The 57,671-nt window shown below is 60.8% G+C and carries 50 protein-coding genes and 1 other RNA gene (1 of these 51 running past the window's edge); 26 read left to right on the forward strand and 25 right to left on the reverse strand.

What is annotated here, in order from left to right:
- A partial coding sequence (locus CEC48_RS11225) for a diguanylate cyclase (protein WP_141099666.1) occupies positions 1 to 1,483 on the forward strand: 1,483 nt, incomplete at its 5' end.
- A 109-nt stretch (positions 1,484 to 1,592) separates the two neighbouring features.
- Here CEC48_RS11225 and lpxC read toward each other — a convergent pair.
- From lpxC to rsmI, 18 genes are all read right to left on the reverse strand, one after another.
- Positions 1,593 to 2,504, reverse strand: coding sequence for a UDP-3-O-acyl-N-acetylglucosamine deacetylase (gene lpxC, locus CEC48_RS11230; RefSeq protein ID WP_003216227.1), 912 nt, complete (start codon positions 2,502 to 2,504; stop codon positions 1,593 to 1,595).
- A 112-nt stretch (positions 2,505 to 2,616) separates the two neighbouring features.
- Positions 2,617 to 3,813 (reverse strand): cell division protein FtsZ, encoded by a 1,197-nt coding sequence (gene ftsZ, locus CEC48_RS11235; RefSeq protein WP_003216225.1) that lies wholly within the window; start codon positions 3,811 to 3,813, stop codon positions 2,617 to 2,619.
- A gap of 66 nt (positions 3,814 to 3,879) precedes the next feature.
- The gene (gene ftsA / locus CEC48_RS11240) at positions 3,880 to 5,142 is read right to left on the reverse strand and encodes a cell division protein FtsA (RefSeq protein ID WP_088423798.1); all 1,263 of its coding nucleotides are present in this window, start codon (positions 5,140 to 5,142) and stop codon (positions 3,880 to 3,882) included.
- Between the two features lie 15 nt (positions 5,143 to 5,157).
- A complete protein-coding gene (locus tag CEC48_RS11245) occupies positions 5,158 to 6,024 on the reverse strand; it encodes a cell division protein FtsQ/DivIB (RefSeq protein WP_088423799.1) in 867 nt (288 codons plus the stop codon).
- Positions 6,025 to 6,028: 4 nt separating this feature from the next.
- Positions 6,029 to 6,985: a D-alanine--D-alanine ligase gene (locus CEC48_RS11250; RefSeq protein WP_010170475.1), complete on the reverse strand. Its 957-nt coding sequence runs from the start codon at positions 6,983 to 6,985 to the stop codon at positions 6,029 to 6,031.
- Positions 6,982 to 8,427 carry a UDP-N-acetylmuramate--L-alanine ligase gene (murC, locus tag CEC48_RS11255; protein WP_003216219.1) on the reverse strand — a complete coding sequence of 482 codons (1,446 nt, stop codon included), beginning with the start codon at positions 8,425 to 8,427 and terminating at the stop codon, positions 6,982 to 6,984. The genes CEC48_RS11250 and murC overlap by 4 nt, the downstream gene beginning before the upstream one ends.
- Complete coding sequence (murG, locus tag CEC48_RS11260) at positions 8,420 to 9,490, reverse strand: undecaprenyldiphospho-muramoylpentapeptide beta-N-acetylglucosaminyltransferase (RefSeq protein ID WP_088423800.1); 1,071 nt, start codon at positions 9,488 to 9,490, stop codon at positions 8,420 to 8,422. The genes murC and murG overlap by 8 nt, the downstream gene beginning before the upstream one ends.
- Positions 9,480 to 10,703, reverse strand: coding sequence for a putative lipid II flippase FtsW (gene ftsW, locus CEC48_RS11265; RefSeq protein WP_088423801.1), 1,224 nt, complete (start codon positions 10,701 to 10,703; stop codon positions 9,480 to 9,482). Before ftsW ends, murG begins: the two co-directional genes overlap by 11 nt.
- Positions 10,700 to 12,046 (reverse strand): UDP-N-acetylmuramoyl-L-alanine--D-glutamate ligase, encoded by a 1,347-nt coding sequence (gene murD, locus CEC48_RS11270; RefSeq protein WP_088423802.1) that lies wholly within the window; start codon positions 12,044 to 12,046, stop codon positions 10,700 to 10,702. The genes ftsW and murD overlap by 4 nt, the downstream gene beginning before the upstream one ends.
- 6 nt (positions 12,047 to 12,052) lie before the next feature.
- On the reverse strand, positions 12,053 to 13,135 hold the full coding sequence (gene mraY, locus CEC48_RS11275) for a phospho-N-acetylmuramoyl-pentapeptide-transferase (RefSeq protein WP_088423803.1): 1,083 nt from the start codon (positions 13,133 to 13,135) through the stop codon (positions 12,053 to 12,055).
- The gene (murF, locus tag CEC48_RS11280) at positions 13,135 to 14,505 is read right to left on the reverse strand and encodes a UDP-N-acetylmuramoyl-tripeptide--D-alanyl-D-alanine ligase (RefSeq protein ID WP_088423804.1); all 1,371 of its coding nucleotides are present in this window, start codon (positions 14,503 to 14,505) and stop codon (positions 13,135 to 13,137) included. Before murF ends, mraY begins: the two co-directional genes overlap by 1 nt.
- Positions 14,498 to 15,961: a UDP-N-acetylmuramoyl-L-alanyl-D-glutamate--2,6-diaminopimelate ligase gene (locus tag CEC48_RS11285; protein WP_088423805.1), complete on the reverse strand. Its 1,464-nt coding sequence runs from the start codon at positions 15,959 to 15,961 to the stop codon at positions 14,498 to 14,500. Before CEC48_RS11285 ends, murF begins: the two co-directional genes overlap by 8 nt.
- Positions 15,961 to 17,703 (reverse strand): penicillin-binding protein 2, encoded by a 1,743-nt coding sequence (locus tag CEC48_RS11290; RefSeq protein WP_176438705.1) that lies wholly within the window; start codon positions 17,701 to 17,703, stop codon positions 15,961 to 15,963. The genes CEC48_RS11285 and CEC48_RS11290 overlap by 1 nt, the downstream gene beginning before the upstream one ends.
- Positions 17,703 to 17,996, reverse strand: a complete 294-nt coding sequence (gene ftsL, locus CEC48_RS11295) for a cell division protein FtsL (RefSeq protein ID WP_016974244.1) — start codon at positions 17,994 to 17,996, stop codon at positions 17,703 to 17,705. The genes CEC48_RS11290 and ftsL overlap by 1 nt, the downstream gene beginning before the upstream one ends.
- A complete protein-coding gene (gene rsmH, locus CEC48_RS11300) occupies positions 17,993 to 18,940 on the reverse strand; it encodes a 16S rRNA (cytosine(1402)-N(4))-methyltransferase RsmH (protein ID WP_371917760.1) in 948 nt (315 codons plus the stop codon). The genes ftsL and rsmH overlap by 4 nt, the downstream gene beginning before the upstream one ends.
- Positions 18,937 to 19,392 carry a division/cell wall cluster transcriptional repressor MraZ gene (gene mraZ / locus CEC48_RS11305; protein WP_003171868.1) on the reverse strand — a complete coding sequence of 152 codons (456 nt, stop codon included), beginning with the start codon at positions 19,390 to 19,392 and terminating at the stop codon, positions 18,937 to 18,939. The genes rsmH and mraZ overlap by 4 nt, the downstream gene beginning before the upstream one ends.
- Before the next feature lie 354 nt (positions 19,393 to 19,746).
- Positions 19,747 to 20,100, reverse strand: an RNA gene (rnpB, locus tag CEC48_RS11310) — RNase P RNA component class A.
- Between the two features lie 95 nt (positions 20,101 to 20,195).
- Positions 20,196 to 21,068, reverse strand: a complete 873-nt coding sequence (gene rsmI, locus CEC48_RS11315) for a 16S rRNA (cytidine(1402)-2'-O)-methyltransferase (RefSeq protein ID WP_088423883.1) — start codon at positions 21,066 to 21,068, stop codon at positions 20,196 to 20,198.
- 209 nt (positions 21,069 to 21,277) lie between these two features.
- On the opposite strand from rsmI, the gene CEC48_RS11320 reads away from it, so the two are divergent.
- The 4 genes from CEC48_RS11320 (at position 21,278) to CEC48_RS11335 (ending at position 24,724) form a co-directional block, all read left to right on the forward strand.
- Complete coding sequence (locus CEC48_RS11320) at positions 21,278 to 23,089, forward strand: penicillin-binding protein activator (RefSeq protein WP_088423807.1); 1,812 nt, start codon at positions 21,278 to 21,280, stop codon at positions 23,087 to 23,089.
- Positions 23,089 to 23,460 carry a YraN family protein gene (locus CEC48_RS11325; protein WP_088423808.1) on the forward strand — a complete coding sequence of 124 codons (372 nt, stop codon included), beginning with the start codon at positions 23,089 to 23,091 and terminating at the stop codon, positions 23,458 to 23,460. The genes CEC48_RS11320 and CEC48_RS11325 overlap by 1 nt, the downstream gene beginning before the upstream one ends.
- Positions 23,461 to 23,552: 92 nt before the next feature.
- A complete protein-coding gene (locus CEC48_RS11330; RefSeq protein WP_046819003.1) occupies positions 23,553 to 24,146 on the forward strand; it encodes a phosphoheptose isomerase in 594 nt (197 codons plus the stop codon).
- Positions 24,143 to 24,724, forward strand: coding sequence for a BON domain-containing protein (locus CEC48_RS11335; RefSeq protein ID WP_088423809.1), 582 nt, complete (start codon positions 24,143 to 24,145; stop codon positions 24,722 to 24,724). Before CEC48_RS11330 ends, CEC48_RS11335 begins: the two co-directional genes overlap by 4 nt.
- A gap of 68 nt (positions 24,725 to 24,792) precedes the next feature.
- Here CEC48_RS11335 and CEC48_RS11340 read toward each other — a convergent pair whose 3' ends face one another.
- Both CEC48_RS11340 and CEC48_RS11345 read right to left on the reverse strand, forming a co-directional pair.
- On the reverse strand, positions 24,793 to 25,569 hold the full coding sequence (locus CEC48_RS11340) for an OmpA family protein (protein ID WP_088423810.1): 777 nt from the start codon (positions 25,567 to 25,569) through the stop codon (positions 24,793 to 24,795).
- Positions 25,570 to 25,787: 218 nt separating this feature from the next.
- A complete protein-coding gene (locus CEC48_RS11345) occupies positions 25,788 to 26,432 on the reverse strand; it encodes an MBL fold metallo-hydrolase (RefSeq protein WP_088423811.1) in 645 nt (214 codons plus the stop codon).
- A 163-nt stretch (positions 26,433 to 26,595) separates the two neighbouring features.
- Between CEC48_RS11345 and CEC48_RS11350 the strand changes: the two genes are divergently transcribed.
- From CEC48_RS11350 to CEC48_RS11370, 5 genes are read left to right on the forward strand one after another with little or no spacing between them, the layout of a single operon-like run.
- A complete protein-coding gene (locus CEC48_RS11350) occupies positions 26,596 to 27,192 on the forward strand; it encodes a paraquat-inducible protein A (RefSeq protein ID WP_088423812.1) in 597 nt (198 codons plus the stop codon).
- Complete coding sequence (locus tag CEC48_RS11355) at positions 27,189 to 27,833, forward strand: paraquat-inducible protein A (RefSeq protein WP_088423813.1); 645 nt, start codon at positions 27,189 to 27,191, stop codon at positions 27,831 to 27,833. Before CEC48_RS11350 ends, CEC48_RS11355 begins: the two co-directional genes overlap by 4 nt.
- Positions 27,814 to 29,469: an intermembrane transport protein PqiB gene (locus tag CEC48_RS11360; RefSeq protein ID WP_088423814.1), complete on the forward strand. Its 1,656-nt coding sequence runs from the start codon at positions 27,814 to 27,816 to the stop codon at positions 29,467 to 29,469. The genes CEC48_RS11355 and CEC48_RS11360 overlap by 20 nt, the downstream gene beginning before the upstream one ends.
- 17 nt (positions 29,470 to 29,486) lie before the next feature.
- Positions 29,487 to 30,041, forward strand: coding sequence for a PqiC family protein (locus CEC48_RS11365; RefSeq protein ID WP_088423815.1), 555 nt, complete (start codon positions 29,487 to 29,489; stop codon positions 30,039 to 30,041).
- A 23-nt stretch (positions 30,042 to 30,064) separates the two neighbouring features.
- Entirely contained in the window at positions 30,065 to 30,409 is a 345-nt protein-coding gene (locus tag CEC48_RS11370) for a hypothetical protein (protein WP_088423816.1), read from the forward strand.
- A gap of 9 nt (positions 30,410 to 30,418) precedes the next feature.
- On the opposite strand, the gene CEC48_RS11375 is transcribed toward CEC48_RS11370, so the two are convergent.
- The 4 genes from CEC48_RS11375 to CEC48_RS11390 form a co-directional block, all read right to left on the reverse strand.
- The gene (locus CEC48_RS11375) at positions 30,419 to 33,148 is read right to left on the reverse strand and encodes a LuxR C-terminal-related transcriptional regulator (protein ID WP_088423817.1); all 2,730 of its coding nucleotides are present in this window, start codon (positions 33,146 to 33,148) and stop codon (positions 30,419 to 30,421) included.
- A 315-nt stretch (positions 33,149 to 33,463) separates the two neighbouring features.
- Positions 33,464 to 34,828 (reverse strand): DUF1329 domain-containing protein, encoded by a 1,365-nt coding sequence (locus CEC48_RS11380; RefSeq protein WP_088423818.1) that lies wholly within the window; start codon positions 34,826 to 34,828, stop codon positions 33,464 to 33,466.
- Between the two features lie 43 nt (positions 34,829 to 34,871).
- Positions 34,872 to 36,734: a DUF1302 domain-containing protein gene (locus CEC48_RS11385; protein ID WP_088423819.1), complete on the reverse strand. Its 1,863-nt coding sequence runs from the start codon at positions 36,732 to 36,734 to the stop codon at positions 34,872 to 34,874.
- A 331-nt stretch (positions 36,735 to 37,065) separates the two neighbouring features.
- On the reverse strand, positions 37,066 to 38,748 hold the full coding sequence (locus CEC48_RS11390) for a fatty acid--CoA ligase (RefSeq protein ID WP_088423820.1): 1,683 nt from the start codon (positions 38,746 to 38,748) through the stop codon (positions 37,066 to 37,068).
- A gap of 367 nt (positions 38,749 to 39,115) precedes the next feature.
- Here CEC48_RS11390 and CEC48_RS11395 point away from each other — a divergent pair, with 367 nt between their 5' ends.
- The 6 genes from CEC48_RS11395 to CEC48_RS11420 all read left to right on the forward strand — a co-directional run bounded on the left by CEC48_RS11395 (position 39,116) and on the right by CEC48_RS11420 (position 47,252).
- A complete protein-coding gene (locus CEC48_RS11395; protein ID WP_088423884.1) occupies positions 39,116 to 39,601 on the forward strand; it encodes a DUF3304 domain-containing protein in 486 nt (161 codons plus the stop codon).
- Between the two features lie 329 nt (positions 39,602 to 39,930).
- Entirely contained in the window at positions 39,931 to 41,952 is a 2,022-nt protein-coding gene (locus CEC48_RS11400) for a DUF2235 domain-containing protein (protein WP_371917761.1), read from the forward strand.
- On the forward strand, positions 41,939 to 42,523 hold the full coding sequence (locus tag CEC48_RS11405) for a DUF3304 domain-containing protein (RefSeq protein WP_088423822.1): 585 nt from the start codon (positions 41,939 to 41,941) through the stop codon (positions 42,521 to 42,523). The genes CEC48_RS11400 and CEC48_RS11405 overlap by 14 nt, the downstream gene beginning before the upstream one ends.
- 28 nt (positions 42,524 to 42,551) lie before the next feature.
- Positions 42,552 to 42,809, forward strand: a complete 258-nt coding sequence (locus tag CEC48_RS11410; protein ID WP_088423823.1) for a PAAR domain-containing protein — start codon at positions 42,552 to 42,554, stop codon at positions 42,807 to 42,809.
- 74 nt (positions 42,810 to 42,883) lie between these two features.
- Positions 42,884 to 43,966: a hypothetical protein gene (locus tag CEC48_RS11415; protein ID WP_256579699.1), complete on the forward strand. Its 1,083-nt coding sequence runs from the start codon at positions 42,884 to 42,886 to the stop codon at positions 43,964 to 43,966.
- Positions 43,950 to 47,252, forward strand: a complete 3,303-nt coding sequence (locus CEC48_RS11420; protein WP_088423825.1) for an ImcF-related family protein — start codon at positions 43,950 to 43,952, stop codon at positions 47,250 to 47,252. Before CEC48_RS11415 ends, CEC48_RS11420 begins: the two co-directional genes overlap by 17 nt.
- Here the strand turns inward: CEC48_RS11420 and CEC48_RS11425 are convergent.
- Positions 47,227 to 48,213: a DUF1853 family protein gene (locus CEC48_RS11425; RefSeq protein WP_088423826.1), complete on the reverse strand. Its 987-nt coding sequence runs from the start codon at positions 48,211 to 48,213 to the stop codon at positions 47,227 to 47,229. The genes CEC48_RS11420 and CEC48_RS11425 overlap by 26 nt on opposite strands.
- A gap of 144 nt (positions 48,214 to 48,357) precedes the next feature.
- Between CEC48_RS11425 and CEC48_RS11430 the strand changes: the two genes are divergently transcribed.
- The 10 genes from CEC48_RS11430 to CEC48_RS11475 all read left to right on the forward strand — a co-directional run.
- Positions 48,358 to 49,248 (forward strand): NAD(+) kinase, encoded by an 891-nt coding sequence (locus CEC48_RS11430; protein ID WP_003217892.1) that lies wholly within the window; start codon positions 48,358 to 48,360, stop codon positions 49,246 to 49,248.
- The gene (locus tag CEC48_RS11435) at positions 49,245 to 50,219 is read left to right on the forward strand and encodes a metallophosphoesterase (protein ID WP_176438706.1); all 975 of its coding nucleotides are present in this window, start codon (positions 49,245 to 49,247) and stop codon (positions 50,217 to 50,219) included. Before CEC48_RS11430 ends, CEC48_RS11435 begins: the two co-directional genes overlap by 4 nt.
- Complete coding sequence (locus CEC48_RS11440) at positions 50,216 to 51,091, forward strand: rhomboid family intramembrane serine protease (protein ID WP_088423828.1); 876 nt, start codon at positions 50,216 to 50,218, stop codon at positions 51,089 to 51,091. Before CEC48_RS11435 ends, CEC48_RS11440 begins: the two co-directional genes overlap by 4 nt.
- A gap of 15 nt (positions 51,092 to 51,106) precedes the next feature.
- Entirely contained in the window at positions 51,107 to 51,367 is a 261-nt protein-coding gene (locus CEC48_RS11445; protein WP_003217900.1) for a YeaC family protein, read from the forward strand.
- Positions 51,364 to 52,194, forward strand: coding sequence for a DUF2797 domain-containing protein (locus CEC48_RS11450; RefSeq protein ID WP_088423829.1), 831 nt, complete (start codon positions 51,364 to 51,366; stop codon positions 52,192 to 52,194). The genes CEC48_RS11445 and CEC48_RS11450 overlap by 4 nt, the downstream gene beginning before the upstream one ends.
- A gap of 13 nt (positions 52,195 to 52,207) precedes the next feature.
- A complete protein-coding gene (gene pepN, locus CEC48_RS11455) occupies positions 52,208 to 54,865 on the forward strand; it encodes an aminopeptidase N (RefSeq protein ID WP_088423830.1) in 2,658 nt (885 codons plus the stop codon).
- 221 nt (positions 54,866 to 55,086) lie between these two features.
- Positions 55,087 to 55,803, forward strand: a complete 717-nt coding sequence (locus CEC48_RS11460) for a YafY family protein (RefSeq protein ID WP_088423885.1) — start codon at positions 55,087 to 55,089, stop codon at positions 55,801 to 55,803.
- A gap of 52 nt (positions 55,804 to 55,855) precedes the next feature.
- Positions 55,856 to 56,197, forward strand: coding sequence for a nuclear transport factor 2 family protein (locus tag CEC48_RS11465; RefSeq protein ID WP_088423831.1), 342 nt, complete (start codon positions 55,856 to 55,858; stop codon positions 56,195 to 56,197).
- A gap of 22 nt (positions 56,198 to 56,219) precedes the next feature.
- The gene (zapE, locus tag CEC48_RS11470) at positions 56,220 to 57,347 is read left to right on the forward strand and encodes a cell division protein ZapE (RefSeq protein ID WP_088423832.1); all 1,128 of its coding nucleotides are present in this window, start codon (positions 56,220 to 56,222) and stop codon (positions 57,345 to 57,347) included.
- Positions 57,348 to 57,444: 97 nt separating this feature from the next.
- Positions 57,445 to 57,671: the beginning of a GNAT family N-acetyltransferase gene (locus tag CEC48_RS11475; protein ID WP_088423833.1), read on the forward strand. It continues 265 nt past the right edge of the window; 227 of the gene's 492 nt are visible here — the first part of the coding sequence; it begins with the start codon at positions 57,445 to 57,447; its stop codon lies beyond the right edge, outside the window.

The raw sequence follows: 57,671 nt of genomic DNA on the forward strand, positions 1-57,671 counted from the left end.
GCCCCGCCCTACCCACCGTCCGGAGCTGCTGCTGATACTCGGCAGTTGCGTCACGGTGTTGCTGATCATGTCGGTGGTGGCCGTGTTGCTGATTCGCGAACACGCCAACACGTTGCAGGCGGCGCAGCGCACGGCCAGTAACATCACCCAACTGATCGACGCGGACGTGCTGCGCAATGTCGAGCTGTACGACTTGTCGATCAAAGGCCTGATTGCGGCCACCGAACGCACTGATTTGGCCGGTGTATCGGCCAGCATCCGCCATCTGGTGCTGTTCGACCGCTCGGAAGCCGCGCCGTACAAGGGCGATATCCTGCTGCTGGACAAGAACGGCGAGGTGATTGCCGACTCCTCGCTGCTGACCCCTATCGCTGCCAACTTCGCCGACCGCGACTATTTTCAGGCCCATCGGCAAAACCCCGACCTGGGCCTGTTTATCAGCCGGCCGTTCATGGCGCGCTGCGTGTGTGACGACCAATGGCGCATTGCGTTCAGCCGCCGGGTTTCCGGGCCTGACGGGCGATTCCTCGGGGTTGCCGTGGCCTCCATGCGCCTGTCGTATTTCCAGCAACTGTTCCGAAGCCTGAATATCGGCAACGACAGCACCATCAACCTGATTAACCAGCAGGGCATTCTGCTGGCCCAACAGCCGTTGCTGGAACGGGACATGATCGACAAGGACCTCAGCCAGCGCCCAAACGTCGCGCGCATCCTGCACGACCGTGACGGCAGCTTTCGTGGCACCTCCAGTGTGGATGAGGAAAAACGCCTCTACACCTTCTCGACTGTGGGGGATTTACCGCTGGTCGTCGTCGTAGGCTTGTCGACAGAGGAAATATTCGCGCCCTGGAAGCGCGCGGCGCTGGCGATCAGCGGTGCCACCGGGATTTTATGCATCGGCCTGCTGTGGTTGACATGGATGCTCTGCATGGAACTGCGCAGGCGCCACCGCGCCGAGCAGGTGCTGTCAGAACTGGCAGCCACCGACGCGCTCACCGGCCTGGCCAACCGCCGCACCCTCGACCAGCGCCTGCGCCTGGAATGGGACCGCGCGCAGCGTTCAGGCGAGCCGTTGACGGTGCTGATGATCGATGTGGACCACTTCAAGGCCTTCAACGACCGGCATGGCCATCAAGGCGGCGACGAGGCGTTGCGCACCGTGGCGCAGGTGGTCGAGGGCAACATCCGCCGCCCCGCCGACCTCGCCGCCCGCTATGGCGGTGAGGAGTTTGCGGTGGTGCTGCCGCATACCGACAGCCAGGGTGCGTTGTTGATTGCTGAACATATCCGCAGCAGCGTTGAGCATCTGCCAAGGGTGGGCGGGGATGCGGTGCCGATTACCGTCAGCATAGGCCTGAGTACCTGGACCAAGAACAGTCGCACCACGCTGGAAGATTTGCTGCTCAGCGCCGACCAGGCCCTGTACGAAGCCAAGCACACCGGGCGTAATCGCATTGTTGATGCGTCCGCTTTAAAGGCGTGACGCGGAGCGTCACAGGCGGCGTTCCCACGCAGAGCGTAGGGAACAATCAGCCATAAAAAAAGGCCACCCAAAGGCAGCCTTTAAAAACAAAAGGAAAGAGAGTTGTTACTTACACCGCCGCGACGGGACGCATGTAAGAGATCGGTGCGGTGCTGGCATCTTCGAAGGTCACGACTTCCCAGGCATCTGTCTGTGCAATCAGCTTGCGCAGCAGTTGGTTGTTCAGGGCGTGGCCCGACTTGAAGCCTTTGAACTCGCCTATCAGGCTATTGCCCAGCAGGTAGAGGTCACCGATTGCATCGAGGATCTTGTGCTTCACGAATTCGTCTTCATAGCGAAGGCCGTCTTCGTTCAGTACACCATCCGCGTCGACCACAATGGCGTTTTCAACGCTGCCGCCGAGTGCGAGGTTGTGCTTGCGCAGGTACTCGATGTCACTCATGAAACCAAAGGTACGGGCGCGGCTGACTTCTTTTACGAACGAAGTACTGGAAAAATCCACGCTTGCACTTTGGGTGCGGTCACGGAATACCGGGTGATCGAAATCGATCTCAAAGCTCACTTTAAAGCCTTCGAACGGGACGAAGGTGGCGCGCTTGTCGCCGTCTTCTACTGTCACTTCCCGCAGAATGCGAATGAACTTCTTGGCTGCGTCCTGTTCTTCCAGGCCGGCAGATTGAATCAAGAATACGAAGGGTCCGGCGCTGCCATCCATGATTGGGACTTCGGACGCGGAGAGCTCGACGTAGGCGTTATCGATGCCCAGACCGGCCATGGCCGAGAGCAAGTGCTCCACCGTGTCCACTTTGACGTCACCGTTGACCAACGTGGTCGACATTGTGGTTTCGCCAACATTTTCCGCGCGAGCAGGAATCTGCACCACAGGGTCCAGGTCGGCACGAACAAACACGATGCCGGTGTCGACAGGTGCGGGCTTGAGGGTCAGGTATACCTTCTCCCCGGAGTGCAGACCTACACCTGTGGCACGGATAATATTCTTCAGGGTGCGTTGCTTAATCATGGCTTGGACCGCTTCAGCGCAAATTGCGAACTGGTATCAACAAAGGCTGGCGATAATAGCAGACCAGACCTTTGCTGAACACCAATCACCTTCATAGCCCTGATACATTCCATTAATCGGCCTGACGACGCAGGAAAGCCGGGATGTCCAGGTAGTCCAGGTCATCTTGCGGATTCGGGCTACGGGACGCAGCAGCACCGGCCTGAGCCTGGTTGCGCATCACGGTCGGACGATCCAGGTCACGATAGTTAACAGACGGCAGTTCCTGGCGCGAAGGCGCTGGAGCGGCAGCTTGCTGGCTGGCGTGGCTGGTATGGACGGTGTTGTCGATCACCTTTACAGGCTTCTCGATTTTTGCACCCAGGCCGGTAGCAACAACGGTCACGTGCAGTTCGTCGCGCATGTCTGGATCGATAACAGTACCGACCTTGACCATGGCGTGCTCGGAAGCGAAGGCTTCGATGATGCTACCCACGTCGGAGTACTCACCCAGGGACAGGTCAGGACCGGCGGTGATGTTCACCAGGATGCCGCGTGCGCCTTGCAGGTTCACGTCTTCCAGCAGCGGGTTGCGGATGGCCGCTTCAGTGGCTTCACGTGCACGGTTCGGACCGCTGGCGCAGCCAGTGCCCATCATCGCCATGCCCATTTCGCTCATCACGGTACGTACGTCGGCAAAGTCGACGTTGATCATGCCCGGACGCTTGATGATGTCGGAGATACCGCGAACGGCACCGGCCAGTACATCGTCAGCCTTGGCGAAAGCCGACAGCAAGCTGGCGTCCTTACCGAGGATGGTCAGCAGCTTCTCGTTGGGAATGGTGATCAACGAGTCGACGCTTTCGGACAGCAGACGGATGCCTTCATCGGCGATCTGCATGCGCTTGCGACCTTCGAACGGGAATGGACGGGTCACGACGGCAACCGTCAGGATCCCCATTTCCTTGGCCACTTCGGCAATGATCGGCGCAGCACCGGTACCGGTACCACCGCCCATGCCTGTGGTGATGAACACCATGTTGGTGCCTTGCAGCACTTCAGCAATGCGCTCGCGGTCTTCCAGGGCGGCTTGACGGCCGACTTCCGGATTCGCGCCGGCACCCAGGCCCTTGGTCACGGCTGTGCCCAATTGCAGGATGGTGCGTGCACCGATGCTTTTCAGGGCCTGGGCGTCAGTGTTGGCGCAGATGAATTCAACGCCTTCAATGTTGCTTTTGACCATGTGGTTGACAGCGTTGCCGCCGCCACCGCCGACGCCGATCACTTTGATGACCGGGCTTGCGGGGATGTTGTCTACGAGTTCGAACATTTTCCCTCTCCTTTCATTTCTCTAGTTTTTTCGCCTACTACTTTGAAGCGGTGTTGCGGTAAATCTTTAGAAATTGCCCTTGACCCAAGCCTGCAACCGCTCGAACAACGGCGCTTTCGCTTCGTCGTCGCTTCTGTAGCTGTCGCGGTTGCTCGGGCCCGACAAGGAAATGCCGTCGGTCTGCTTTTGCAGCCCGTACAACAGCAAGCCCACACCGGTGGAATAAATCGGGTTGCGCACCACGTCGCCCAGGCCCTTGACGCCATGGGGCACGCCCAGACGCACAGGCATGTGGAAGATTTCCTCGGCCAACTCGACCGCGCCTTCCATCTTCGAGGTGCCACCGGTCAGCACGATGCCGGCCGGGATCAAATCTTCGTAGCCGCTGCGGCGCAGTTCAGCCTGGATCAGGGTGAACAGTTCGTCGTAGCGCGGCTCGACCACTTCGGCCAACGCCTGGCGCGACAGTTCGCGCGGTGGGCGGTCGCCCACGCTCGGCACCTTGATGGTTTCGCCGGCACCGGCCAGCTTGGCCAGGGCGCAGGCGTAACGGATCTTGATTTCTTCGGCGTACTGGGTCGGTGTGCGCAACGCCATGGCGATGTCGTTGGTCACCTGGTCACCGGCAATCGGGATCACGGCGGTGTGACGGATCGCACCCTCGGTGAAGATCGCGATGTCCGTCGTGCCGCCGCCGATGTCCACCAGGCACACGCCCAGTTCTTTTTCGTCGTCGGTCAGTACCGAGTACGCCGACGCCAACTGCTCCAGAATGATGTCGTCGATTTCCAGGCCGCAGCGGCGCACGCATTTTTCAATGTTCTGTGCAGCGTTGACCGCGCAGGTCACCACGTGAACCTTGGCTTCCAGACGTACGCCCGACATGCCCAGGGGCTCGCGGACGCCTTCCTGGTTATCGATCACGTAGTCCTGCGGCAGGGTATGCAGCACGCGTTGGTCAGCCGGGATCGCCACGGCTTGCGCGGCGTCGAGTACCCGCTCCAGGTCAGCGGCGCTGACTTCGCGGTCGCGAATCGCCACGATGCCGTGGGAATTCAGGCTGCGGATGTGGTTGCCGGCAACGCCGACAAATGCCGAATGAATCCGGCAACCGGCCATCAGCTGCGCTTCTTCGATGGCGCGCTGGATCGATTGCACGGTGGACTCAATATTCACCACCACGCCCTTCTTCAGGCCCCGGGACGGATGCGTGCCGATTCCGACGATTTCCAGCGTACCGTCGTCCGCGACCTCGCCTACCAGCGCCACCACCTTGGAGGTGCCGATATCCAGACCGACGATCATTTTGCCGCTTTGCACGTTTGCCATGGGTCCTGCCTCTTCTTAATTCTTCGCGACAGCAGGTTGCGCTGCCGTGGGCGCCGCAGGGGCCCGCCAGCCGACGGCAAGGCCGTTGGCGTAACGCAGGTCGATGCTCGCAATGTTCGTAATCTGTTCTTTCAAGGTCTTTTCATAGATGGCGATAAAACGGCGCATCTTTTCCACCAGGTTGCCGCGTCCCAGCAGCAACTCGATACCCGGGCCGGAACTGCCTGCACCCGTGGTCAAAAACCAGCTGCCTCGCTCACGCAATTCCAGTCGCGCAATCGAGAAACCCAATGGCCGCAGCATCTGGCTCAACGCCTGGTACTGCTGCATCACTTGCTGTTGCGCCCGTTGCGGCCCGAACAACTGCGGCAGATGCTCGTAGTTGGCCAGCTCACGCGGGTTGAAGGCCTGGCCCTGGTTATTCAACAGCGCTTCGTTGCCCCAACGGGCCACGGGCAGTTGCTCTTCCAGGCGAATCGTTACCTGGTCCGGCCACACCCGACGCACTTCGGCGTGGGCAATCCACGGCATCTGTTCCAACTCGGAACGCATCCCGGCCAGGTCGATGGTGAAAAAGCTCGCCGACAAGTACGGGGTGATGCGCTGCTGCACGGCTTCCGGGCTGATATAGCTCAAGTCACCCTGCACGCTGATCTTGGCGATCGGCCGGTCGGCATACGGCAACAGGCGCTGGGCGCCTTCATACGTACCAAAACCCAACACCACCAGAATCACCGGCCAGAACAGCGCCTTGAGAAAACCAAAATTGGCTTTCGGCATGCGCGCCGACATCGGCTCTTTAGCCACCATCCGGCTGGCACCACGCGGTACCGGCTTGCGGCCGGGAGCGGGTGGCTGATGACGAAGCGATGCGCCGTTCATGGTCTTAGCCTCGAGGCTCAATGCTTGCGGCCAGGATCGCCAGCACCAACTGCTGGAAATCCAAACCGGCTGCACGAGCGGCCATAGGTACCAGGCTGTGGTCGGTCATCCCGGGTGCGGTGTTGACTTCAAGGAACCAGAAATTCCCTTGGTCATCCTGCATCACGTCTGCCCGTGCCCAACCGGCAATACCCAGCGCCTCACAGGCTTTCGCCGTGAGGTCCATCAGTTCCTGTTCCTTGGTTGCATCGAGGCCGCACGGGATCCGGTACTGGGTATCGGAAGCCACGTACTTGGCGTCGTAGTCGTAAAAGGTGTGGGGCGTGCCCAATGCGATAGGCGGTAATACCTGGCCACGCAGAGTAGCGATGGTGAACTCGGGACCTTGAATCCACTGTTCCACCAACACTTGCGAATCGTAGGTACTGGCCGCTTTCCATGCGTCAATCAATTCGGCGGCTGAGTTCACTTTAGCCATGCCGATACTGGAGCCTTCATGGGCTGGTTTGACGATCAAAGGCAGGCCCAGTTCCTTGGCTGCAGAAATACAATCGTCTTCGCTGCACAGCACGCTGTGACGCGGGGTCGGAATACCCAGGCTGTGCCACACCTGTTTGGTGCGCAACTTGTCCATGGCCAGCGCCGACGCCAGGATGCCGCTGCCGGTGTACGGAATGCCCAGGCACTCCAGCAGGCCCTGCATGCTGCCGTCTTCACCGCCACGGCCGTGAAGAATGATGAAGGCGCGGTCGATCTTCTCGGCCTGCAGACGCGACAGGAAGTCATCGCCCACGTCGATGCCGAACGCATTCACGCCTGCGCTCTGCAGCGCTTCCAGTACGGCATTGCCGGACTTCAGCGACACTTCACGCTCAGCGCTCTTGCCACCGAACAGCACCGCAACCCGGCCGAAGTCGGCAGGTTGGATCGTGGAGAACAACGAGCCGTAGTCAGTGGTCATTTCGACTTCCCCTGAGCAGCGGCGAAGAGCGGGCTTGCCAGCAATTTAGGGGCGAGGCCGCCGATGTCACCAGCACCCTGGCACAGCAGGATGTCGCCGGCACGCAGCAGCGGCTTGACGATGGGCGCAAGGTCCACACCACGCTCGATGTAGATCGGGTCCAACTGGCCGCGTTGACGGATGCTGTTGCACAGCTTGCGGCTGTCGGCACCCGGGATCGGCTCTTCACCGGCCGGATAGACTTCCATCAGCAGCAACACGTTGGCGTCAGCCAGTACATTGACGAAGTCGTCGTACAGGTCGCGGGTACGGCTGTAGCGGTGCGGCTGGTACACCATCACCAGGCGGCGCTCCGGCCAGCCACCGCGTACGGCCTTGATCACCGCAGCGACTTCGGTCGGGTGGTGACCGTAGTCGTCCACCAGCATCACATTGCCGCCGTCTACCGGCAGTTCGCCGTAGACCTGGAAGCGACGGCCCACACCGGCAAAACCCGACAGGCCTTCCACGATGGCTTCATCGCTGACGCCTTCGTCGGAGGCGATGCAGATGGTCGCCAGGGAGTTGAGTACGTTGTGGTTGCCCGGCATGTTCACCGAGACATCCAGCGGCTCGCGGTCAGGGCGCAGCACCGTGAAAAAGGTCTGCATGCCCTGCTGGCGCACATTGATTGCGCGCACGTCGCAGTCTTCGCTGAAGCCGTAGGTCACGGTCGGACGCTTGACCAGCGGCAGGATTTCGCGCACCACCGGGTCGTCCAGGCATACCACGGCCAAACCGTAGAACGGCAGGTTGTGCAGGAATTCGACGAAGGTTTTCTTCAGTTTGTTGAAGTCACCGTCGTAGGTCGCCATGTGGTCGGCGTCGATGTTGGTCACCACAGCCACCAGCGGTTGCAGGTGCAGGAAGCTGGCGTCGCTTTCATCGGCTTCGGCGATCAGGTAACGGCTGGTACCGAGCTGTGCATTGGTGCCGGCTGCATTCAGGCGGCCACCGATCACAAACGTAGGGTCCAGGCCACCGGCCGCGAACACCGAGGCGATCAGGCTGGTGGTGGTGGTCTTGCCGTGGGTACCGGCGACGGCGATGCCGTGGCGGTAGCGCATCAGTTCGGCCAGCATTTCGGCACGCGGCACGACAGGAATGCGGCGTTCAAGGGCGGTGGCCACTTCCGGGTTGGAAGTGTTCACGGCACTGGAGACCACCAGCACGTCGGCTTCGGCAGCGTTCTCGGCACGGTGGCCGATAAAGATTTTTGCGCCAAACGATTCCAGGCGCTCGGTGACCGGCGACATTTTCAGGTCGGAGCCAGACACCTGGTAACCCAGGTTCAGCAACACTTCGGCGATGCCGCACATGCCCACGCCGCCGATACCCACGAAGTGGATGCGACGGATGCGGCGCATTTCCGGTTGTGGCATGGCTTTCTGATTCTCAACCATGGGCCACCTCCAGGCAGATATCGACCACGGTGCGGGTTGCATCAGGTTTGGCCAGGCGGCTTGCGGTGCTCGCCATGCTGTTCAGTCGTTCCGGTTGCATCAAAACCTCGGTCAGGCGTGCGGCCAAATCGGCGGCGCCAGTCGTTCTTTGCGGCAGCAGGAAGGCAGCGCCCTCCCCGGCCAAATATTCGGCGTTGCGGGTCTGGTGATCGTCGATCGCGTGGGGCAAAGGCACCAGCAAGGACGGCAGACCGGCGGCGGCCAGTTCACTGACGGTCAACGCACCTGCGCGACAGACCACCAGGTCGGCCCAGCCATAGGCTTGGGCCATGTCTTTGATGAAGGGCTGCACATTCGCCTCTACACCGGCATCGCGGTAGCGCGTGGCGGTCACTTCATCGTGGTTCTTGCCGGCCTGATGGAAGATCTCGGGGCGCAGTTCCTCGGGGAGTTGCGCCACCGCTTCAGGCAGCAATTTGTTCAACGGTTCGGCACCCAGGCTTCCGCCCAGGATCAACAGGTGCGCCTTGCGACCGGCCAACGGCTGGCGTGCGATGTCCATGAACAGTTCGGTACGCACCGGGTTGCCAGTGGTGCGCAGCTTGTCCGCTGCACCGAAGGTCTTCGGGAAGGCCTCGCACACCCGGGCAGCCAATGGCACCAACAGGCGGTTTGCGGTGCCGGCCACGGCGTTCTGCTCGTGGACGATCACCGGCACGCCGGCAAGTTTTGCCGCGACACCACCAGGGCCGGTTACGTAACCACCAAAGCCGAGCACGCAGACCGGCTTCACTTCGCGGATCACCTTGCGCGCTTGCCACACCGCCTTGAGCAACACGAACGGCGCCTTGAGCAGGGACAATTTGCCCTTGCCACGCAAGCCGGTGACGTTGATCAAATGCAGCGGCAAGCCGGCATTCGGTACCAAATCATTTTCGATGCCACGGGGCGTGCCGAGCCAATGCACGGTGTAGCCGCGGTTCTGGAACTCGCGGGCGCAGGCCAGCGCCGGGAACACATGGCCACCGGTGCCGCCCGCCATGATCAGCACGTTAGCGCCCATGGTTCGGCTCCTCGGCGAAGTCGCTTTCGCTGAACTCCATCTCTTCGCTGCCCAGGTGGGTTCGACTCTCCCACTCGATGCGCAGCAATAACCCGAGACAGACGCAGCAAATCACCAACGAACTGCCGCCGTAACTGAGGAACGGCAAGGTCAGGCCCTTGGTCGGCAGCAGACCGACGTTCACCCCGATGTTGATCAGGAACTGGCCGATCCACAGGAACGCCAGGCCGTACGCGACGTAGGCCGCAAAGAACTGTTTGGCTTTCTCGGCCCACAAGCCGATGTACATCGCCCGCACGCAGACGAATACGAACAGCGCGACGGTGCACAGCGAACCGACCACGCCCAGTTCTTCGGCGAGTACCGAGAACACGAAGTCGGTGTGGGCTTCCGGCAGGTAGAACTGCTTCTGCACACTGTTGCCCAGGCCCACACCCAGCCATTCGCCGCGACCGAAGGCGATCAGCGCCTGGGTCAACTGGTAACCGGAACCGAACTGATCGGACCACGGGTCGGTAAAGGTAATCAGGCGGGCCATCCGGTAGGGTTGCGCCTGCACCAGAATCGTCACCGCTGCCACCGCCAACACCACCATCAAGGTGAAGCGGAACAGGCCCACGCCACCGAGGAACAGCATCGCCGCGGCGGCCCCCATCATTACGACAGTGGCACCGAAGTCCGGCTCCATCAGCAACAGGCCGGCCATGGGCAGCAACACGATGAACGGCTTGAAGAAGCCCATCCAGCTTTCACGCACTTCTTTCTGGCGCCGCACCAGGTAACCGGCGAGGTAGATCACCACGAACACTTTGGCGATTTCCGACGGCTGCACGTTGAACGCGCCGAAGCCGATCCAGCGCATCGAACCGTTCACCTCACGGCCGATGCCGGGCAGGATCACCATGATCAGCAGGCCGAAAGCACCCACCAGCATCAGCCAGCCCAGGCGCTGCCAGGTGGCGATCGGGATCATCATGGTGACGATGCACGCACCCAGGCCAATCACCAGGTACACCAGGTGGCGGATCATCATGTAAAGGGTGTTGCCCGACTGCACGGCGGCCACTTCCGAGGACGCCGAGGTGATCATCACCAGGCCCAGGCCCAACAGCGCGAGGCAACCGGCGAGCATCGGGAAATCCAGGTCGATACCGCGCCCGGTAATGATCGGCGACGGGTACGGCTTGATGATGTTCCGAAAATTGATACTCATGCCAAGGCCTCCACGGCGCGGGCGAACAGCTTGCCGCGCTCTTCGTAGTTCTTGAACATGTCGAAACTGGCGCAGGCAGGCGACAGCAGCACCACATCACCCGGCTGGGCCAGGGCTTTGGATTGGGCGATGGCGTCGTCCAGAGATTGCGCGCGCACCTGCGGTACGGCGTCGCCCAGGGCATCGGCGATCAAGCCGGAATCACGGCCCATCAACACCACGGCGCGGCAGTTGGCCGCGACCGGCCCTTTAAGGTCCTTGAAGTCGGCGCCCTTGCCGTCGCCACCGGCGATCAGCACGACCTTGCCTTGAATATCAGCACCCAAACCTTCGATGGCAGCGAGTGCCGCACCGACGTTGGTGGCCTTGGAATCGTTGTAGTAGCCGACGCCATCCAGCTCGCGAACCCACTGGCAGCGATGCTCAAGCCCGGCGAAGGTGCGCAGGGCCGACAGCATGGCGTCGAACGGCAAGCCAACCGCGTGCCCGAGGGCCAGCGCCGCCAGGGCATTGGCCTGGTTGTGGGCACCACGCATTTTCAGCTCGCGCACCGGCATCAGGTTCTGGAATTCGAAGGCCAGGTATTTCTCGCCGTTCTCTTCCCGAAGACCGAAGGCCTTGAAGTCAGGCTTGTTCAGGCCAAAGGTCCAGCACGGCAAACCTTCGCCGATCAGTGGACGGCTCAGGGCATCCTGACGGTTCACCACCACTTGCCGCGCGCCACGGAAGATCCGGTGCTTGGCCAGGTGATACGCCGGCAGGCCGCTGTAGCGGTCCATGTGGTCTTCGCTGACGTTCAGCACGGTGGCCACTTCAGCGTTGAGCTGGTCGGTGGTTTCCAGCTGGAAGCTCGACAGCTCCATCACGTACAGCTCGACGTCGTCGCTGAGCAGGTCCAGCGCCGGAGTACCGAGGTTGCCGCCCACTGCCACGCGCTTGCCGGCCGCAGTTGCCATTTCGCCCACCAGGGTGGTCACGGTGCTTTTTGCGTTGGAACCGCTGATGGCCACGATCGGCGCCTTCGCGTTACGCGCGAACAGCTCGATGTCGCCGGACAATTTCACGCCACGGGCCGCAGCCGCTTGCAGGGCCGGGGTCGCCAGCGCCAGGCCGGGGCTCACGTAGAGCTCGTCGGCACGGCACAGAAACTCGACATCCAGCTCGCCACAACGCACTTCCACATGCGGGTAGTCACGGCGCAGCGTGACCAGCTCCGGTGGATTTTCCCGCGTATCGGCCACAGCAAACGACGTGCCCCGGTTCGCCAGGAAGCGAACCAGGGACATGCCGCTCTTGCCGAGGCCGACAACGATGCGGAAGTGGTCTGAAGCGATCAGGGACACTCGTTTCTACCTCAGTTTCAGGGTGGCAAGGCCGACCAGCACCAGAATCACGGTGATAATCCAGAAACGGACAATCACTCGCGGCTCCGGCCAGCCCTTGAGTTCAAAGTGGTGGTGAATCGGCGCCATGCGAAACACGCGGCGCCCGGTCAATTTGAAGGAGGCAACCTGGATCACCACCGACAGGGTTTCCATCACGAACACACCACCCATGATGAACAGGACGATTTCCTGACGGACGATCACCGCAATGGTGCCAAGGGCCGCGCCCAGCGCCAGTGCGCCGACGTCGCCCATGAAGACTTGTGCCGGGTAGGTGTTGAACCACAGGAAGCCCAGGCCGGCACCGATCAACGCGCCGCAGAACACAATCAGTTCGCCTGCGCCCGGTACATACGGGATCAACAGGTATTCAGCGAATTTCACGTTACCCGACAAGTAGCAGAAGATGCCGAGCGCGCCGCCCACCATCACCGTCGGCATGATCGCCAGGCCGTCGAGGCCGTCGGTCAGGTTGACCGCGTTGCTGGAGCCGACGATCACGAAGTAGGTGAGTACCACGAAGCCAACACCCAGCGGGATGCTGGCGTCCTTGAGCATCGGGATGATCAGGGTGGTCTCGACCGCGCTTGGCGCAGTCGTATAAAGGAAGATTGCCGCCGCCAGGCCGAACACCGACTGCCAGAAATACTTCCAGCGGCTTGGCAGCCCCTTGGAGTTCTTCTCGATCACCTTGCGGTAGTCATCCACCCAGCCGATGGCACCGAACAGCAGGGTTACCAGCAGCACGGTCCAGACATAGCGGTTATGCAGGTCAGCCCACAGCAGCGTACTGATGCCGATGGACGACAGGATCAGCGCACCGCCCATGGTCGGAGTGCCGGACTTGGACAGGTGCGACTGCGGGCCGTCGTTGCGCACGGACTGGCCGATCTGCAGGTTTTGCAGGGTACGGATCATCCATGGCCCGAGGAACAGCGACAACGACAGCGCGGTCAGCACACCCAGAATCCCGCGCAGGGTCAGGTACTGAAAGACCGCGAAGCCTTTGTGGAACTGTTGCATATACTCAGCCAGCAGCAGCAGCATTAATGTTTCTCCGTACTTGAGCCACACAAGGCCGCGACGACGTTTTCCATCACCGCGCTGCGCGATCCCTTGATCAAAATAGTGGTGTGTTTGTCTTGTTCAGCCGCGCTCAGCGCCTGGATCAGTTCGGCCTGGCTGGTGAAATGCCTGGCGCCCGGCCCGAAGGTGTCCACGGCGTGAAGCATGTTCGGGCCAACGGCGTATAGAGCATCAACCTTGCCAGCGGCATACACGCCGACTTCACGGTGAGACTGTTCGGCCCACTCGCCCAATTCGGCGATATCCCCCAGCACCAGCACCGTGCGACCGTCGAAACGGGTCAGCAGGTCGATGGCGGCACAGATCGACGATTGGTTGGCGTTGTAGGTGTCATCAATCACGCGCATGCCGTTGCTGGCCAGTTGCGCGACGGTGCGGCCCTTGACCGGTTGCACCGCGCCAAGGCCGGTGGCGATGCCAAACAACGACACGCCCAACACATGGGCGGCAGCGGCGGCGGCCAGGGCGTTGGCGACGTTGTGATTGCCCAGCAGGTTTAGCTGTACGTGCTCATCACCTTGCGGGGTGTGCAGGGTGAAGGCCGGGCAGCCACGAGCGTCGACCGTAATATTCGAGGCATGGAAATCGGCCGCGGCGTTGTGCACCGCGAAGCTCAAAACCTTGCGACCGGCGGCACGTACACGCCAGGTTTCAAAAGCTTTGTCGTCGAGGTTCAGCACCGCAGTGCCGGATGCGTCGAGGCCTTCGAGGATTTCACCCTTGGCTTGGACGATCTTTTCAGGGCCGCCAAACTCGCCAACGTGGGCGGTACCGGCGTTGTTGATCACCGCGACGTGAGGCTTGGTCATCGCCACGGTGTAAGCGATTTCGCCGATGCGCGAAGCCCCCAACTCGATCACGGCCGCGGTGTGTTCCGGGGCCAGTTCGAGCAGGGTCAGCGGAGCGCCGAAGTCATTGTTCAGGTTACCGCGAGTCGCCAGCACCGGGCCGCGCGTGCGCAGAATGCCGGCCAGCAATTCTTTAACGGTGGTTTTACCGCTGGAACCAGTGATCGCCGCAACGGGCTTGATGAAGGCAGCACGGTTCAGCGCACCCAGTTGGCCGAGGGCCAGGCGGGTGTCGGCTACCAGCAACTGCGGCAGCGTCGAGTCAGCGACTTCGCGCTGCACCAAAGCACCTGCAGCGCCTTTGGCGGCCACGTCATTCAGGTAGTTATGGCCATCAAAACTCGGGCCGGCCAAGGCAACAAACAGTTGCCCAGGCTTGATCGTCCGGCTGTCGATGCTCACACCGTCAAAGCTGCAATCGGCCGACAAAACGCGGGCTGACAAAGCTTGAGCAAGTTCGCTGAACTTGAGCGCCTTAAGCATGGGCCACCTCCCACGCGGTCAGGGCGTGATCGGCCTCGACCAGATCGGAGAAGGCGTGGCGTTCGCCGTTGATTTCCTGGTAGTCCTCGTGGCCTTTACCGGCCAGCACCACCACGTCGTCAGCGCTGGCGCTGGCGATCAATTGGGCGATGGCTGTACCGCGACCGGCAACGAAAGTGACCTTGGACACGTCTTTAAAGCCGACACGGATGTCGTCGAAAATCTGGCTTGGGTCTTCGCTGCGCGGGTTGTCGTCGGTGACGAGCACACCATCGGCCAGGCGCTCGACGATTTCAGCCATCAACGGACGCTTGCCGCGATCGCGGTCACCGCCACAGCCGAACAGGCACAGCAACTTGCCCTTGGCGTGGGGACGCAGGGCCTGCAGGATTTTTTCCAGGGCGTCTGGCGTGTGGGCGTAGTCGACCACCACCAGCGGCTGGGTGCCGCCGCCGAGACGCTGCATGCGGCCGGCAGGGCCTTCGAGCTTCGGCAGCACGCGCAGGATTTCGTCGAGGGCGTAATCCAGGCCGAGCAAGGCGCCCACGGCAGCCAATACGTTGCTCAGGTTGAAACGCCCGAGCAAGGTGCTGCGCAAATGGTGCTCGCCCTGCGGCGTTACCAAGGTGGCGCGCACGCCTTCGTCATCAAACGTGGCTTCACGGCAATACAGATAGGCGCTGGAATCTTCCAGGCTATAGCTGATCAGGCGGCCATCACCTTTGGCGGCGGCCAACTGGCGACCGAATTCATCGTCCAGGTTGACCACGCGGCACTTCAGGTCATTCCAGGCAAACAGCCGGGCCTTGGTGGCGGCGTACGCCTCCATGGTGCCGTGGTAATCCAGGTGATCGCGGGACAGGTTGGTCATCACCGCCACGTCGAACGCCAGGGCAGTCACGCGGCCCTGGTCCAGACCGTGTGAGGAGACTTCCATGGCAACCGCCTTGGCACCGGCCTTTTTCAGGTCGGCCAGGGTCGCCTGCACGGCAATCGGGTTAGGCGTGGTGTGCAGGCCGCTTTGCAGTGCGCCGTAGAAACCGGTGCCCAGGGTGCCGACGATGCCGCAATGCTGGCCCAGCAGGTCAAGCGCCTGCGCGACCAATTGGGTCACGCTGGTCTTGCCGTTGGTGCCGGTCACGCCCACCAGGTTCAGGTTGCGGCTCGGGTCGCCATAAAAGCGCCCGGCGATGTCCGACAGCTGCGCCGCCAGGCCCTTGACCGGAATCAATGGCACGTCGGTGATCGGCAGCACGGTGGCACCTTCCACTTCATAAGCCACTGCCGCGGCGCCGCGCTTCAGCGCGTCGGCGATATGGTCACGCCCGTCGAACTTGCCACCCGGCACTGCCAGGAACAGGTCACCGGCACGCACGTTACGGCTGTCCAGGGTCAACTCGCGAATCAGCAAATCGCGGCCAGCGTGGGCAAAAATCTTATTCAGGCTAAGAGACATCAGCCGCGCCCTCCATTGGCTTTTACAGCAGCGGCCGGCGGTCCGGCGTTCGCTTGTTGGGTAGCGGGCAGGTTGTCCGGCGTGATGTTCATCAGGCGCAACGTCCCGGACATCACCTTGCTGAACACCGGCGCCGATACCAGGCCACCGAAGTAGCCGGCTTTGCTCGGCTCATCGATAACCACGACGATGGCGTAACGCGGATCGCTCATCGGGCCGAAGCCTGCGAACAGCGAGCGGTAGGAGTTTTCGGCGTAGCCCTTGGTGCCCACGGCGGTTTTACGCGCGGTACCGGACTTGCCCGCCACGTGATACGCCGGCACCTGGGCACGGAATACGCCGCGCGGTGCTTCGATCACTTGTTGCAGCATGCCTTGCATGGTCTTGGCGACGTTTTCCGGGATCACCTGGGTCGCAGGCGGAGCCTCGTCCAGGTGGATCAGGCTCAGCGGTACCATGCGGCCGTTGTTGGCCAGTACCGAGAAGGCGTGGGCCAGCTGGATGGCGGTCACCGACAGGCCATAGCCGTAGGACAGTGTTGCAGTCTCGGCCTTTTTCCAGTCGCGGTAGTTCGGTAGGTTGCCCACACGCTCGCCCGGGAAGTCGAGGCCGGTGGGTTGCCCCAGGCCGACTTTTTGCGCGAGGTGGTAGATCGCTTCGCCGCCGATATCGAAGGCGACTTTACTCATGCCCACGTTACTGGAGTTGATCAGGATACCTGTCAAATCCAGCACCGGACCTTCGGTGCGCGATACGTCACGAATGGTGTATTTGCCCAACTGCAGGGTGCCCGGGTAAACCTCGACCTTGTCGGCTGGTTTCCAGCGCCCGGTTTCGAGGGCGGCACTCATGGAGATGGCTTTCATGGTCGAACCCGGCTCGAACACATCGATCATGGCGCGGTTGCGCATCATCGCCGGTTGCAGGTTGCGACGGTTGTTAGGGTTGTAGGTCGGCTGGTTGACCATGGCGAGAATCTCGCCGGTCTTCACGTCCATAATCACCAGGCTGCCGGCTTTCGCGCCGTTCTCGATGATGGCGTTACGCAGCTCACGGTTGGCCAGATATTGCAGGCGCAGGTCAATCGACAACGCCAAGGGCTTACCGGCCTTGGCGTTTTTGGTGACCTGGACATCTTTGATCAGTCTGCCGCGCCGATCCTTGATGACCTGTCGTTTGCCGGGAACCCCGGCCAGCCATTCGTCGTAGGCGAGTTCCACGCCTTCACGACCGTGATCATCAATGTCGGTGAAACCCACCATATGGGCAGTGGTTTCGCCGGCCGGGTAGAAACGCCGAAATTCCTCGATGCCGTAGACACCGGGGACTTTAAGGTCGAGCACTTGCTGGCCTTGTTCCGGGGTAAGCCCGCGAACCAGGTAGATAAATTCTTTATTGGCCTGGGCTTCGAGGCGCTCGCTCAGGGCTTTTGGGTCCTGGCCCAGGGCGGCAGCCAGCTCCGGCCATTTGTCCTTGGCGGTCTGCATTTCTTTGGCGTTGGCCCACAGGGTGGTCACCGGCGTACTGACGGCCAGAGGCTCGCCGTTACGGTCAGTGATCAGACCGCGGTGCGCAGGAATAGGTATGTGACGCAGGCTGCGGGCATTGCCCTCGCCGATCAGGAAATCACGGTCCACCACTTGCAGGTCGATAATCCGCCAGGCAATCGCGCCCACCATCAGTGCCAGCAACCCCAGCACGACACGGAAACGCCATGGGTAGAGTGCGCCCTCAAGTTTCATCATGGCGCCACCATGCGAACTTCTGCAGCGCCCGGGATGTGCATCTTCAGCTGTTCAGTAGCCAGCACTTCGATGCGGCTGTGGGCAGTCCAGGTGCTTTGCTCGAGGATCAACCGGCCCCACTCTGCCTGCGCCTTGTCGCGCACGCTCAATTCCCCGTACAGGGTGTTGAGCAGTTGACGGTTGTAGTGGGCGCTGTAGGACACCGCAATCGCGGACACCAGCACGCCAATAAACAACAGCAACATAAAGAAGCTGCCGCCCGGGAGGGGCTTGGCGAAAAGCTTGCTCACCGCAACTTCTCCGCAACACGCATCACAGCGCTACGGGCACGTGGGTTGGCCTTGAGTTCGGCTTCGGAAGCGAACTGCGCTTTGCCATGGATTTTGATTTTCGGCACAAAGGCTTCGTAACGTACCGGCAGGTTGCGCGGCAGGTTGTCGGATTCGCCCTTGACCAGACGACGCATGAACAATTTGACGATGCGGTCTTCCAGGGAGTGGAAGCTGATCACCACCAGGCGACCGCCCACTTCCAGCGCTTCCAAAGCGGCTTCGAGGCCGGCTTCCAGATCGCCCAATTCGTTGTTGACGTGAATGCGCAGGCCCTGGAATGCACGGGTCGCCGGGTTTTTGCCCTTTTCCCACGCGGGGTTGGCGACTTTCAGCACTTCAGCCAGGTCGGCGGTGCGTTCGAACGGCTGGATTTCCCGGCGTTCGACCACGGCACGTGCCATGCGGCCAGCGAAGCGCTCTTCGCCGTATTCCTTGAACACACGGGTGATTTCTTCGTGGGGCGCGGTGGCGATGAACTGCGCGGCACTGACGCCACGGCTGGGGTCCATGCGCATGTCCAGCGGGCCGTCGTTCATGAAACTGAAGCCGCGCTCAGGGTCGTCCAGCTGCGGCGAAGACACACCCAGGTCCAGCAGAACCCCGGCCACCTTGCCTGCCATGCCACGTTCGGCGACTTCTGCGCCGAGCTCGGCAAAGCTGCGCTGCACAACGACAAAGCGGCCGTCTTCGGCCGCTAGCGCTTGCCCGGTGGCAATCGCTTGAGGGTCTTTGTCGAACCCGAGGAGCTTACCGTCCGAACCCAGCTGGCTGAGTATCAGCCGACTGTGCCCACCCCTGCCGAAGGTGCCATCCAGATAGCAGCCATCCGCGCGTACGGCGAGAGCCTCAACGGCTTCGTCAAGCAGTACGGTGATGTGGTTAAAGCCGCTATCAATAGTCACAGGATCAAATCACGCAGTTCATCAGGCATGGCGCCCGGTTGTTGAATAGCAGCCAGGTCAGCTGCAGAAACAGCATCCCAGGCATCTTCGTCCCACAATTGGAACTTGTTCAGTTGGCCTACCAGCATTGCGCGCTTGTCGAGCTTGGCGTATTCGCGCAGACGCGGCGGAACCAGGAAACGACCACTGCCATCGAGTTCGAGGTCGACGGCATTACCAATCAGCAAACGTTGCAGGCGGCGGTTCTCTTCACGCAGAGAAGGCAGTGCACGCAACTTGGTTTCAATCAGTTCCCACTCGTCGAGTGGGTAAACACATAAGCAAGGGTCAACGGCATCAATGGTGATGATTAACTGTCCGGAACTTCGCGAAATGAGCTCGTCACGATACCGGCTCGGCATGGCGAGACGGCCTTTTGCATCGAGACTGATAGCGTTAGCTCCGCGAAACACAGATGCGTTTCTCCAAATTTTAGCGTTTTACGTTCAAAAAACCCACTTTGTGCCACTTTCCGCCACTTGCGCACACTATAGGAATGCGCCCACCACACCGTCAAGGCGCGGATTCAAGGAAAAGCCTTACAGAACGGAGATTTAGGAGAGTAAAGGGAGGAGAAACGAGAGTTCGACGGCGATTTTGACTCAACAACGCCAAATAGCTCAAAGAGCTAGGGCTTAAAGTTAAAGTAATTTATTAAGAGTAAGATTTTTTCGGTATTACGAAGACGCATCTGCCAATGATTCAGCAGGGAGGGATTCTCGCGTTACTACCTGATCCTGTCCGAGATTCGGACAGAAGGAAAAAAGGTGGAGAGTCGATCTGTAAGCCGGGTTCTGTCTTGAACAGTCATTCGTCTACGATGGCCATCACTGGACATCTTTAGCAACCTACCCGGTCCCAGCGCGGGCCACGCCTTGGGACCCTATTTGGTCTTGCTCCAAGTGGGGTTTACCTAGCCACGAACTGTTGCCAGTCGTGCGGTGCGCTCTTACCGCACCTTTTCACCCTTACCGGTACCGAAGTACTTAGGCGGTTATTTTCTGTGGCACTTTCCGTAGGCTCACGCCTCCCAGGCATTACCTGGCACTTCGCCCTATGGAGCCCGGACTTTCCTCCCCCCTCTAATTTTCATAGAAGGCAGCGACTGTCCAATCGACTCTCCGCCGCGCAGGTTAACGGCACGGCGGCGTTAGAACAAGTATTAAAAGACACTAATGCCATCATGTTCAGACGGAGTGCAGGTTAGAACCTGGAACTATTCGCCTTTTTGTTTATCCAGCGCCACTTGGTACAGCACGTTCTTGCGCAGGCCGGTAATTTCCGCCGCCAGGGCAGCGGCGCGCTTCAAGGGCATTTCCTTGAGCAGCAGATCAAGAATACGCATTGCTTCAGTGCCTACAGCATCTTCACTTTCCGGCGCCGACCAGCCGGCTACCAGCACCACGCACTCGCCGCGCTGCTGATTGCTGTCACCTTCGACAAACGCACGCAACTCTTGCAACGGCAGGCCCTTGAGGGTTTCGAAGGTCTTGGTGATTTCGCGCGCCAGCAGCGCCAGGCGGTCGCCGCCGAACACCAGCTCCATGTCTTGCAGGCACTCAAGGATGCGGTGCGGGGCTTCGTAAAAGATCAGCGTGCGTGGTTCTTCCTTCACCAGCTCCAGGCGCGCCCGGCGCCCGACAGCCTTGGCCGGCAGGAAGCCCTCAAAGATAAAGCGGTCCGAGGGCAAGCCGGCAGCCGACAATGCAGCAATCAGCGCGCACGCTCCCGGAACAGGCACTACATTGATACCTGCGGCCCGCGCCTGGCGAACCAAATGGTAGCCGGGGTCGGAAATCAGCGGCGTACCCGCATCCGAGATCAACGCCACATCATCGCCCGCCAACAAACGGGTGATGAAACGACTGCCTTCTTCGCGCTCGTTATGTTCGTGGCACGCTGCCAGGGGAGTCGGAATGCCAAAATGCTGCATCAACCGCTGGGAGTGCCGCGTGTCTTCGGCGGCGATCAATTTTACGTCGCGCAACACTTTCAGCGCCCGCGCACTGATGTCGTCCAGGTTGCCAATGGGCGTCGCCACGACAAAAAGCGAGCCTGCAGTGGAATTCAAAGGACCTGGAGCAGTCAAAGCGCACACCTCGATGATTGGCAAAAGCCATATTGTAGCGCGTAGACGCCTGGAAAATATGCCCTCCGGGCAGGCTCCATTTCAGCCATCTGCAGGCTCTTGCAACATTTACACGACCTAAATAGACGGTTTCACGCCAGTAACATCGCGCCCCGGCCAGTGCTTGGGTACAATTCCACGCTAATTTGATCGGTATCAGGAACACTTACATGATCGCTTGCCTGCGGCTGTTCTCTGCCCTCTGCCTCGCTGCCCTGTTGGCGGCTTGCGCCAGCTCGCCCTCGTCCAGCCTTGGCGACCTCCCCCGGACCCCGGATGCCAGCATCGAGCAACTGCTCGAACAGGCGACTTCGGCCAAGACTCCGGAAAAAGCCGCGCTGTTGCGCTTGAGTGCGGCGGACCTGGCGTTCCACCAAAACAACCCGGCCCGCTCGGCGCAGATCCTTGCGCAAGTGCCACTGGATGTACTGAAGCCGGCGGCGCAGGTGTTCGCCAGCACCCTGTCGGCTGAACTGGCGATGGCGCGCAACCAGCCCAAGGCAGCATTAACCGCCTTGAACCACCCGAGCCTGCAAAGCCTGAAGGAGCTGCCGCCTGAACAGCAGATCCGTACCGGCACCGTGCATGCCCGTGCTTATGAGGCGGACGGCCAGACCCTGGCCGCCGCTCGTGAGCGTGTCGCCATGGCCCCGCTGCTCAGTGGTGACGCTTACAACAGCAACCATGAAGCGATCTGGGTATTGATTGCCGCCCTGCCTGCCGAACAGCTGCAAGCCAGCGGCAACCCGACGCTGGACGGCTGGATCAGCCTGGCCCAGGCAGTCAAGAGCGCCGGCACCCTGGAGCAACAACAGGCCGCCATCGACACTTGGCGCGCACAGAACCCGGGCCACCCCGCCGCCTCGCAACTGCCGCAGCCGCTGACCAAGCTCAAGCAACTGGCCAGCCAGCCTCTGAACAAGATCGCCCTGCTGCTGCCGCAGGAAGGCCCGCTGGCCGGCGTCGCCAAAGCGCTGCGTGAAGGCTTCATGGCCGCGCACTACCAGGCTGAACAAGCCGGGCAGAAGCCGCCGGTGATCGAGTTCTACGACAGCTCGCGCCTGACCTCCATCGACGACTTCTACGCCAAGGCCCAGGCCGCTGGCGTGCAACTGGTGGTCGGCCCGCTGGAGAAACCGCTGGTCAAGCAACTCAGCGCACGCCCGCAACTGCCTATTACCACCCTGGCCCTGAACTACAGCGAAGCCGACCAGAACCCGGCGCAACTGTTCCAGTTCGGCCTGGCTGCTGAAGACGAAGCTCGCGAAGTGTCCCGTCGCGCCCGCGCCGACGGCCTGCACCGCGCCGCAGCCATGGTGCCGAAAGGCGAATGGGGCGAGCGTGTCTACAAAGCCTTCCGTCAGGATTGGGAAGCCAATGGCGGCACCGTGGTGGGTGTCGAGTACGTTGACCAGCCGGTAGCCCTGGCCCAGCAGATTGCCGACCTGTTCCAGTTGCGCAAAAGCGAAGGCCGCGCCAAGAGCTTGCAAAGCACGGTAGGTTCGGATGTTTCCGCACAGCCTTCGCGCCGCCAGGACATCGAGTTCATCTTCCTGGCCGTGACCCCGCAATTGGCCCAGCAGATCAAGCCGACCCTGAACTTCCAGTACGCCGGTGATGTGCCGGTGTATGCGACGTCCCACGTGTTCAGCGCCAGTGGCGACAAGAACCAGTACCTGGACATGACCAACGTCATGTTCTGCGAAACCCCTTGGCTCCTGAACACCACCGACCCGCTGCGCAACCAGGTCGCCGCCCAATGGCCACAAGCCAACGGTAGCCTCGGCCGCCTGTACGCGATGGGTGTTGATGCCTACCGCCTGGCGCCGCGCCTGGGGCAACTCAAGGCACTGCCGGATACCCGCGTTGACGGCCTCTCCGGTAGCCTGGGCATCAGTGCCAACCAACGCGTTGACCGCCAGATGCCGTGGGCGAAGTTCGTCAGCGGCGAGATCCAGCGCCTGCCTGATACCCCGCGCTGATGCCCGAGCGGTCAAGCGCACAAAGCGGCAAGGACGCCGAACTTCAAGCTCTCCAATACTTGCAACAACAGGGTCTGTGCCTCCTGGCGCAGAACTGGTTGTGCAAGCGCGGCGAGCTTGATCTGGTCATGCTTGACGGCGATACAGTAGTATTTGTCGAAGTCCGCTACAGAAAACACGCACAATGGGGTGGCGCGCTCGCCAGTATCGACAGGCGCAAGCGCCAGAAGCTGATACTCGCCGCGCAGTTTTTCCTGCTCAAGGAGCATCGCTGGGCCGATCACCCCTGCCGTTTCGATGTGGTTGCCATAGAAAGCACCCCCCGGGGCACAGCCGATCTGAACTGGCTGCAAGATGCCTTTGACAGCTGATTCGCCGGACATCTACACCGCACACTTTTGCTCTTTGCTTTGCGGGCTGCACATTCCTGTGCCAAACAGCCGCGCTACTTAAGGTCACACAGATGGACATGCAATCCCGAATTCGCCAGCTTTTCCAGGCCAGCATCGATACCAAGCAACAGGCGATGGAAGTACTTGCACCGCACATCGAGCAAGCCAGTCAGGTCATGGTCAACGCCTTGCTCAACGAAGGCAAAATGCTTTCGTGCGGCAACGGCGGTTCGGCCGGTGATGCGCAGCATTTTTCCTCCGAGCTGCTCAACCGCTTCGAGCGTGAGCGCCCGAGCCTGCCGGCCATCGCCCTGACCACCGACACCTCGACGATCACCTCGATCGCCAACGACTACAGCTACAACGAAATCTTCTCCAAACAGATTCGCGCCCTTGGCCAGCCGGGCGACGTACTGCTGGCGATCTCCACCAGCGGTAACTCGGCGAACATTATTCAAGCGATCCAGGCCGCACATGATCGTGAAATGATTGTCGTAGCATTGACCGGACGCGACGGCGGCGGCATGGCCTCGCTGCTGCTGCCCGAAGACGTGGAAATTCGCGTCCCGGCCAATGTCACCGCACGTATTCAGGAAGTCCACCTGCTGGCGATCCACTGCCTGTGCGATCTGATCGACAGCCAACTGTTCGGGAGTGAAGAATGACCGTTAAACGCCTTAGCCTATTGGCAATCACGCTGTGCCTAGGCATCAGCGGCTGCAGCTCGGTAATCGAAGCCAGCCGTGACACGCCCATCCAGGACGATAAAGGCACCCGTACTTTCGGCAGCAAAATCGATGATTCGCTGATTGAAACCAAGGTTTCCGTCAACGTTTCCAAGGCCGCTCCGGACTTGGGCAACGGTGCTTCGCGCATCGTGGTCGTCAGCTTCAACGGTGTGGTACTGCTTACCGGGCAAACCCCGCGCGCCGACCTGAAGGCCCAGGCTGAACAAGCCGCCGCCACCGTTCAACGGGTCAAGAAGGTCCACAACGAATTGCAGGTGATGGACCCGATCACGCTGCTGGCAATCAGCAACGATGCCCTGCTGACCACCAAGATCAAGACGCAGATGCTGACCGACAACGCGATCCCGGGCTCACGGATCAAGATCGTCACCGATAACGGCATCGTCTACATGATGGGCCTGCTGACCCAGGCAGAAGCCACACGCGCTGCCAACCTGGTACAGGGCGTATCGGGCGTACAGAAGATTGTGAAGCTGTTCGAATACATCGACTGATGTAATCAGCAGCCACAAAAAAGGGCGCCGTGCATTGACTGCACGGCGCCCTTTTTATTGGCTACGGGTTACTGGTACTGCTGGTACGGGTTGCCCTGGAACTGGTTGTTCTGTTGCGGCGCTTGTTGTTGCTGGGCGGCTGGCTGGCCGTATTGCTGGCCAGGAATCGGGCCCAGGTTGACCTCTACGCGACGGTTCTGGGCACGGCCATTGACGTCGGCGTTGCTGGCAATCGGGTTATCCGGGCCGGCACCGCGAGCGGTCAGGTTGGTCGGGCTGACACCTTGGGACGTCAGGTAGTTAGCCACGCTTTGTGCACGACGCTGGGACAGGTCCATGTTGAGCTGGCGGGTACCGGTGCTGTCGGTGTAGCCCACGATCTGGATGGTGTTCTGGTTGAACTGCTTGAGGGAGTTCGCCAGGTTGTTCAGCGGCGTGTAGAAGCTGCTGGAGATCGCGTCCGAGTTGGTGGCGAAGGTGATGTTACCCGGCATGATCAGCTTGATCTGATCGCCCTGGCGCTGCACCTCAACCCCGGTGTTAGCCATGCTGGCGCGCAGTTTCTTTTCCTGCTGGTCGGCGTAGTAGCCGTAGCCCGCACCACCGATACCGGCGACGGCAGCGCCGATCAGCGCACCTTTGCCGCGGTTGTTGTGGTCGATGGCGGCACCGGCCAATGCACCGGCCAGGGCACCCAGGCCACCGTACTTGGCGGTTTTGCTGATGCCGCCCTCTGAACCATTATTCGCCTGTCCCTGGCTGCCGTCATAAGGATTAGGTGAAGCGCAGCCGGACAACAGGGCTACGGCAGTAGCGACAACAAGCAGACGACGAGAAGTGAACATGAAGGAAGCTCCTACTTTTGCATTCTGTGATGCAGAGGACATTGGCAATGGACCTGTGCCGAGCTTGGAACACGACAAACGGTAAAAATTCCATGCCCGGTCACCAGTGTGCACAGTGAAACCCTAGCAGAGACTTCCTGAACGGTAATTGTCATTTTTTCTATAAGTTTCGTCTGATAGTCGCCACTTGGTATCCGAAAAAACACCCACGTTTTTCTTCACGCCCGGACAAATGGATTCTCACGCATTTCATCCCCCAGGCGCGTATCCGGACCGTGCCCCGTCACCACAACAGCCGCCTCATCCAGGGTGTAGAGCCGTTGCTTGATCGAGCGCACGATGGCCGCCTGATCACCGCCCCACAAATCCGTACGCCCCACGCCACGCCGAAACAGGGTGTCGCCGGCAATCAGCAACTTCGCATCGGCAAACCAGAAACTCATCGAACCGGGTGTGTGTCCAGGTGTGTGCAACGCCACACCACACCCACAAACCAGCTCTTCTTCATCCTCCAGCCAGCGATCCGGCGGCGGCACTGGGGTGTAGGGCACGCGGAACATCTGGCACTGCATTTCCAGGTTGTCCCACAAAAACTGGTCTTCCTTATGCAGGTGCAAGGTGGCGCCGGTCTTTTCCTTCAACTGCCCGGAGGCCAGGAAGTGATCGAGATGGGCATGGGTGTGGATGATGCTGACCACTTTGAGACCAAGAGCATCGAGCCGCGCCAGGATCAACTCATGGTTGCCACCCGGGTCGACGACGATGGCTTTCTTGGTGACTGGATCACCGATGATCGTGCAGTTGCACTGCAACGGGCCGACCGGGAACGTTTCACGGATCAGCGCGGGGGGCTGAATATTCATGGGGGTTCCTGCAAATTCAAAGGTACATTCTGCTGCACAGTATGTTCGACCCTGCACCCGATCTGAAAGTGCTCGCAAGCGCACGGCTGTCAAACTGACCCACTGCTAAGCTACTCTGGCGCAAGTCTACAACGCGCAACCTATAGCGCTTGGAGTGGCACTCGTGGCGACCCTCAGCCCATTGATCATCTGCGAACACTGCGATTGCGTGTACGAAAAAGTCACGCTCGCCAAACATCAGAAAACCCTCTGTACCCGCTGCGCAGGCGTGCTCCAGCGCTATAACGGGCTGTCGGTGGAACAACGCCTGGCCTTGACCCTGACCGCTACCGTGCTATGGGTTTTCGCCAACTTCTACCCGGTGATGAGCATCAGCCTGCAAGGCCTGAAAAGCAGCGCCACGTTATGGGACTCGGTGGTGGCGCTGGCCCAGGGCCCGATTACATTCATTGCGCTAGTGGCAGCCATTTCCATCATCATCGCGCCGGTCTTCCAGTTGCTGCTGTTGATCTGGGTGTTGAGCTTTGCAATGAAGGGCAGGCGCTCGCCGGCGTTCAAGGTGTGCATGCGCTGGCTGGAAGCACTCCGGCCCTGGAGCATGCTCGAAGTCTGCCTGCTGGGCGCGATGGTGGCGGTGTTCAAGCTGGCGGGCATGCTGGATGTACTGCCCGGTACCGGCCTGTTTGCCCTGGCCGCCCTCAGCCTGTTGCTGATCCGCATTGCCGGGCGTGATATTCGCGACCTTTGGGACACGTTATGAACCAGCCACCCACCGCCAGCGAGCTGAACCTGTGCCTGTGCCACAGCTGCGGCCAGGCCTGCGATGTCAGCACCAACCCCGACGACTGCGAGCGTTGCGGCGCGCCCCTGCATCGGCGCAAGGTCCGTTCATTGACCCGCACCTGGGCCTACATGCTGACGGCGCTGGCGTTTTATGTTCCCGCCAATCTGCTGCCGGTGATGAACACCTCGATGCTCGGCTCGGGCGCCGACAGCACCATCATGAGCGGTGTGCTGGAGTTCTGGCAGCACGGCGCCTGGGACATTGCCCTGATCATTTTCATCGCCAGCATCGCGGTACCGGGCATCAAGTTTGTGGCACTGACGCTGCTGCTGATCACCGTGCAACGCAATAACCAGTGGGCGCGCAAGGAGCGCTCGAAGCTGTTTCGCTTCGTCGAGGTGATCGGCTACTGGTCGATGCTGGATGTGATCGTGGTGGCGCTGGTGGCCGCCCTGGTGAGGTTCCAGGCCCTGGGCACCATCGAGCCGCGCCTGGGGATTTTATTCTTTGGCCTGGTGGTGGTATTCACCATGCTGTCGGCGATGAGTTTCGACCCACGCCTGATCTGGGAAAACCCACACAACGAGGAGATGCCGGATGGCGTCGCAAATCACTGACAAACCAGTGCCTGCGGGCTCGCCTGCGATCAAAACGCGGCGCTTCAGCGTTTCACTGGTGTGGATCGTGCCGATTGTCGCGGTGCTGGTGGGCATTTCGCTGGTGGTGCACAGCATCCTTCAGCAAGGGCCGAGCATCACCATTACCTTCAAGACGGGTAGCGGCCTGACCGCCAACAAGACCGACGTCAAATACCGCAACGTGGTGATCGGCCAGGTAACCGACGTGGAATTGAGCGACGACCAGAAAAGCGTCAACGCCACGATCAAACTGGCCAAGCAGGCTGAAAGCTTCACCCGTGAAGATTCGCAATTCTGGGTGGTGCGCCCGCGTATTGGCGCGGGGGGCGTTTCCGGCATCGACACGCTGCTGTCCGGGGATTACATCGGCGCCGACATCGGCCAGTCCGATACCCGCGCCAACCAGTTCAAAGGTCTGGAAAACCCGCCACCCATTACCTATGGCGAGCCCGGCAAGCGCTTCACCCTGCACACCCAGGATTTGGGTTCGCTGGATATCGGCTCACCCGTCTATTACCGCAAGATCCCCGTCGGCCAGGTGGTGGCCTATGCCCTGGACGCTGACGGCAAGGGCGTGAACATCGACGTGTTCGTGCATGCGCCGAATGATGCCTACGTCACCGAAAACACCCGATTCTGGAACGCCAGCGGGATTGATGTGAGTGTCGGCGCCAATGGGTTTGCGCTGAAAACCGAATCCTTGTCGTCCATGCTGGTGGGCGGCATCGCCTTCCTGGCCCCGCCGTACAGCCCCGACGACAAGCCGGCCAGTGAGGAGCATTCCTATGAACTGTTCGCCGACCAGCAAACCGCGCTGGCCCCGCCCAATGGCAAGGGGCAATACCTGAACCTGCGTTTCGATCAAGCCTTGCGTGGGCTCACCGTCGGCGCCCCAGTGGAGTTCCTGGGGATCGAGTTTGGCAAAGTGGTGTCGATCAACCTGGATTTCGACGACAAAAAACGCAGTTTCCCGGTCAACGTCGGTATCGTGATCTACCCGCAACGCCTCGGCGAAGCCCACACCAAAATGCTCACGGTGTTGAAGCTTGACCCTGAAGACGAAGCCGGGGGCGTGCGCTTGATGGGCAGCTTCATCGAAAACGGCCTGCGCGCCCAGGCCCGCAGCGGCAACTTGCTGACCGGCCAGCTGTACATCGCCCTGGACTTCTTCCCCAAGGCTGAAAAAGTCGTGTTCGACCCGAAACAGCGCCCAGTAAGCATTCCGACCATCCCCGGCAACCTGGAACAACTGCAGGAAAAACTCGAAGGCATCGTCAACAAGATCAGCCAACTGCCGATCGATCGGATTGCCGGCAACCTCGACGGCAGCCTTGTTGAACTGCGCAAGGTCCTTGGCCAATTCAACGCCAAGACACTGCCGGGCGTGCAGAACACTTTGGCCGACGTTAGCAAAACCTTGCAGTCCGCCAGTTCGACACTGGCCGAAGACTCCCCGCAACGCGAACAGTTGACCCAGACCCTGGATGAACTGGGGCGCATGTCGCGCTCCCTGCGAGAGCTCTCGGATTACCTGGCACGCCATCCCGAATCACTGATTCGCGGTCGCCCCGACAACGCTGCGCCCTCGGACCTGCAAGGGCCACCGCGCAAATGACCACAGGAGCAACCCCCATGGCTTTGCCGTTGAAGATCACGTTGCTCACTGCGTTGCTGCTGCTTGCAGCATGCCGCAGCGAGCCGATTCAATTTCACACCCTGACGCCTGTGCACCGCAGCAACGCGTCACTGGCTGCGGGCGGTGAAATTCGCATTGAAAGTATCACCGTCCCGCCGCAGGTCGACCGGCCGCAGATTGTCATTCGCCAAGGCGCCAGCGGCGTGGCGATTCTTGAGACTCAATGGTGGGCCGCCAGCCTGGTGGATGAGTTACGCAGCGCGTTGGTGGATCAACTCGCCAGCAACCGGAAAAACCTGTCAGTGCGCATTGAAGTACAGCGCTTTGACTCGATTCCCGGGCAGTACGCCCTGCTCGACGTCAAATGGCGGCTTCGCCAGTCAGGCACAGATGAACGCACGCCGCTGACGTGCCGCACGGTCGTGCAGTCGCCTTCCGGGCCTGGCATTGATGACCTGGTGACTGCGCAGCAAAACAACGTCAAACGGTTCGCAGCGCTGCTCAGCCAGGTCGCCGACACGGCACCGAGTGAATGCCCCGCAGTGCAGTAAACATTGATCCAAGGGATTGAGACATGCGCACATTCTGGAAGTGGTATTTGCAACTGCTGGAAAATGATTTCAGCACCCAGGTCTTCGACAATGTGAAGAACCTGCTGGTATGCGCGCTGCTGTTTGCCGCAGGCACCAATGCACTGGCCGGGAAACATGAGCTGTTTCTCGGCATATTGGCCTCAAACGTGGCCGGGTGGGGCTTGATCGTGGTTTCAACGTTGCTGATGGTACTGAATGTCAGCGATGGCATCCGCCGGCTCGCCAAGCTTCGTTATCACTTGGTACTTCAACTACTGCTTATCCTGGTCTATGTGCTGGTGGCAGAACGCGTGGTGGAAATCGTTTGGGGCTTTCGGTCCCATTGATCGAGGCGTCTACCCCAACAGCCCCATCTCCTGCGCCCGCGCCACCGCCTGCGTGCGCCGCTCTACCCCAAGCTTGCTGTTGATATGGCTGGCATGGGTTTTCACGGTGTGCAGGGAGATAAACAGCCGATTGCTGATTTCCTGATTCGAGCAGCCTTGGGCAATCAGGTGCAGCACCGCCAGTTCGCGGGTGCTCAGGGTTTCAAGGGTGTGCGGGGTTTCAACCACCGCAACATCCGGCAAGAGTGCCAACAGGCTCTGGTTCGGCAATCCATGGGGATCCCGGGCGAGCTGCTCCCGCGTCCAGTCAGGGTAGCGCTCCAGCAAACGCTGGAAAGGTTGCATTGCGCCACCGGCAGCGGCTTCAAGCGCACGGGCAAATACCGGGCGGGCCCGGGTTTCCTGGTCGCCGTCCAGCAATAGCAATGCCTGCTGGGTAAGCGCCATCAGGCTGATCATCTGCCGGCCGCTGTTATGCGCCTGGCCTGCCAGTTCGTCGAGCCGTTGCAGTGAAGCCGCCGGCTGATGGCGGATGGCGTCGAGCGCTGCCTGTTGCAGCTCGATATGTTGCGGCAGGTGCGGGTGAAACTCCGGCGCGGCCGCAGCCTGTTCACCGTTGTAGGTTTGCCCCAGACGCGTCAGCCAGGCATCGGCCAGGTCGGTGCGGCCCTGGGCCAGCCACAACTCGCATTTGACCAGGGTGATCATCGCCAGGTAGAAGATCGGCGGCACGTCCCAGATGTGCATCAAGCGTTCGGCCTCAGCCAGCTCGGCAAAGGCCATGGGGAAGTCGCCACGGCGACCTTCGAAGCTGGCGATCACGCAATGGCCGATCAACACGCTGATGTCCCGGCAAGCTCGCGCCTCGGTCAAGCCTGCACGCAGGCGAGCCAGCCCGGCTTCGGGCTGACAGCGCATCAGCAGCAGATAGCCTTCGTACAACGCCAAACGGGCACGCACCGCGTACAGCCGCTGCGGCGCCAGGCCCTGTAAACGTTGCAGGCCCTGGCGCACTTCATCCAGGGAACGCAGGATTTCGCCGCGAGCCTGCAACACCCGCGCGCGGTCGTAATGGGCCAATGCCTCAAACAACGGATTGCCGACGCGCTGGGCCAGCTCCAGAGATTCGCGATTCAACCCCCGGGCGCGCCAAAGGTCGCCGTCGACAATGGCCAGGTTGGACAGGGTCGACAGGCACATCAACCGCTGACCATACCGTTTGTGCGGCAGGCTTTCCAGGGCCTCGCTGCAATACAACTGGGTCAGTTCGCGATCGCCTCGGCCCCGGGCAATGATCCCGCTGAGGGCCAGCCATTGGGCCAGCATCGACTTCTGCGCGGTGGCCGACGGCGCCGGTAGAAAACGACTGAGGTGACTGGCCAGCTCTTGCGCCGCATCCAGTTGGCAGGCCAAGCCCAGGGCCCAGCTGTAGAGCACGATCAGGCGTGGCGTGCTCATCAGCAAACTGTCGGGCAAGTCCATTTTCCAGCGCAGCAGCATGCCGACGTTTTGCTCCGCCAGCAGTTGCTCTTCGGAGAGGTTCTGCACCAGGTTCGCCGCCACGTCCAGGTGGCCGGCACGTAGCGCCTGCTCCACCGCCTCATCGATCAAACCCTGGGCATTGAACCAGCGACAGGCCCGCAGATGCAGGCTGGCAGCCGGCAACACGGCATTACTCGCGCGCCGGGTGCGCAGCAAGTCTGAAAACAGATGGTGATAACGGTACCAGTGGCCCTGCTCATCCAGCGGCACCAGGAATACCTGGTGGGCTTGCAGGTAGCGCAGGATCTCCGTGCTGTCGTGGGCCTCGCGCACGGCGTCGCACAGTTCGCTGCAAAAGCGCTCCTGGGACGCGGTGTCGTAGAGAAACGCCTGGACTTCCGAGGGCAGGCAGTCGATGACTTCTTCGAGCAGGTAATCGCGGATCAGCCCTTCCCCGCCGTGCAGGCCTTGGGGTAGCGCGCCTTCGCTGCCCGCCTCGGAGGCCGCGAGCAGCCAGAAACGCAGGCCGGCCACCCAACCCTCGCTGCGCCGGATCAGGTTATCCAGGGCTTCGCCGCGCAATGAACTGCTGTGGCGATCCAGCAACGCCAGGGATTCGGCGTGAGTCAGGCGCAGGTCCTGCTCGTGCAGTTCGAGCAAATGCCGGGACAGGCGCAGGCGCGCCAGGTGCCAGTCGGGGCGTTGACGGCTGGTGACCAGCACCAGTAGGCCGCCGGGCAAATGATTGAGGAAAAATTGCAGGCAGCGGTCGAGTACCGGGCCCTGGGCCAGATGGTAGTCATCCAGCACCAACAACAGCGGCGCCTGGGTCGACAGGTGCACCGTCAGCTCATCCAGCAGGCCGTCGAGCCATTCTTCAAAGGCGAAGGGTTGATGACGCTGGCGCATTTTCAGCAAGCCCAGGGACTGGGCACCCAACTGCGGGAAGTATTGTTGCAAGCCGTCGAGCAGGCGCTCAAGGAAACGTCCCGGGTCGCTATCCCGAGGGCTGAGCCCCAGCCACAGGCTTTGCCAATGGGCCGGCAGGCTCTGGCAGAACTCCACCGCCAGCGAACTCTTGCCGAACCCGGCCGGTGCGCTCACCAGCAATAAACGCCCGGCCAACCCTTCACTCAGCCGTTCGCACAGGCGGGGTCGCAACACATAGCCGTCAGGCAGTGGGGGTCGATAGAAGCGACCTTCCAGGGTCGGAATTACCGCGCTGGCAGGCCCTTGAATTCGGGACAGATCAGTCATCGCCGGGCTCTTGTAGAAGGCTGTTGTCGGCATTGCAGATGTCCGCAGACTAGCGGTAAAAGCGGCAGCTTTGTAGATCTTTGCAACAATTGTCTGAAAAAGACTACGACAAGAAATATCCGAACTTCTTCTATCACCACCGATCCGCTGTGGCGAGGGAGCTTACTCCCGCTGGAGTGCGTAGCGCTCCCGTTTTGGGGCCGCTACGCAGCCCAGCGGGAGCAAGCTCCCTCGCCACAGTAGCCCCGCCCGCCCATAAAAAAGCCCCGAACCAGTCGGGGCGTTTTTCGAGGATGCGGCCTCGTTTACAGCACGTTAGCGAACACCATCCTGGCGCAGGGCGGCCGGGGTGAAGTCGCTGGTCGTAGCAGTGAAGCCGAAGTCATAGGCCTGTTTCTCTTCGTTCTTCATGCCCAGTGCCAGGTAGCGGCCGGACTGCAGGTCGTAGAGGGTTTCGAGGGCATACCACGGCACTTGCTTGTCGTAGTAGTTCTCGGCGTGGGCTTCAGCCACGCGCCACAGTTGGCCACGACCGTCGTAGTGGTCGATAACCGCTGCTTGCCAGGTGTCTTCGTCGATGAAGAAGTCACGCTTGGCATAGATGTGGCGCTGGCCTTCCTTCAGGGTTGCAACCACATGCCACACACGACGCAGCTCGTAGCGAGCCAGGTCCTGGTTGATGTGGCCAGCCTTGATGATGTCGACATACTTGAGCTTCGGATCGTCGAGTTTGTAGCTGTTTTCGGCGATGTACAGTTCCTTCTTGCCTTCCAGCTTCCAGTCGTAGCGATCCGGTGCACCGTTGAACATGTCGAGGTTGTCGGAGGTGCGCAGGCCGTCGGCGGCGGTACCCGGGCCGTCATAAGACACTTGCGGCGCCCGGCGCACACGACGCTGGCCAGCGTTGTAGACCCACGCCGAACGCGGTTCTTTCACTTGGTCGAGGGTTTCGTGCACCAGCAGCACACCACCGGCCAGACGTGCCGGCGCGGTCACTTGTTGCTTGAAGTAGAACAGGATGTTGCCCGGGTTTTTCGGGTCGTAGTCCTTCATTTTGTCGCGGAACACGAACTGGTCGCGAAAGTACACCAGGCTGAACGAACCGTTGGTTTGCGGCGTGGCCTGGGTGACCAGGCGCGTCACGCTGCCGCCGCGATAGCGGGTGATGTGGTTCCAGATAACTTCCACGCCGCTTTTCGGAATTGGGAACGGTACGGCGGTTTCGAAGCTTTCCAGGCCGTTGCCGCCGGACACCAGGTTGGTGCTGGTGGCGTTTTTCTTGATGGCGGCAAACACATCCGCAGGCACCGTGGCGCCGCGATGGGTCGGGTAGACCGGCATCTTGAACGTGTCGGGGTAGCGCTTGAACATCGCGTACTGCCCAGGCGCCAGCTTGTCTTTGTACTGCTCGACGTTTTGCGCGGTGATGGTGAATTGCGGTTGTTCGCTGGCGTACGGGTTGGCCAGGAAGCCACGGGCATCCACGGCGCCGGCGTTGGTTGGCAGTGGCGACCATTTAGGGATAGTGCCGGCCGCGTTGCCGGCCATTTCAGCACCCATCGGGGTCAGGGTCGTGCCCAGCTTGGCCGCTTCATCCGCCGAGACTGCCGCCATGACGCTGCTCGCCATGATCGACAGCCCAAGCACACCCACCTGCAACAGACTTTTAGTTATTTTCATGTTCTGGTTCTTCCTGAAAACATACTGCTTAAAGAGAGTGTGCTTAGAAGTTCACGCCGACGCTTAAGGCGATGAAATCGCGGTCGTCCACGGTGCTGAAATCGCCTCCAAAGAAGTTGGTGTAGTTCAGGCTCGCGGTGTAGGTGTTCTGATATTCAGCATCCAGGCCGAGGCTGACCGCCTTGCGGCCTTCTTCGAAGTTGCCACCAGGGCCAGGCGAGTAACCTTTGACGTCGTGGGACCAAGCTACGTTAGGCTTGAGGTTGACACCGGCAAACACGTCCGGGTATTCCCAGATAGCCCGGGCACGGTAGCCCCAGGAGGTTGCGGTGGTGAAGCCGTCGTTGTTGCAGTTGGTATTGAGGCTACTGGCGTTAGGCAGACCCGCGCCTTGGGCGGTGGAGTTGTTGAGCGCAGCGCAGGCGCCGTTAGGCAAAGTACCTGGGCCAAACACCGGATCACGTCCGTAGCGAACTTTAGACTTGCTCTCCAACCCACCGACATAGGTCATACCGGCTTCGCCCACCAGCGTCAGGCGGCTGGCGCCCATGACCTGATCAAAGAAGTGGGTGAACGTCGTTTGGAGTTGAGTGATCTCTTTGCGGTTGTAACCATGCAGATCCTGTCCCGGGACCCCTTTCAACAGCGAGGCATTGCCGAGTACCGGACCGCCCAAAGGCACCACCCCGGCATACAGGATGTCTGTAGAGTTCAACTGCACAGGTGCGTTCGGCCGATAGCTAACCTCGCCGCTCCAAGCCGTCCCCGTAGGCAACGTGGTGGAGAAACTCAAACCAAAGAGATGGATGTCTTCCGGATACTCCATGAAGTATTGCGAGTTACCCGCCACGACCAAGGGAGCGGCCGTCCCCAAAAAGGGCGCCCTGTTGTAAACCGACTGAGATGCGCCGGTGGCACTGAAAATCGGCGCACGGCTGTGATAGTTCATGTAGTAGGCACCGAACTCGGTGTCCAGCGGCTCAAAATTGTAATGCATCGCGAAGCCGTACTGGCCGCCATCACGGGCGTTACGGTTAGGACCGCGACGCACCAAAACACCTTCGTCGTTGATGTCCACGCCCAAGCCGTTCAAGGTGGGTATAGCGGCAGGGTTGATCGTCGAACGCTTGTTCAACACCCGCAAGTTGTCGTTACAGCCAGTAGTGACGATGTCTGGCTGCGAGAAAAACGTGCCGCAGTTATCCGTAACGGTCTTGTCCCAACCAATCTGATAGAAGCCTTCAGCCGACAGGTTGTCGGTCAGCGTTTGCGACACGTAGAACATGTTGACCGGAATCAGGCCTTCCTTGATCTCGGCCCCCGGACGACGGAACGCGGACACGTCAATCGGGTTGATGGCGTTGATGCCGCCACCGATAAAGGTGCTTTCGCCCCAGCTCACTACCTGCTTACCCAAACGCACGGAGCCCGGCTCATCGGCAATCGAGTAGTTGTGGTAGACAAAGGCATCGAGAATCTGCCCGCCTGAAGACCTGGCGCCGGTTGGGCGATGGTCGTTACTGACGTTCTTGAAGTCCAGGTCTTCGTTTTGCAGCGCGAAGTCATACCAGTACTTGCCCCGGACAAACACGCCGGTGTCGCCATACTTCAACTCAAGGTCATGGATACCCTTGAAGATCTTCGAGAAGGCATCACCCTTGTCGAAGTTCAGGTGACCGTCATCAGAGGTTTGCGACAAACCCCTGCCGCCGTTGTTGACGCCAATCAGGTCTTTGTTGCGACCCGCCGTCGACCAACTGGCCCCGACCGACAGGGACGAGTCAAAGCTGCCTTCGATTTCACCGATGTTGAAACTGACGCCGAATGCGGGCCCGGCGAGCGTAGAGGCGAGGCTGACGGCCAAGGGCAGTTTTGCCCGGCGCCAGAACTGGTGTGCTGAGATCATCGACGCTACTCCATGTGCATTATTGTTATGGCAGTGAGTCGTTTCTAAGGTGCTTGTAACGGCCGGAATACAACGACTCCAATGCCGGGCGAACACATGAACCCGCCAGGCTCACAGCACCGCACCTTGAAAAACTCTGGGTTGGACTATAGCCAGCAGGGGGTACCGCTTGATCCCTCTAAAGTGTGATTTGCATCACCAACCCGTCTGCCACAGTCCTTTCGCCATGCTGACGAAGGCCAGCGCGGCAAGGATGGCTGAAAATTGGCAAATCACAAGTGAAGGCTTGGAATAGAGCGCTGCCGTGCTCGCGAGGGCACGGCAAGCAGCGTCAGAGGGTGGAGAGGAAGCTGCTGTTGTTGGCCTGCCATTCAATGATGTCGATACGGATACGTTTTTTGTCGAGCTTGCCGACGCTGGTCTTGGGAATTTCCGTAACAACGGCGATCTGGCTCGGAATCGCCCACTTGCTCAAGTGGCCCAATTCCACGAACGGCTTGAGATGTTCCTTAAGCTCCTTGGCCCCTATCACATGGCCATCACGCACCACCAGCAACGCAAACGGGCGCTCGCCCCACTGCGGGTCGGCAATCCCCACCACCGCTACTTCGCGTACCGCCGGGTGACGGCTGACCAGGTCTTCCAGCGCCAGGGAGGAGATCCACTCGCCACCGGTCTTGATCACGTCCTTGATGCGGTCGCGAATATCGATCACGCCAAAGGCGTCGAGGGTGGCCACGTCGCCGGTGTGCATCCAGCCACCGGCCCACAGCTCGGCGCCCTTTTCCGGTTCGTTGAAATAGCCTTCGCTGAGCCACGGTGCGCGCAACACCAATTCGCCCTGGGATTCGCCGTCTGCGGGCAGGAAGTTGCCGTCGCCGTCGATAATCGCCGCCTCCACCAGCGGCCCGGGCACGCCGGCCTTGATGCGGTAGGTGGTGCGTTCGTCTTCGGTGCCGGCCATCAGTTCTTCATTGAGGTGGGCGCAGGACACCAGCGGCCCGGTTTCGGACATGCCGTACGCAGCAGTCAGCTGAATCCCACGGGCCTTGGACGCTTCGTACAACGTGCGATTAAGCGCACTGCCGCCGATCACGATTTTCCAGCCGCCAAAATCCACGCCCTGGCCAGCCTTGGCGTTGAGCACCATTTGCAGGATGGTCGGTACGCAATGGGAGAAGGTGACCTTCTCCTTGCGCCACAGCTCCACCAGGTATTCGGGGTCGTAGCGGCCGGGATAAACCTGCTTCAGGCCGAGCATGGTTGCGACGTACGGCAGGCCCCAGGCGTGCACGTGGAACATCGGCGTGATCGGCATGTAGACGTCATTGGTGCCCAGCAGGCGCACGCTGTCGACGCTGCCCATGATGGTCGCCACGCCCATGGTGTGCAGCACCAGTTGGCGGTGGGTGAAATACACGCCTTTGGGATTGCCCGTGGTGCCGGTGGTGTAGAAGGTGGTGGCGACGGAATTTTCGTCGAAATCCTGGAAGTCGTACCGGGGGCTTGCCGTCGCCAGCAGCGTTTCGTACTCACCGACGAGGTTGGGCAGCTCGGCGGTTTTTTCCGCGCCGTCGGTGAGCAACAGGGTTTTCTCGACGGTGGTGAGGTGGCCGGCGATGGCCTGATAAAGGCCCACAAACTCACTGTTGACCAGCACAAAGCGGTCCTCGGCGTGGTTCATGGTGTACAGAATCTGTTCCGGCGACAGGCGCACGTTGATGGTGTGGATCACCGCGCCAATCATCGGGATGGCGAACATGCACTCCAGGTAGCGATGGCTGTCCCAGTCCATCACGGCCACGGTGTCACCGGCCTTGACCCCGGCCTCGGTCAACACGTTGGCCAGGCGGGCGACGCGCTCGATCAGGGTCGGATAGGTATAACGCAACTGGTCGCGGTAGACGATTTCCCGGGTTTTCTCGTAGCGTGTCCCGGACATCAACAGGCGTTTGATCAACAGCGGGTACTGGTAGGCGCCTTCGGCGGGCGGGATAACACGAGTCTGCAACATACTAATCCCTTATCTGACTGCACGGTCTTGGCTGAAACATCTGCACTGTAGAGCGCTTATGTTTCAGCCAAATCAGCCAAAGGAATGATTTGCAGAGCCCAATGAATGCTAGCTTTGCGCCAGTATTCGCTTAGTGATGTGGCCCAATGTGATCGGGAAGCACCCTTCACTGAAAGGCGAACCTTCTGACATTCGTCGTGGATAGCAACTCTTTACTCTCTGGGCTCGCAAAGTTCAGGGATAAAAAGGTATGCCCCTCAATCCTTCATCGTTCCCTTTCATCAATCTGAGAGGGCGCCACATCAGCAGTCGCTTCCATCCAGCCACGAGCCAGGTGTTTGCGCTTCCGGGACTACCCGTAGTCGCCATGCTCTTCGGCTTGGTGGGTGCCTTGGTTGTTCCAAGTGCCCATGCGGGCACGATCGAAGGTATCAACCATACGCATTGGGCGATAAACCATTTCAGTGTGGATGGGCGTTCCGGTATCGACATTATCGGGCCTTATCAGGGGGGCGGCGGAGGGTGTTGTTATGCCGCGCCTTCGAGGTGGAAGCCTGGAATGACGGTGCGGGTTGATTGGGAAACTGGAACTGGTAGTTCAGCAGGTTTTCCAGGTTTTGCGGACAGGGAAAAATATTACGCCTGGCTTGAAAAAATCGATGCGCAAACTCGTCAGCACAGCAAAAACGTACTGGTACCGGATTACACCGGTCAAAAAGTCTGTGGCATCACCGTGCACTTTTTGCCCTGCGACGAGCTTCAGGTCACCACCTCCTGCTACGCCTATGGCAGCCCCGAATACCCAATCAAAACGCCTCTGCACTTGCCGGAGCCTCAGTCATGCCCGAAGTGAATCAAGCCTCTTTCTGTTACCCGCCGCAGTTTCCGGAGCAGGGGCGCTTGCCCTCTCGAGCGGGCCAGGTTCATCAAAATATCCGGCGTCAGTCTCAGCAAGAGCGGGATTATCACGACTCCCTGTGCGTGGCTGCTGGCCGGCGCGTCCTGGCGCCCTGCAGCAAGACGTTGCATATCAGCCTGTTCTTCGACGGCACGGGCAATAACCTGAATAACGACCTGTATTTATCCGATCCCAAACACCCGACGAATATCGCCCGCCTGTTTCGTGCAAGCATTGGCGAGGGCCATGCCGGCGGTACTGCCCACAGCCGCCAGGCGCAACATTTGACGGACGCAGCGGGGGTTGGCAACGGCCAATACTTCAAATACTACATGCCCGGGGTGGGCACGCCGTTTCCCGAAGTCGGCGACCTGAACTACAGCGCACTCGGCCTGGCCACGGCGGCATTCGGCGAAGAGCGGATCAACTGGGGCTTGATGATGATCATCGACGCTCTGCGCCGTACGTTAGCGTTGCCCCGGCTGGATGACGCCAGTTTACGGGCGACGGTCAAGGCCATGGGCGCGCCAGCGGGGTTTGAGGGTTCCATTGGTGCCAGCTTCCGTCGTCATCAGTATGAGAAACAGTTGGGCGCATTGGCCAAGCCATTGCGTGTCGCCCTGACGCAACCTTCGCCCGGTTGGCCCAAGCTGCTGGGGGTCAGGCTTTATGTGTATGGTTTTTCCCGTGGCGCGGCGGCGGCACGGGCGTTTGTCAGTTGGTTGAATGAGCTGTCATCGCCTACTGAGTCGCAACCGGCATTGCCACTGGGGGACTTGAAGCTTCCGATCAGTATCGAGTACCTGGGGTTGCTGGATACGGTGGCATCGGTGGGCCTTGCCCATGCGGTGCCCGGAGCGGACGGGCACATGAGCTGGGCGGATGGCACTCAGGAGTTGCCCACCAGCAGCCTGGTCAAGCGGTGCCTGCATATCATTGCCAGTCATGAGCAGCGGTTGTGTTTTCCGCTGGATTCGATTCGGCGGGAGGGGGGCGGTTATCCGGCCAATAGCGTTGAGGTGTTGTATCCAGGGATGCACTCGGATCAGGGTGGGGGGTATCCGCCGGGGGATCAGGGGAAGGCTGTTGGCGATGATGATCGGTTACTGCTTTCGCAGATTGCATTGAATGATTTATATGCCGACTCCTTTGCTTACGGTGCGCCGTTTAAGGTTCCAAAGGGAGCCTTGCCAATAGAGTTACGCCATGAAGTTTGGAGAGCGATGGATCTTGAAATGGTCGAGGAATTTGGTGTTTCTCTAACCTTAGTCAACCGCTTCAACGCCTGGCGTCAAGTGACATTGGATTTGCCCCTGGCTCCACAACCGCTATCCCCTGAACAAATCGAAAACTACCAACCCATCCCGACCACCGACACCGTGGAAAGCGCCCTAATCAACCAAATGGGCTGGATCACCGCCTGGCGTATCGACCGTTATGCTTTCGCCACACTGAAGCAAACTGACTTCTACCGCCAGGCCAGCGATTCCGAAGCCGACCCGTCGGTGAGCAAACTGGCCGAGGCCAACCGCGACAAGAAACAGGCCGCCATCGTAGTGCGCCGCCAAGAGCAAAAACTTCGCGAACAACTCACGTTCGACCCCAAAAAACCGCAGGAGCCCGGCGTCAAGGATTTCGACGCCGACATGGCCCAAACCCAACTGCGCGAAGCCGCCGAAGAGTTCGGTACCGGCTACCGAACGGACAGCTTCGTTTCCAATGCTGTGCGCACGACGCGCATAGCGCTGATCCCGGATTTGCCGGCCGCCATGCCGCCCATGCCACTGACGTTGGCCATACAGAAGCAGCAGTCCGTGCTGAAGGCCATTGATAGGGCGCGGGCCGAGAGTGATCAGATGAAAACAAGCGGTGTGGCCAGGGTCAGCCTGTTGTTCCCGCCGCCGGTACACGAGCGTAATCATATTGACGAACGCACCCGGCTCAACGTCGATGAGGGTCGCAACGCCAACAAACCTGAGGGGCTATTGCGCGCCCTGTTCGATGATCAGGTCCACGACTCCCGCGCCTGGTTTCTGTATAAGGCGGGCCGCGAGCCATTTGGCAGTTATTTCAAACTGCGCATGGTGTTCTTCGGCGATGCGGGCAGGAGAGACATCGCGTTGTATCGCGAAGAAGACGGGGTGATGGTCGCGGGCGCCGAGACGCCGCTATTCGCTGACCCAGCCCTTGTGGCGCAGCAGCCGGGTATGACGGATGAACGCCGTGCGGAGGCGCACAAAGCCATCGATGAGCTTTGGCAGGCTTACTACGCCAGGGCGAAGGAGCTTAAAGATGCGCAGGTTTGAGTCTGTTTTCCGCCGGCTTGCACAAGGCGTAAAACCTTTGCTCAAGTTTGGCTGGTGGCGTTCGATAGTCGGTGCGATTTGCGGGTTGGCCGGCATCACACTCGTTCAAAATACGCAGGCCGGCACCCTTGAGGCGGTCAACCATACTCATTGGGCGATCAACCATTTCAGTGTGGATGGGCGCTCGGGTATCGACATCATTGGTCCTTATCAGGGGGGCGGAGGTGGGTGTTGCTATATCGCTCCGGCTCGGTGGCAACCAGGTATGACGGCGCGTATCGATTGGGAGACAGGTGCTAGTGGTATGAGCGACTTGGCTGATGAGTTTCCTGGCTTCGCAGACGAGGAGAAGTACCTTGTTTGGAGAAACAAAGTTCGAGCCCAAAAACGCCAACACTCCAAACGAGTCCCAATCCCCGACTACACCGGCCAAAAAGTTTGCGGCCTCACCGTGCATTTCCTGCCCTGCGACGAGCTCCAGGTCACCACGTCCTGCTACGCCTACGGCAGCCCCGAATATCCGATCAAAACCCCTCTGCACCTGCCGGAGCCCCATTCATGCCCAAAATAAAATTCGCCCGATGGCCAGAGGTATCGCGATGAAACCGATAATTCGACAGGGTGACACCCTGCGTGAGTTTGGCGGCAAGGTCCTGGAAGGACACTACGTGTGCGATGACCTGCCCATCGCCTGTCAGGGCGACGCCGTGCGCTGCAACCTGCATGGTCTGACACACATCGCAGAAGGCTGCGAAGGGGTGCAGTTCGACGATTGCCCGGTCGCGCTGCATGGTCACCGCTGCGCCTGCGGCTGCACGCTGGTCAGCTCGCTGCCTAATAACTGGGTGGAATCATGAGAACCGCTCCTGAGTATTCTGCTTATCCCAGAGCACGAAAACCCGATTACTCGCGGTGGTGGGCGGGAGGGGTGGTGTTGCTGTTTTTGGTGATCGTTAGCGTAGGGCTGCGTTTTACCAGCAGTAGTTTTCTCGGTTGGGAGGACACCGCCTGGTGGGCTAAAGGGAGTGTCGGTCTGGTCTATACGTTGGCGATATGGCCGTTGGCATTTGTAGCTCGCGTGTTGTACCACAGCTTTGCTTCGCACAATGCTTATTGGTATGCCAAGACAACCGGGCAGATTCAGCAAGACTGGTGGGAACGTCATCGCCAGAAAGTCGCGCTGATGGATGCAGTGCTGCTGGGACCTTCATGCAGCACGCGACAACACGGGCAACAGTTGCTCAGCCCCGACCATCAGCCTCCAACGCCTGAAGCAAATCCTGAAGGCCCGGTGATTCGCCTGCCGCATGTGTCGGGGGCCGACAGTGCCGAGCGCGAACACCAACTGGCAAGATTGTTGGCCTTGCAATGGGATGAGCAGCGCGAGAAAACCGAGGTGTTACAACCGCTGTGTTGTTATTGGCAAGGTTCGTTATCAGCCTGGCAGGTGTTTGTCGAACAGATGACGCAATGTTGCCCGCAGCTGCGGTTGCCTGAGTCTCCCGAACCCTGGCAGGGGCTGCGTAGCCTGGACTCGATCATCGACCGCTTACAGCACGCGCCTGACGCCATTCGTGTTTTGTGTGCCGGATGCCAATCCACCTCGCCCGAACGTGACCGTTTATTGCCCGCAGGCGAGGCGGCGGTGCTCTGGTGGCTCGGCCCGCGAGGCGGTGTGCGATTTTCCCGGGGGGAATGGTTTACCACCGCCGAAGAGGAGTTGGCGACCGTGGCCCAACGCGCTCTGCAACAGAGCAAATTGGAGGCTCCCGCGCCGAGCTGTGTGTCGTTCTCCCAACCCGATATTCCCGAGTTAAGTATTGCAGGCTGGAACATCGAAAAAAGCCTTCAAGACGCCAACTTCGGTGCCCTGGCGGGCCTCGAACTCATGGTGGCGTCGACTCTTGCCGCCTGGCACGCCGAGCAGCATGGGAAGCCCTGCGCCTGGTTAGCGAACGATCCCCATCACACCCTGGTTCTTGGAGTTGCGGAAGCTGATGAATCAAGTCAATGAGTCTCCCAAATTATCTGTCTTTGGCACCGTGCTTCTGTTGGGGCTGTTCATTGCCTTGCTGGTTGCCGTGGGTTTGGCCGGCTGGTGGTGGTGGACGGGGCCCCACGTCTTCAGTCGTGCGCTCGTGATGGATACCCTGATCAAAGGATGGCTGGCCTGGGCGCTGCTGTTCACCACGGCAGCACTGACCTGGTGGGTAGTGCTCAATGGCGTGCGCAACCTTGTAAAAGGCAGCTGGCAGATTCCGTCTTTGCTTCAGGCCAAGCCAGCCGCCCATAAGAGCCATCCAGCGTTGGTCGAATCCCTTCAGCAAAAATACGGCTTCTTATGGCGCCTCAAGGTGCGTTTTTTTATCGTCTTCGGCGAGCCTGAACAGATTACCGCCATCGCCCCCAGCCTGACCCAGGACCACTGGCTGGAAGGACAAAACACCGTCCTGTTGTGGGGCGGCAGCGTGCATACCAAACTGGATGAGTCATTGCTGGCGCAGTGGCGTGCACTGAGCCGCTGGCGCGCTCTGGACGGTGTCGTCTGGGCGCTCAGCAGCGATCAAAGCGCTGACGATGCTGCGATGGCCGCCGGTGTTCGCTACTTGCGGGACCTGTCCGCTGGACTGCGCTGGCAACTCCCGCTCCATCTTTGGCAGGTCTGCGACAGCCAATGGCCGCAAGCCAAACGTCAGGTCGACGCCGTCGGCTGTCGGCTGCCGCAAAAACTCACCGCCGCCGCCCTCGAAACTCGTCTCGCAGCCCTCATCGAGCCCCTGCGCAACGCCGGCTGGGCCCAGATGAAAATCAACAACGCCCACGACTTCCTCCTGCGTCTGGCCCGCGATCTGGGTGCCGAAGGCATTCCCCGCTGGTGTCAGGCGCTCGCACCGTTATTCGGTCAGTTCGCCCGCGGCGTGCCCCTGCGTGGCTTGTGGTTCAGTCTGCCGGTGGAGCGCATTTCCAAGGATCATTTCTGGCCCATCGACCCGGCCTGGGAAGGTGTTCTGCGGGACAAACCCTTTATCAGCCGGGTCGGTTGGAGCACCCCGCGTATCGGCTACGCCCTGGCCATGAGCCTGACGCTGGTGTGGGCCGCCGGCCTGCTGCTGTCCTACGTCAGCAACCGCGCCCTGATCAGCCACGTGCAAACCTCGCTGACTGCGTTGCAGCACTCCAGACAAGGCGACGAACAGTTCCAGGCCTTGCACGAGCTGACCCGCGAACTCGCGCGGCTGGACTACCGCGCCGAAAACGGTACGCCCTGGCACCAACGTTTCGGCCTGAACCAGAACCAGGCCCTGCTCCACACCCTGTGGCCGCGCTATGTCGACGCCAACCACCGCCTGATGCGCGATCCGGCTGCGGCTAACCTGCAACGCCAACTCATGGCTTTGATCCAGCTTGCGCCGGACAGTCCCGAGCGCGCCAGCGAGGCCCGGGTCGCCTACGGCCAACTCAAGGCCTACCTGATGCTGGCGCATCCGGAAAAAACCGACGCCGAGTTCCTCGCTAAAACCCTGAATAACGCCGAACCGTTGCGCCCCGGCGTCTCCCCCGGCTTGTGGCAAACCCTGTCGCCCGATCTCTGGCAGTTCTACAGCAAGCAACTGCCCGCGCATCCCGAGTGGCGCATCCCGGCCGACCCGAAGCTGATCGCCCAGGCCCGGCAAGTTCTCCTCGGCCAACTCGGCCAGCGCAATGCCGAAGCCAGCCTGTACCAACAGGTGCTCGACGCCTCCATCAATCACTCACCCGCCCTGGAGCTGCGCCAAATGGTCGGTGCCACCGACGCCCAGGCGTTGTTTTCCAGCGATGCCCGGGTGCCCGGAGTGTTCACCCGACAAGCCTGGGAGGGCCAGGTGAGCCGGGCCATTGACGACATTGCCGAAGCCCGTCGCGAACAAATCGACTGGGTCCTCAGCGACCAGCTCAGTGATATTGCCAGCGACCTGACGCCGGCCATGCTGAAAAAACGCCTCACCGAGCGCTACTTCGACGACTACGCCAGCGCCTGGTTGGACTTCCTCAACAGCCTGCGCTGGCATCCCTCCGACAGCCTGCCCGATGTCATCGACCAATTGACCCTGATGAGCGACGCCCGCCAATCGCCGTTGATCGCACTGATGAACACCGTGGCCTATCAGGGCCAGGCCGGCACCCGTGGCCAAGGGCTGAAAGACACGTTGGTGAAATCCGCCCAGCAACTGATTGGCCAGGACAAGGTGCAGATGATCGACCCACCACTGCAAACCGGTCCATTGGACGTGACGTTCGGCCCGCTGCTCTCCCTGATGAGCCAAGAGAAGAGCCTCAACCTGCACACCTTCCTCACCCAGGTCACCCGTGCCCGTCTGAAGCTGCAACAAATCAGCCAGGCACCTGATCCGCAGGGCATGATCCAGGCCTTGGCGCAAAGCGTGTTCCAGGGCAAGAGCATCGACCTGACTGACACCCAATCCTACGGCAGCCTGATCGCCGCCAGCCTCGGCGCCGAGTGGTCTGGTTTCGGCGAAACGCTGTTCGTGCAACCACTGGATCACGCTTGGCAGCGCGTGCTGCAACCCTCAGCCGCGAGCCTCAATCGCCAGTGGCAGCGTGCGATTGTCACGCCTTGGCACAGCGCTTTCGCCAGCCGCTACCCGTTTGCCGCCACCGCCAGCGACGCCTCGTTACCGATGCTCGGCCAAATGATCCGCGCCGACTCGGGGCGCATCGAACAGTTTCTCCAGAGCCAACTGGGCGGCGTGTTGCGTAAGGAGGGCAACCGCTGGGTGGCCGACCGGCACAGCCAGGGCCTGCGCTTCAATCCGCAGTTTCTCGCGGCTATCAACCAACTGAGCGACCTTGCCGATGTGCTCTACACCGACGGTGGCATGGGCCTGAGTTTCGAACTCCAGGGCAAGGCTGCCCGAGACATCGTGCAAACCACCTTCATCCTCAACGGCGAACGGCACCACTACTTCAACCAGAAAGAAAGTTGGCAACGCTTCACCTGGCCCGGGCGCAGCGACTATCCGGGAGCAAGCCTGAGCTGGACCAGCGTGCACACCGGAGAACGTTTGTTCGGTGACTACCAGGGCACCTGGGGCCTGATTCGCCTGCTGGAAAAAGCCCGGCTTACTGTACTGGACGATGGCGATAGCCGCTACCGCATGGTGCTCAAGGCGCCGGACGGCCTGGATCTGACCTGGCACCTGCGCACAGAACTGGACGCCGGACCGCTGGCGTTATTGAAATTGCGGGGTTTTACGTTGCCGGCGCAGATTTTTCTTACGGGGGAGCGGAGTGAAGGATGAATCCCGGGGATGTGATCGTCCCTGGTACGTTTGGCCACAGGTCCGCCACCAGGAACAACCGTTCAGCTTCTTCCCACTCGCCCTGGCTGTTTTCCACCAGGCGCACCAGCAATTGCGCGGGCGCCATGGGGTCCAGCTCGGTCAGCCAGTGTTGCATCCGGGCTGCGTCCCAGGCTTCATCCGCCGGGTAGTGCGCCGGCGCCAGCCACGCGTGGCGGGGTAGCGGTTGCCAGCGACCGGCTGGGCTTTGCTCGATAAAGCTCGACCAGTCGCGCTGATGCAGCCAGCGCCCATTCAGGTGTTGCGGATGGGCGCCCACCGGCGCGTGCGCCATGCCGGGCCATGGGTAAAGCAAGTACCCGCCCAGCCACAGGTGGGCATCAAAGTCCTGGATATCCAGCGCTGCCAGCACTTCGCGGCTCTCTGGCCGGGCGGAGATCGGCAATTGATGCTGGGCCAAGTGAGCCAGCTTGCGGTCCAGCCGGTCATGGCAGCCCGGGCCCAGCCATTGCGCGGTGTCCCGGCCATCGCCGTCCTGGGGGCCGAGGTAAAGTTTGATCGCCAGTTCCAGGTGGTGCACGCCGTCGCGGTCACGCAGCAGCATGTCCAGCTCGCCCAACGTATGCCCGGCCTGGCGGATCGGCAGGTTGGCCGCCATCAGCTCCACGCCCGGCGCGTGTTGCACTGCAAACTGCCACAGCCGTTCGTAGTACAGGCCCAGTCGACGGGTGCGTGCCTGGCTCAGCCAGTGCAGCAAGGCGCTGCTGTCCTGGTCCAGTTGGCGCAGCCACTGCTCCAGCAAATGTGGGGCCTGCACCCAGTCGCTGCCGGTCAGCGGGTGGCGTTGCGGCCACGGCGTTTGCGCGAGCATCGGCGGGGCGAGCATCACCCACGCGAGGTCGCGCACCTCGGGGTGACGCAGTTGGCGGGGCAGGTGCTGTAAATCAGGGAACAGAGTCATGGTCCGAGCATAGCCCTTTACGGCCGGGAAGGTGGCTGAGAACCGTTGTCGTCTGGGGTTTGCGGCGACAAAGGATTTTGTGTAACGCCGGCTTTCGCCCATAATCGTTCTTTTTTGCCAGAACCCGAACCCCGCAGGAGCCCCATGGAGCAATTTCGCAATATCGGCATTATCGGTCGCCTGGGCAGTACCCAGGTGCTGGACACCGTCCGCCGGCTGAAAAAGTTTCTGCTCGAGCGCCACCTGCATGTGATCCTCGAAGACACCATCGCTGAAATCCTCCCGGGCCATGGCCTGCAAACTTCGTCGCGCAAGATGCTCGGTGAAGTCTGCGACATGGTGATTGTGGTGGGCGGCGACGGCAGCCTGCTGGGCGCCGCCCGGGCGCTGGCGCGGCATAACGTGCCGGTGCTGGGGATCAACCGCGGGAGCCTGGGGTTCCTCACCGATATTCGCCCCGACGAGCTGGAAGTCGAAGTGGCCAAGGTGCTGGACGGCCATTACCTGGTGGAAAACCGCTTCCTGCTGCAAGCCGAAGTGCGCCGCCACGGCGAAGCCATCGGCCAGGGCGACGCCCTCAACGACGTGGTGCTGCACCCCGGCAAGTCGACGCGCATGATCGAGTTCGAGCTGTACATCGACGGCCAGTTCGTGTGCAGCCAGAAGGCCGACGGCCTGATCGTCGCGACGCCGACCGGTTCCACGGCGTATGCGCTGTCTGCCGGTGGCCCGATCATGCATCCCAAGCTGGATGCCATTGTGATCGTGCCGATGTACCCCCATATGTTGTCCAGCAGGCCCATCGTGGTCGACGGCAACAGTGAGCTGAAAATCGTGGTTTCCAAAGACATGCAGATTTACCCGCAAGTCTCCTGCGACGGGCAGAACCATTTCACCTGCGCCCCCGGTGACACCATCACGGTGAGCAAAAAGGCGCAGAAGCTGCGGTTGATCCACCCGCTGGACCACAATTACTACGAAGTGTGCCGTACCAAGCTGGGCTGGGGCAGCCGCTTGGGGGGTGGAGGCGACTGATGCTCGATCCCGCGCGTAGCTACGACCTGATTGGTGACGTGCACGGTTGCGCTCATACCCTTGAGCACTTGCTCGACCAGTTGGGTTACCACAAGCAGGGCGGCACCTGGCGCCACCCGTCGCGAATGGCCGTGTTCCTCGGCGATATCATCGACCGTGGCCCGCGCATTCGTGAGGCGCTGCATATCGTCCACGACATGACCGAGGCCGGCCAGGCGCTGTGCATCATGGGCAACCATGAGTTCAACGCGCTGGGCTGGAGCACGCCGGCGACGCCGGGCAGCGGCAAGCAGTTTGTGCGCGAGCACACCCCACGCCATGCGCGGTTGATCCAAGAGACGCTGACCCAGTTCGAACAGCACCCGGCGGATTGGCACGACTTCCTCGGCTGGTTCTACGACATGCCGCTGTTTGTTGATGCCGGGCGGTTCCGTGTGGTGCACGCCTGCTGGGACAACGGCTTTATCGAGCCCCTGCGCGCGCATTTCCCGGACGGCTGCATCGACCAGCACTTCCTGCAAGCCGCCGCCGTGCCCGGCAGTTTCGCCAGCAACGCCTTTGACCGCCTGCTGCGCGGCACTGATATGCGCCTGCCGGACGGCCTGACCCTGACCGGCGGCGACGGCCTGACGCGCTCGTTCTTCCGTACCAAATTCTGGGAAGACGACCCGAAGACCTACGGCGATATCGTGTTCCAGCCCGATGCGCTGCCGGAACCGGTCGCCGCCACGCCGCTGTCGTCCACCGAGAAAAACTCCTTGCTGCGCTACGGCGTCGACGAGCCCTTGCTGTTCGTCGGCCACTACTGGCGCAGCGGCAAACCGGCGCCGATCCGCCCGAACCTGGCCTGCCTGGACTACAGCGCGGTGCTGTACGGCAAGCTGGTGGCTTACCGGCTGGATCAGGAAACCCGCCTGGACCCGCGTAAATTTGTTTGGGTCGATGTCGAGCGCCCTGAGGTTATTTCATGAGTACCGTGGCTGTTTTACGTTTGCCGCTGGCGGTGGATTTGAGTGGTTTCGTCAAGCTGCTGCAACGCATGCAAGTGCCCCATCGCGTCAGCGAAGAAGCCGGGGAGCAGGTGCTGTGGGTGCCTGATTCCATCAGCGAAGACGTGAAGGTCTTGTACCAGCGGTTTCCTGCCGGCGACCCGGACCAGCAACTGGACATTCCCGCACAGGCGACGCCGACCAAGCGCCCCGGCTTTGTCCAGCAGTTGCGCCACAGCCCGGTGACCGGGCTGGTGCTGCTGCTGAGCATCATCGTCGGCGCCGTCACGCTGCTGGGGGATAACCTGCAAGCCATGAGCTGGCTGACATTCCTGCCGTTCAGCGTGTCGGGTGAGTACCTGAACTTCACGCCGTTGGCCGACAGCCTCGCGTCGGGGCAGTGGTGGCGGTTGGTCACGCCGATGCTGATCCACTTCGGCATCCTGCACCTGGCCATGAACGGCATGTGGTACTGGGAGCTGGGGCGGCGGATCGAGCTGCGCCAGGGCAGTATCAACCTGCTGGGCCTGACGCTGTTGTTCAGCCTGGTGTCGAACTACGCTCAATATTCTTATGGCGGCCCAGGCCTGTTTGGCGGCTTGTCCGGCGTGCTGTACGGCTTGCTCGGGCATTGCTGGATCTATCAATTATTGTCGCCGAACCCGGCGTATCGCCTGCCTCGCGGGGTGTTGGTGATGATGCTGGTGTGGCTGGTGCTGTGCCTGTCGGGCCTGGTCTCGATGATCGGCTTCGGCGAAATCGCCAACGCGGCCCACGTGGGCGGCCTGGTGATCGGCTGCCTGACCGGTTTGTTGGGTGGCTTATATAGCCGCCGCAAAATGTCTCCTATTTAGTTAAGGAAGAGTCTTATGTCCTCTTTTGTTGAAATGATCGAAAACATCACCCCGGACATCTACGAGAGCCTCAAGCTCGCGGTGGAAATCGGCAAATGGTCCGATGGCCGCAAGCTCACCGCCGAGCAGCGTGAACTGTCGTTGCAGGCGGTGATCGCCTGGGAACTGCAGAACCTGCCGGAAGACCAGCGCACCGGCTACATGGGCCCGCAGGAGTGCGCCTCTAAGTCGGCACCGGTGCCGAACATCCTGTTCAAGTCGGATGCCATCCATTGATTGAGATTGGCCGTGGTGCAGTCAGCAAGATGTCGGCGCAGTTGGGTGAGCCGACCGTTCAATACGCGTTTCGCTTAGGTGACACTGAGGTGCCGGTCAACCCGTTGATTGGCACCACCGTGCGCCTTGAATACCTCGGTGCCATCCATTGCACCCATTGCGGTCGCAAGACCAAGACCAGTTTCAGCCAGGGTTACTGCTACCCGTGCATGACCAAACTGGCCCAGTGCGACCTGTGCATCATGAGCCCCGAGCGTTGCCATTACGACGCTGGCACCTGTCGCGATCCGGCCTGGGGTGAAACATTCTGCATGACCGACCACGTGGTGTACCTGGCGAATTCGTCGGGGATCAAGGTCGGCATTACCCGCGCCAGCCAGTTGCCAACCCGCTGGCTGGACCAGGGCGCCAGCCAGGCGCTGCCGATCATGCGCGTTGCCACGCGCCAGCAGTCGGGCTTCGTCGAAGACCTGTTCCGCAGCCAAGTGGCCGACAAGACCAACTGGCGCGCGCTGCTCAAGGGCGACGCCCAGGCGGTGAACCTTGCGCAGGTACGCGACGAACTGTTCGCCAGCTGTGCCGACGGTTTGTTCGGTTTGCAGGAACGCTTTGGCCTACAGGCCATCCAACCGGTGACCGACATCGAACCGATCGAAATCCGTTACCCGATCGAGCAGTATCCGACCAAGATCGTCAGCTTCAACCTGGACAAGAACCCGATTGCCGAAGGCACGCTGATGGGGATCAAGGGCCAATACCTGATCTTCGACACCGGCGTGATCAACATTCGTAAATACACGGCCTACCAGCTCGCCGTGCATCAGTAGAAGGACGACAGACATGCGCACCGAACAGCCGAAGATGATTTACCTGAAGGACTATCAGGCGCCGGACTACCTGATCGACGAGACGCACCTGACCTTCGAGTTGTTCGAGGACCACAGCCTGGTCCACGCGCAGCTGGTGATGCGCCGCAACCCCGAGCGCGGCGCCGGCTTGCCGCCGCTGGTGCTGGACGGTCAGCAGCTTGAGCTGTTGAGCGTGAACCTGGCCGACCAGGAACTGACGGACGCCGACTACCAGTTGAGCGACAGCCACCTGACCGTGCACCCCACCAGCGCGACCTTCACCCTCGACACCACGGTGAAGATCCACCCGGAAACCAACACCGCCCTGGAAGGCCTGTACAAATCCAGCGGCATGTTCTGCACCCAGTGCGAAGCCGAAGGTTTCCGCAAAATTACCTATTACCTCGACCGCCCGGACGTGATGAGCGTGTTCACCACCACGGTGATCGCTGAGCAGCACAGCTACCCGGTGCTGTTGTCCAACGGCAACCCGATTGCTTCCGGCCCTGGCGAAGACGGCCGGCACTGGGCAACCTGGGAAGACCCGTTCAAGAAACCGGCTTACCTGTTCGCACTGGTGGCCGGTGATTTGTGGTGCGTCGAAGACACGTTCACCACCATGACCGAGCGCACCGTGGCGCTGCGTATCTATGTCGAGCCGGAAAACATCGACAAGTGCCAGCACGCCATGAACAGCCTGAAGAAGTCGATGCGCTGGGATGAAGAAGCCTATGGCCGTGAGTACGACCTCGACATCTTTATGATCGTTGCGGTCAATGACTTCAATATGGGCGCGATGGAGAACAAGGGCCTCAACATCTTCAACTCCAGCGCTGTGCTGGCCCGCGCCGAAACCGCCACCGACGCCGCGCACCAGCGTGTAGAGGCGATCGTCGCCCACGAATACTTCCACAACTGGTCGGGCAACCGCGTGACCTGCCGCGACTGGTTCCAGCTGTCGCTGAAGGAAGGCTTCACGGTGTTCCGTGATTCGCAATTCTCTGCCGACATGAACTCGGCCACCGTCAAGCGTATCCAGGACGTGGCCTACCTGCGTACCCACCAGTTCGCCGAAGATGCAGGGCCCATGGCCCACGCCGTACGCCCGGACGGCTTTATCGAAATCTCCAACTTCTACACCCTGACCGTTTACGAAAAGGGCTCGGAAGTCGTCCGCATGATCCAAACCTTGCTCGGCGCCGAAGGCTTCCGTAAAGGCAGCGACCTGTACTTCGAACGCCACGATGGCCAGGCCGTGACCTGCGATGACTTTATCAAGGCCATGGAAGACGCCAACGGCGCCGACCTGAGCCAGTTCAAGCGCTGGTACAGCCAAGCCGGTACACCACGCCTGGCGGTCAGCGAGTCCTACGACGCAGCGACAAAAACCTACAGCCTGACCTTCCGTCAAAGCTGCCCGCAAACCCCGGACAAAGTGCAAAAACTGCCGTTCGTGATTCCGGTTGAGCTGGGCCTGCTCGACGGCAAAGGCGCGGGTATCGCCTTGCGCCTGGCCGGTGAAGCCGCTGCTGGCACCACGTCCCGGGTGATCTCGGTGACCGAAGCCGAACAGACCTTCACCTTTGTCGACATCGCCGAACACCCGCTGCCTTCGCTGCTGCGCGGCTTCTCGGCGCCGGTGAAGCTGAGCTTCCCGTACAACCGCGACCAACTGATGTTCCTGATGCAGCATGACAGCGATGGCTTCAATCGCTGGGACGCCGGCCAGCAATTGGCGGTGCAGGTGTTGCAGGAACTGATCGCTCAGCATCAGCAGGGCAAGGCGCTGGCATTGGATCAACGCTTGATCACTGCGCTGCGCACCGTGCTCAGCGACCAGAGCCTGGACCAGGCGATGGTCGCCGAGATGCTCTCGCTGCCGAGCGAAGCCTACCTGACGGAAATCAGTGAAGTGGCGGATGTCGACGCGATCCACGCCGCCCGTGAATTTGCCCGCAAGCAACTGGCCGATCACCTGTTCGAAGGCCTGTGGTTGCGCTACCAGGCCAATCGCGACCTGTCGAAGAAAACCCCATACGTGGCCGAGGCTGAACACTTTGCCCGTCGTGCCTTGCAGAACATTGCGCTGTCTTACCTGATGCTCAGCGACAAGCCCGAAGTGCTGGCGGCCACGCTTGAACAGTTCGATGCGTGCGACAACATGACCGAGCGCCTGACGGCCTTGGCGGTGTTGGTCAACTCGCCGTTCGAAGAAGAGAAGGCCAACGCCCTGGCAGTGTTTGCCGAGAACTTCAAGGACAACCCGCTGGTCATGGACCAGTGGTTCAGCGTGCAGGCCGGCAGTGGTTTGCCGGGCGCGTTGGAGCGGGTCAAGACGTTGATGCAGCACCCGGCGTTCAACATCAAGAACCCGAACAAGGTGCGGGCATTGGTCGGCGCGTTTGCCGGGCAGAACCTGATCAACTTCCACGCGGCAGATGGTTCGGGTTACCGGTTCCTTGCGGACCTGGTGATCCAGCTGAATGGCTTCAACCCGCAGATCGCTTCGCGGCAGTTGGCGCCGTTGACCCGCTGGCGCAAGTACGACAGCGCGCGCCAGGCACTGATGAAAGCTGAGCTGGAGCGGATTCGCGCTTCGGGCGAGCTGTCCAGTGATGTGTTTGAGGTGGTGAGCAAAAGTCTTGCGTAACTGAGACTGCTCACAAAAAAACGGCCCGCTTTTTATCAAGCGGGCCGTTTTTTTTGGCTTTAGATCACCGGCGGCCAGGCTGTATTCGGTCTGGATCGCTACCAGCCGCGCACTTCGTCAAGCGGCTTTTGGCTTCTGAAGAGAAGCGCGCCGGCTCCTGACAGTTTCTGACAGAAGCCTCTGCTAAGCTGCGCCACCTTCCTCTTTCGAGCGTGATCAACGTGTCGCGTACCAGTCGTCTGCTGACCTTGTTGCAAGTCCTGCGGGGCAAAAAACGCCCGGTGACGGCCGCCGTGCTGGCGGCAGAGCTGGAGATCTCCGAACGCACGCTGTACCGCGATATTGCCGAGTTGACCGCCTTGGGCGCGCCGATCTACGGCGAGGCGGGCGTGGGCTATGTATTGCGTGCCGGACTGTTCCTGCCGCCGCTGATGCTCAATGCCGACGAGACCGAGGCCATCGTGCTGGGCTTGCGGTATGTCGATCAACGGGGTGACGACGTGCTGAGCCTGGCCGCCGCCAATGCCCTCGCAAAAATCGCCGATGTGCTTGATCCAGCGGCCCAGGAAGCGTTGCGCAATCCCACATTGCTGCCTGGCCCGCCAGGGTTCGGTTACCCGGAAAACCGCGTACCATTGAATGTGTTTCGCGAGGCCATTGGCGGCCAGGCCAAACTGCACATCGATTACGCCGATGCCAGCCAGACCGCCAGCCAACGCCTGATCTGGCCGTTGGCCCTGGGCTTTCTCAACGAAGTGCGGGTGATCGTCGCGTGGTGCGAGTTGCGCGGTGCCTATCGTACCTTCCGCACCGACCGGGTGGCCGCAGCCCGCTTGCAAGGTGAGCGTTATCCGGGGCGGCGCAGCGACTGGTTGCGGGCCTGGCGCAAGCTGATGGAACAGAACGAATCCGGGCCGTTTACTCCTGACAAGAACTGACACAGTGTTGCTTTAGCATGGCTCCATAAATCACTAGCAAGGAGCTGTCACCATGTCCCAACCCACCCCCGAACTGGCCCCGGCGATCGCGACCTACATTGCCGCTGCGAATACCGGCGACACCTCGCGTGTGGTCGATTGTTTTGCCGAGGATGCCAACGTGTTCGACGAAGGCGAGCATCAGATCGGCACCGCAGCCATTGCCCGCTGGATGGAAGATACCGGGCGCCGTTATCAGCCCAAGGTGCAGGTACTCAATGTGCAGCACCGCACGGGCAAGGTGCTGGTCAGCAACCTGATCACCGGCCGCTTTCCCGGCAGCCCGCTGGAGCTGCGCTATACGTTCCGCCTCAATGAGCAGGGCAAGATTTCCCGATTGGATATTTCCCTGTAGCCGTCATGGCATACTGCCGGGCATGACTTTCGACTCGCCACTCGCCGCCTACCAGCACGCCATCACCGAACAGGGTTTCGTCCCCGACGACGCCCAGCGCGAGGCGGTGCAAGCCCTGCAAGACTGCCATCAGGCCCTGCACCACGGCCACAGGCCCATCTCCGGTGTGTACCTGTGGGGCCCGGTCGGGCGGGGCAAGACCTGGCTGATGGACCAGTTCTACCAGACCCTGCGGGTGCCAGCACGGCGCCAGCACTTTCATCACTTCATGGGTTGGGTGCATCAGCGTTCGTTCCAGCTGACCGGCACCCACGACCCCTTGCAGGCCCTCGCTCGTGAACTGAGCCAGGAAGTGCGGGTGCTGTGTTTTGATGAGTTGTTCGTCAATGATATCGGTGACGCGATCATTCTCGGCCGGTTGTTTCAGGTGATGTTTGAGGAAGGCGTGGTCATGGTTTGCACGTCCAACCAGCCACCGGACCAGTTGTACGCCGATGGTTTCAACCGTGACCGCTTCCTGCCGGGGATCGAGGCCATCAAGCGGCACATGCGCGTGGTGGCGGTTAACGGCGGGGAAGATCATCGCCTGCATCCAGGGACGGCGCTGCAGCGTTACTGGGTTGATCGGCCCGAGGCATTGGCAGAAGTGTTTCGCCAATTGAGCGGCGGACAGGCCGTGAGCAGTGCTCCAGTGGCAGTCGGCTACCGCTCCATCGTTGCCGTGCAGTCCAGTGAAACCGTGCTGTGGTGCCGCTATGCCGACCTGTGCGAACAGCCGTTGGCTGCGATGGATTTCATGCTGTTGTGTGATCGCTTCAAGGCCATTTTGCTGGGGGAAGTGCCTGACCTCAGCGCACAAAAGCGTCCTGGCCGAATCGCCCGTGGCACCGAAGACGCCGCGCAGCGGGTGGATGCCGGTGACCGGGAGCTGCCGGAACTGTCGGTGCATGACGACAGCGTCCGGCGCTTCATCGCCCTGGTAGACGAGTGCTACGACCGCAAGGTGCCGCTGTACATCGAGGCCAAGGTGCCATTGGAAAGCCTCTATACCGAAGGTTACCTGGAGTTTCCATTTCGCCGCACCCTGAGCCGCTTGCAGGAGATGCAGTTGGCACGATTCGGCGAGACTGGCGCGCTTTCACGCGGGTAAATGTAGTTAATCTCCTTCATCTAATGCCCACTGCACGCTTACAATCGGTCCTTTTTATGGGGACCGAGTCCCTGTTGCACCGTTAACGAGGAAGGAAATGGACACCGCAGAAATCCTGGTGCTGCAAGCCAGCTACACCAACCCGGTACATGCCGAGGCCATTGGTCTGGTGCTCAATCATTACGCCGAAGACCCGATGGGCGGTGGCCACAGCCTGCCGGCCGATCGCTTGCAGCAACTGCCGGCGGAGCTGGCCAAGCGCGCCCATGCGTTCAGTGTGCTGGCGTTTGTCGGCGGTGCGCCTGCAGGCCTGGTGAACTGTTT

It is taken from the genome of Pseudomonas sp. K2I15 (assembly GCF_002204795.1).
Classification (GTDB): Bacteria; Pseudomonadota; Gammaproteobacteria; order Pseudomonadales; family Pseudomonadaceae; genus Aquipseudomonas.

What these genes read in the sequence shown, in the direction of transcription:
- CEC48_RS11395 (WP_088423884.1), top strand. Translation starts at nt 39,116, where the DNA reads ATGCTCTTCGGCTTGGTGGGTGCCTTGGTTGTTCCAAGTGCCCATGCG.
- murG (WP_088423800.1), bottom strand. Translation starts at nt 9,490, where the DNA reads ATGGGCGCTAACGTGCTGATCATGGCGGGCGGCACCGGTGGCCATGTG.
- CEC48_RS11345 (WP_088423811.1), bottom strand. Translation starts at nt 26,432, where the DNA reads ATGAATATTCAGCCCCCCGCGCTGATCCGTGAAACGTTCCCGGTCGGC.
- CEC48_RS11290 (WP_176438705.1), bottom strand. Translation starts at nt 17,703, where the DNA reads ATGAAACTTGAGGGCGCACTCTACCCATGGCGTTTCCGTGTCGTGCTG.
- CEC48_RS11330 (WP_046819003.1), top strand. Translation starts at nt 23,553, where the DNA reads ATGGACATGCAATCCCGAATTCGCCAGCTTTTCCAGGCCAGCATCGAT.
- CEC48_RS11430 (WP_003217892.1), top strand. Translation starts at nt 48,358, where the DNA reads ATGGAGCAATTTCGCAATATCGGCATTATCGGTCGCCTGGGCAGTACC.
- mraY (WP_088423803.1), bottom strand. Translation starts at nt 13,135, where the DNA reads ATGCTGCTGCTGCTGGCTGAGTATATGCAACAGTTCCACAAAGGCTTC.
- CEC48_RS11405 (WP_088423822.1), top strand. Translation starts at nt 41,939, where the DNA reads ATGCGCAGGTTTGAGTCTGTTTTCCGCCGGCTTGCACAAGGCGTAAAA.
- CEC48_RS11420 (WP_088423825.1), top strand. Translation starts at nt 43,950, where the DNA reads ATGAATCAAGTCAATGAGTCTCCCAAATTATCTGTCTTTGGCACCGTG.
- lpxC (WP_003216227.1), bottom strand. Translation starts at nt 2,504, where the DNA reads ATGATTAAGCAACGCACCCTGAAGAATATTATCCGTGCCACAGGTGTA.
- CEC48_RS11445 (WP_003217900.1), top strand. Translation starts at nt 51,107, where the DNA reads ATGTCCTCTTTTGTTGAAATGATCGAAAACATCACCCCGGACATCTAC.
- CEC48_RS11385 (WP_088423819.1), bottom strand. Translation starts at nt 36,734, where the DNA reads ATGATCTCAGCACACCAGTTCTGGCGCCGGGCAAAACTGCCCTTGGCC.
- CEC48_RS11355 (WP_088423813.1), top strand. Translation starts at nt 27,189, where the DNA reads ATGAACCAGCCACCCACCGCCAGCGAGCTGAACCTGTGCCTGTGCCAC.
- murF (WP_088423804.1), bottom strand. Translation starts at nt 14,505, where the DNA reads ATGCTTAAGGCGCTCAAGTTCAGCGAACTTGCTCAAGCTTTGTCAGCC.
- CEC48_RS11335 (WP_088423809.1), top strand. Translation starts at nt 24,143, where the DNA reads ATGACCGTTAAACGCCTTAGCCTATTGGCAATCACGCTGTGCCTAGGC.
- CEC48_RS11390 (WP_088423820.1), bottom strand. Translation starts at nt 38,748, where the DNA reads ATGTTGCAGACTCGTGTTATCCCGCCCGCCGAAGGCGCCTACCAGTAC.
- CEC48_RS11325 (WP_088423808.1), top strand. Translation starts at nt 23,089, where the DNA reads ATGCCCGAGCGGTCAAGCGCACAAAGCGGCAAGGACGCCGAACTTCAA.
- CEC48_RS11410 (WP_088423823.1), top strand. Translation starts at nt 42,552, where the DNA reads ATGAAACCGATAATTCGACAGGGTGACACCCTGCGTGAGTTTGGCGGC.
- CEC48_RS11425 (WP_088423826.1), bottom strand. Translation starts at nt 48,213, where the DNA reads ATGACTCTGTTCCCTGATTTACAGCACCTGCCCCGCCAACTGCGTCAC.
- ftsW (WP_088423801.1), bottom strand. Translation starts at nt 10,703, where the DNA reads ATGAGTATCAATTTTCGGAACATCATCAAGCCGTACCCGTCGCCGATC.
- ftsZ (WP_003216225.1), bottom strand. Translation starts at nt 3,813, where the DNA reads ATGTTCGAACTCGTAGACAACATCCCCGCAAGCCCGGTCATCAAAGTG.
- CEC48_RS11380 (WP_088423818.1), bottom strand. Translation starts at nt 34,828, where the DNA reads ATGAAAATAACTAAAAGTCTGTTGCAGGTGGGTGTGCTTGGGCTGTCG.
- murC (WP_003216219.1), bottom strand. Translation starts at nt 8,427, where the DNA reads ATGGTTGAGAATCAGAAAGCCATGCCACAACCGGAAATGCGCCGCATC.
- CEC48_RS11375 (WP_088423817.1), bottom strand. Translation starts at nt 33,148, where the DNA reads ATGACTGATCTGTCCCGAATTCAAGGGCCTGCCAGCGCGGTAATTCCG.
- zapE (WP_088423832.1), top strand. Translation starts at nt 56,220, where the DNA reads ATGACTTTCGACTCGCCACTCGCCGCCTACCAGCACGCCATCACCGAA.
- CEC48_RS11320 (WP_088423807.1), top strand. Translation starts at nt 21,278, where the DNA reads ATGATCGCTTGCCTGCGGCTGTTCTCTGCCCTCTGCCTCGCTGCCCTG.
- CEC48_RS11465 (WP_088423831.1), top strand. Translation starts at nt 55,856, where the DNA reads ATGTCCCAACCCACCCCCGAACTGGCCCCGGCGATCGCGACCTACATT.
- CEC48_RS11285 (WP_088423805.1), bottom strand. Translation starts at nt 15,961, where the DNA reads ATGTCTCTTAGCCTGAATAAGATTTTTGCCCACGCTGGCCGCGATTTG.
- pepN (WP_088423830.1), top strand. Translation starts at nt 52,208, where the DNA reads ATGCGCACCGAACAGCCGAAGATGATTTACCTGAAGGACTATCAGGCG.
- CEC48_RS11365 (WP_088423815.1), top strand. Translation starts at nt 29,487, where the DNA reads ATGGCTTTGCCGTTGAAGATCACGTTGCTCACTGCGTTGCTGCTGCTT.
- CEC48_RS11245 (WP_088423799.1), bottom strand. Translation starts at nt 6,024, where the DNA reads ATGAACGGCGCATCGCTTCGTCATCAGCCACCCGCTCCCGGCCGCAAG.
- CEC48_RS11440 (WP_088423828.1), top strand. Translation starts at nt 50,216, where the DNA reads ATGAGTACCGTGGCTGTTTTACGTTTGCCGCTGGCGGTGGATTTGAGT.
- CEC48_RS11370 (WP_088423816.1), top strand. Translation starts at nt 30,065, where the DNA reads ATGCGCACATTCTGGAAGTGGTATTTGCAACTGCTGGAAAATGATTTC.
- CEC48_RS11360 (WP_088423814.1), top strand. Translation starts at nt 27,814, where the DNA reads ATGGCGTCGCAAATCACTGACAAACCAGTGCCTGCGGGCTCGCCTGCG.
- ftsA (WP_088423798.1), bottom strand. Translation starts at nt 5,142, where the DNA reads ATGGCAAACGTGCAAAGCGGCAAAATGATCGTCGGTCTGGATATCGGC.
- CEC48_RS11340 (WP_088423810.1), bottom strand. Translation starts at nt 25,569, where the DNA reads ATGTTCACTTCTCGTCGTCTGCTTGTTGTCGCTACTGCCGTAGCCCTG.
- CEC48_RS11250 (WP_010170475.1), bottom strand. Translation starts at nt 6,985, where the DNA reads ATGACCACTGACTACGGCTCGTTGTTCTCCACGATCCAACCTGCCGAC.